We start from the raw sequence: 45,896 nt of genomic DNA, 5'->3' as shown, positions 1-45,896 counted from the left end.
GGTGTTCGTCGGCAAACAGGTCAGTCTTGATGGCACTACGCTGTTTCATCGGGATAAGCTGCAGCAGGGGTCAGGACGATGTAATTTTACCAAGGGTGGGCAAGCTGAGGTTTTTCGAGGCGCCCTACTGGGGATCTTGTCGGCACAAAGAGCACTTAAAACGATCCATTCGCAGTTGCCGCGTGGTATTTCGTTCCTCTGTCGCGTACGTCTACCATCATCCACAAGAACGTGATGGCCGATTGCTCACTGATTGAGGTGCAGTCATTCAATCGCCCTCCAACCCAGATTCGACAAGCTCAAACAACTCAGATGGGCGAACACCCAAAGCGGTACACAGCTTGAAGATGGTTTTCACGCTTGCGGAGTTCTTCCCAAGCTCAATCAAAGAGATGTAGTTCCGATCAAGACCTGCTGCGAAAGCGAGCTTTTCCTGCGACAAGCGTTTCCGCTGCCGAAGCTCCCTCACGACTCGTCCGAAGGCCTGATCTGACTGCACCGCGCTGCCCATTAAATACGGCAAGATTCGCGGCTAGAGCTACTTCCGTCTTCATAACATATGCTGCAAAATGCGCATTTCGCATACTTGGAGGTGCAAAATGAAGAAGATTCTCACCACAGGCAGCGGTGCGATAGACAAGAGCTCTACTGGGCGGAACAGTGACCGACCAGAGGCCGCGAAAACGATGCTTGGTGGAGCACTCTCGGCGTGCCTACTCTTAGCTTCGAGCGCCGCATACGCCGACGTCTACCGCTGCTCAGGCGCTGACGGACGCACTGTTTACCAAGAAGCACCATGCACCACAGGTTCACAAAGAAAGCTCGATGACGCCCCAGCCAAAGCAAGGCAGAGCGCTGAAGTAGCCGGCAACAATGAGCAGGAAGAGGTTCGGAAAGCTGGAATGCTCAAATGGTGCCTGTCGGGCAATAAATGTGATGCTGCAACTTACGCGATGTACCTGCGAGGAATGCAGAAATTCCTTGTGATAGAAACACTAGGCCCGCCTGCGTCAGTGCAGAATATTGGAGGGGATGAAGTGCAATACTTTAATGTCCCTACCTCTGAAGGTCGTATGAAAGCTCGGCTTCAAGTAATCTATTTGTATGGGAAAGCGGATAAGGTCAATGCTTACTAAATGGAGAAGAGTAAATTCAACTCGCTTCGTTCATAGCAATTTTATTTTAGACCAACTTCTTCAAGTGGGTTAAGCTCCTCCGCCGAATCAAAGCGGTACCCGAGTGCTTTGGCATAGCCCTCCGCATACGGGTGTTCAATTTCAAGAAGTTCAACAACTGAGAAGAATACAAGAATAGATACCATATGCTTCGCCTCTTCGTGGTTGTTGAGCATCTTCTCTCCGAAAACCTTTTTTCCGGTTAGCGATACTTTTTCAACAACCTCTCCGATGCTCTCTGCGTCGGGAAAGGCCGGTGTGTCACAATGCCGCCCTAGGTGGCAGGCGATCACCTCACCAATAGTCAATGCCTGCGCGATTTGACGCGGAATCACGGCAATGCTTCGTAGCTGGCTGGCTGTTTTGTACGATTTCCAAAGCTGCTGCCGATTCATTCTGGGTAGTTCTAGAGGTGAAAGCCCGACTGAACTAGCTATCGTGTAAAGCATGAAGGCCGTGAGTTGCGCCGACCACGAGGCCTCAAGTGAGTTTAGTTGTCTCATGGTTGAGACTCCTTCTCTTGCTGGTTCGCATCCGCTGCGATTCGTTCTAGCTCTTGCTGCATTGCCCTCCACGCAACGTCCTCTTCAGACAGGCCCGATTTTGTCGAGTAGGCATTTCGGGTGCGGTTCAGCACGGCTTCTACTGCTCGAAGGGCAATAGAAGAGGATTTTGATTGTAGGAGTTCGGACAAACGTTCTACAGCCTTCAGCTTCAGGGCTTGCATGGTTTGAAGAGCCTCCTGCTCGTGTTGGGTTAGTAGCGTATGAATATGGTCCTCGAAAGCTGGGTTTTTCCTCCACTTGCTGAGGGTTGTTGGATCAACTCCAACGTGCTTGGCTGTCTGATCCCGCGTTAGGCCCGAAGCCAGTAACCTCGCGGCAAGACGTTGCTTTATATTGATTTTTTGAGGATGTGACATTTTGTGGGATTCCATGAAAAAGGCTCCCGGCCTCTTGGAAAAGTCGGGAGCAGTGGGTATCAGCGGATCAATCCAGCAGCGCGAACCTTCCAAGCCAATGGTGAATGATTTACTTCGCTCTTTGGCTTTTCATTCTTGAATATGTGCGCATACCCCGGCGGGGTCGTGGCAATGTCAAACCCTCGCTCCTTCTTTTTCGTCGTCAAAGCGGGGGTTGATTTGGCTCCCAAAACTCGGGCGAAGTTCATCGTACTCATAGCGTTTCTCCTTCATATCCAGACCAAAACGGGGTCTGGGCCGTCCCCCGAGAAATCGGGGATGTTGGTGCAATTGATTGCAACGGCTTTCCATTCATCCAAATCAATCTTGAAGCCCGATTGAGACTTGACCCTATCGAGCTCTTAACCCTTGGGCATGTCGCCAAAAACCAGACCAAAGATCGTATTCGCGATTGAATTTCTCTAAAGCCATCTCTTCCTCTTTGGTGGGTGAGTAATCCGCCGGATAGCAGAATGAGTCCGCACGCTCAGACAGAGACTTCAGGTGCTTGGATGTTTGAAGAATAAGGTAATCGAGCCGATCAATACGGCCAGCGGCGTCTCTCTGAAAGTACCCCTCCCATTGTTGTGCATATCGGATGGGCCATGGATGCCCAAACGGCAACGGTCGATTTTTCGCGGGAGAAATCCCCGTGATTATGTTTTCGTGTGGCCAGTTTTGATCGTGCCGCCACCTCAATGTTGATTCAGCTTGATTTGTTCGGCTTGCCCACACAGCCAAAGGCAACTTCTGCCCTTCGTGAATAAGCCACACAGTATTTCGCCGATTATGAGTTTGTGTCTCTTTGGAGGCCCATCGAACATTGCCCGGAGTGTATCCCCCCTCCGGATTAAGCTTGTCCAGTGTGTATCCATCGGCGGGAATAGGGCCAAGCTCTCGAAGGAAGACAGGGAATGAATTCCAAGGCGGATAGAACGGAATGCCTGTTTTCTTTGCATAGTCCCGCCTGTTTCGCCATGAGGTATGTTCTTTTGGGTACGCTTGCTTCAATTTTGACTCTTTTAGCGAGTCGATATCCCTGATGTATTGCGGCACCGAATCCTTTGAGGCTATTGCTGAAGGGTAAGGACGATCCGCTATCTTTGGAGATATTGGATTCAGCAGAATGCCGATTTCAGGCGCTCCTCTTCGCCCAAGGCTGAAGTCCGGCTTTTTGGATGAAACCCTATAAGAATCAGACCTCTCTACATCCCTTGCGTTGCTCTTTCGAGCTGCGGAACTATTTGCTGACTTCCCGCAATCACCTTCTTTAGATTCGCAGTTGTGGTTGTTCCGCAGAGTTTGGACAGCGGTAATGGACTGTGCCATGATGAATTTCCTTCTTTTACTCGCGGGGGTTTCCCCCATTGCTCCCCCAGTCACAAGCTGGGGGATTTTTTTATAGCCCGAGCGCCTCCCGCACAACAGAGGTGGGCCACCAAGCACGGTTTCCGTCCTTTTGAGGTGGGGGAAATCGACCGTCACGAATTCGGTTCCAGAGGTTCGATGCTGACCACCCGGTTACGGCAAGCACGTTCCCTGTTCCGTAGCGTCCGGGCATGTCGAGAGGAATGGCCGGAATACGAACCCTTGCATGCCCGCGCCGCCCCTTCTTGGGAGGCAAGTTCATGAGCTTTTCAGCTTTCGGCTTGCTTGAAGTTGTTTCTGACTTGATGAGTTTGACGGGCATGGTTTGCATCTTTCTCGTGAAATGAAAGCGCAAAAACAAAAAGGCCATGCGGTGCGCTTGAAGCCGATTGGCCTTTGCGCATCACATGACCTTTTAGATCATGCCCCATGAACTAGGGGTCCGATACTCGTTTCCCTTCTTATTTAAGGGAAGTGGAGTTAGCTTATCCGTGGTCCATTATGGATGTCAACCATATGCTTTAAGCTGCTCTGTTATTGAAATTGACCACGCTCACATTTTCATCGGAAAGTAGCGTTTCGACTCGAAGCCCGAGCAAATCCCACGCCTCCCTCATCTGCTGACGCGGTTCTTGACGCTGATAAGTTCTTTTTAGCTTGCTGCTCTCAACGTGATTCAAGCAGCGCTCAATGATTTCTGAGAGTACGCCGCATTGGCCCATAATCGTTGCGGCAGTCCGTCTTAAATCGTGAGGAGTCCAATGCCCCCCCGATAGGCAAAGAGAGCCCGTAGCTTTGCTTCTTCCCTTCATCGGGGTTTCACGCTGGCGGTCATTGATCTGTTTATTAATGCTTTTTACACAGACAGGGCCACTCCCCTTCTTTGCGTTCCTAGAACTGGACGGCAAGACCCATTCCGAACGCCCACCACTGATTTCATGGAGAGTCTTGAAGTGCCTCAACGCAAAAGCGGAAAGACTGACGGTGTGAGTCTTTCCGTTCTTCGAGTTCTCCGGGGGAATAGTCCATACACCTCGCTCAAGATCAACGTCAGCCCATCGAGCTTGAGTAACTTCGCCGATACGGCATGCCGTGCCCAGCATGATCCAAAGGGCCGCCTTGGTGCTATCAATCAGCTTGGCCCTTTCCATTGCTTCCCGAAGCTCCTTCAGTTCATGTTTTTCTGGGTTGGCCGGATCACATAGGGTTCGTTCCCGTGGTTCTTCCTTGCCGCCGATTTTGGCCCGCTTAGTTCCGTCAAGTGGATTCTTGGTCATCCACTCACGCTCATCACAGCAATATCTGAAGAACTGATTCAAACTCGCATGGAGCCTGTTTGCCATGACGGGGGCTCGTTTGGCTACGTCATGCAGGATATCGGCAACCATGCTCTTAGTGAGGTCAGTCAAAGCCACGCCCTTCAGTTTGGGCAAAACATCCTTTGCAATTGCTCGCTTCAGATATTCCCCGCCGTCTCTGCGGTCAGTAATCTCCTTCGACTCGTACCAGCTAGAAAGAGCATCCGTGAACGTGCGCAGAGCCGCCTTTTGCGCTTCTATCTGCGCTAGCTCAGCTTTTTGCCCCGCTGCTGCCTGCTCCTTGGACAGCTTCCGTTCTTCGTTTGGGTTCTTGCCAGTTGCAAGGATGGCAGCGGCGGCGTCCCTTTGCTTTCGGATGCTTGGCAGACTTACACCCTTCTTCCACGTACCACACGTGTAATCGTGAGACTTGCCGCCGTGACGAAAGCGCCACCGGAACAAGACACTCATGACGCCGCCCTTGCTAACGCGAACAAGGCCATGAAGACCGTCCCCGTCGGACAACTTTCGTCCGGCGTCCTCAGGTGTCAGATTTTCGAGCTCCTTGGCAGTGAGTGGCATCCGTGATTCCTTCTTATGTGTAGGCACATCAAATTGTGCCCAACAATGTGCCCAACAAACAGACTTGCTTCAAGCGGGATTCTGCTGGATTGACATGGATGCATTATAAATCTACTTCATTGAAAACAAACAAAAAAAACACAACGTTTGCACGGATTTTGTATGCAAGTGGCGATCTCGGGATGTCCGTCTTAACTGCATGGGGTGCAAGGGGTAGCGAGTTCGAATCCCGCCGCCCCGACCAAAGAAACAAACAAAAGGCCCAGTCTTCGGACTGGGCCTTTTGCTTTGTATTGGCCGGTTGGCTAAAGGCACCCGATGGGCATGCCGGTTTGGCGCTTCGTCGCGGCGTCATGGGCCGGGTGTTCCTTAAGCAGTGCGCTGCAGGGGCCCGTCGATCATCCGATCTTGTGTTGTGTGCAGAAGGAAAACACATGGAGCCCGTCGCCGTCATTGACTTCGAGACCACCGGGCTGTCGCCGGCCCAGGGCGACCGGGCCACGGAGATCGCGGCCGTCATCCTGCAGGACGGCAAGGTGGTGGATCGCTATCAGAGCCTGATGAATGCCGGGGTGCGCATTCCTTCGCACATTGAGGCGCTCACCGGCATTTCCGATGCGATGGTGCGTGCCGCACCTGTGGCAGAGGTTGTGATGGGGCAGGTCGCCGATTTTGTTGGCCACTATCCCCTGGTCGCCCACAACGCAGCATTTGACAGCCGCTTCTGGGATGCCGAACTGGCCCGGATTGGCCGACGCCGGTGCCAGGAATTTGCTTGTTCTATGTTGGTGGCGCGGCGTGTCTTTCCCCAGGCGCCCAGTCACAAGCTCGGTGTGCTGGTCGATTTTGCCGGGTTGCCGGTGGCGGGGCGCTACCACCGGGCATTGGCTGACGCGGAGATGGCGGCCAGCCTGCTGCTCAGGCTTGAGGACGAGTTGCGCGGCCGCTACAAGGTGCCTGATGTGTCCCACGCGTTGCTGCGCAGGATCCAGAGCGTGCCGAAGGGGCAGTTGAGCCGTTGTTTCGGCTGATCCGAAGGGCTGTTGATTGCCAGTGACTCCGATTGCTGCGGGTATCACGGCTCACCCCTGGCGTAACAAAAATCTGACGAAATCTGAGTATTAGTTCTCGTCCGGCACCGCCACCCGGGTGCAAGCTGTCTCCACGAAATCTCCCCAAAGGGTTGCTGGCGATGGTTTTAGTGCTCTCTCGCCGACAAGCAATCCACTTCTGAGACAGAGAGGAAAATAATAATGGTCCCGTTTACGTGGTGGCTGGATTATTGGGCAGGTGTCATGGATACCTGTGCCGTACATCTGATTGTAAGGACGCCGTTGTCTGGCGGGCAGAACCAGGCCTTTCGTTCACCGGATAGTTCGCACTGAACGGGGTGGGATCCCTGCCGTGGCGGTACGATAGTTTTCAGAACCACTCTCCGGAGTGGTTCTGTGTTTTCAGAGATCAAGTTCCAGAGGGGCGCTTGGGCATAGAATTCAGCCTTGAGTTGCGCAGTGCCGTTGGGGTGGGGCCGAAGGCCGGAAAAGAAAAACCCCCGGCAAGGGGAGCCGGGGGTCAAAAGCGCCTTGCTTGCTCAAGGCCCCGCTCAGGGAGGTATAGCGGGAGACGGTTCAGCACCATCTGTTGCTTTGTACATTTATGCGGGAAGAAAGTTCCTACCCCATTTCGTTTCCAGATGTAAGTACGTGAGATCCTCATGAGTCCAGTCCAGTCTGCCTTTCCTGCAAGCCGCATGCGTCGTATGCGTCGCGATGATTTTTCCCGTCGTCTGATGCGTGAGCATCGCTTATCGACGGATGACCTGATCTACCCGGTGTTCGTGCTGGAGGGCGAGCAGATCGTCCAGCCCGTGCCCTCCATGCCCGGGGTGAGCCGCATGTCCCTGGACCGCCTGCTGCAGGTGGCCGAGGAGGCGGTTGCCCTCGGCGTGCCGGCGCTGGCCCTGTTCCCGGTGGTGGAGGCCGACAAGAAGTCCCTTGGGGCCGAAGAGGCGTTCAATTCCGACGGCCTGGTGCCCCGCGTGGTGCAGGCCCTCAAGTCGCGCTTCCCGGAACTGGGGGTGATCACCGACGTGGCCCTCGACCCCTACACCAGCCACGGGCAGGACGGTCTGATCGACGCGACGGGGTACGTGCTCAACGACGAAACCCTGGAGGTGCTTGCCAAGCAGGCTTTGTGTCACGCCCAGGCTGGTGCCGATGTGGTGGCGCCGTCTGACATGATGGATGGCCGAGTGGCGCGCATCCGTGCCGAACTGGACCAGGCGCGGCAGATTCACACGCGCATCCTGGCCTATTCGGCCAAGTATGCGTCGTGCTTCTATGGCCCGTTCCGGGATGCGGTGGGCTCCGCCGGCAACCTGGGCAAGGGCAACAAGTACACCTATCAGATGGACCCGGCCAATTCCAACGAGGCGATTCGTGAAGTGGCCTTGGACATTTCCGAAGGGGCCGACATGTTCATGGTCAAGCCTGGCATGCCTTACCTGGATATCGTCCGCCGGGTGAAGAGCGAACTGCAGGTGCCCACCTACGTTTACCAGGTGAGTGGCGAGTACGCGATGCTGAAGGCTGCCGCAGTGAATGGCTGGCTCAACGAGCAGGCCTGCGTACTGGAATCGCTGGTGGCCTTCAAGCGCGCCGGGGCCGATGGCATTCTGACCTACTACGCGCTTGATGCGGCTCGCTGGCTGAAGGAATAGGCCTGATCCCTGTTGCCTGTGGGGTCAGCCGTCTGGCAACAACGTCCGGGCGCCTTCGAAGCGCTCGGAGAAATAGCGGCTGTCCAGGCGGTCTACCCGTACCTTGCCCCTGCTGCTGGGGGCGTGGATGAACTTGCCGTCGCCCATGTAGATGCCCATGTGCGAATAGGCCCGGCCCAGAGTGTTGAAGAAAACCAGGTCGCCTGGGCGGAGCGCTTGGGTGGCGACGGGACGGGTGCGCTCGGCGATGCCCGCCGCATTGTAGGGTAGCTTGCGGCCGCTGACCTGCTCGACGATGTAGCTCACCATGCCACTGCAGTCGAGCCCGGCCTCCGGGTTCTTGCCGCCAAAGCGGTAGCCTGTGTCGAGCAGGCCCAGGGCGTAGAGCACGACCTCCTGGGCGTGGTCGTGGCTCGGCAGGGCAAACCAGCCGCCTGCGGGCGGTGCCGTGCGGGGTGTGGGAATCCCCGCCTGCCGTGGCGGTGTCTGGCTGCAGCCAGCCAGCACTGCGAGCAGCAGCAGGGCGGCCCAGCGCTCAGGCCGTAAGCCGAAGGGTGACAGGGCCATGATTCACCAGGGAAACCGTCATCTCGGCACCAAACTCGCCGGTGGCCACCAGCGGGTGGCGTTGGCGGGCGTGGGCGACGAGTTCATTGAAAAGGCGCTCTGCATCGGCAGGTGCGGCGGCTGGCGTGAAGCTCGGCCGGGTGCCCTTGGCGGTGTCGGCCGCCAGCGTGAACTGGGAGACCAGCAGGAGTCCGCCGCCCGTATCGGTGAGGGAACGGTTCATCTTCCCTTCGTCGTCGGAGAACACCCGATAGCCCAGCAGGCGCTCCACCATGCGGGATGCGTTTGCTGGCTGGTCACCCTTCTCGACGGCGACCAGGGCCAGCAGGCCCGGACCGATCTCCCCCACGGTCTGCCCGGCTACGGTCACGCGGGCCTCAAGGACTCGCTGGATCAGGGCAATCATTCAATCAGCTCGATCTGACCGCTGACGTTGACCGTTACCGGGCTGTCTCCGGCTTCGATGGGGGCTGGCGCCGGGGCCGCGTCGGCCATCATGGCGGCGCGGGCATAGACCACCGGATGTTTGGGTTGCATGCCTCCGGTGTTGATGCTCAGGTGCTTGATCTTCCACTTCTTTTTCAGGCTGCCGGCCACGAGGCGGGCGCGTCCTTCGAAGACGCCGAGGGCATCGGCAATGGCCTCGTCCTCGATCTTCTTCCAGGTTTCAGGCGAGGGGGCGGCGCTCAGGCCGGCCACCGCCATGCTTTGCTGCAGTTTGCCGAGGAGCTCGGACAGGGCTGCGGCATCGTTGCTTTCCAGGGCCAGGGTGGAGCGCATTCGCCAGGCTTCGATGCTGCGACCGGTCTTGCCATAGACCGGATAGGTCGAGTTGCCGGCGGAGCGGACCTTGACCGCCGGAACACCCTTGGCGGTGCTGATGGCCTGGGTCACGATGGCATTCACCTTACGGGCCACGTCGCCCGGATTGGCATCGGTCGCCTCCGCATAGACTTGGGCACGGAACAGATCGTTGGGGGCGCTGCGGCTGCTTTCAACGGAAATGTCGGCGGTGGGAAGGGCCGGCGCGGAAGGAGCATCGGCAGCGTGGGCATGGGGGAGGACGAAGCCGAAGGCAAGCAGCGCCAGGGGGCGGATCAGGCGAAGGGTCATGGAAGCCTCATTCTGGATGCAGGGTGGTATACGGACATTGCCCCGACATTCTGGCCAATCCGGCCCGGGATGCAAGTGTCGGCGGGCAATGCGGACGGGCCAGCGTTGACCGGTGACGGTTCGGACGGCAGCATCAGCCCCTTTTGGCGCAGGGCTCAAGCGGCGGGTGATGGTGATGGCGGATTCACGCATGTGGGGTGCAGGTTTGGTGGCGCTATCGGCAGCCTCCTTTGGCGCCATGGCGATTTTCGCCCGCTTTGCAGTTGCAGATGGCATTGAAATTTCGATGCTGCTCTTCCTGCGTTTTCTGATTGCTGGTGTGGTGATGGCCGTGGTGATGACGTTAACGCGGCGCTCGTGGCCCCGGGGACGCAACAGGATGGTGCTGGTGCTGATGGGAGGCGTCGGTTACGTGGGCCAGTCCTTGTGTTTTTTCCTGGCGCTGAACCATGCTTCTGCCGGCCTGGTGGCGCTGTTGTTGTATCTCTATCCCTTTCTCGTCACCGTCATTGGGGCCATATTCCTGGGGGAGAGCATGACTCGCCTGCGGGCCGTTGCGGTGCTGGCGGCCTTGTTGGGCACCGGCCTCACCATTGGGTCCGGCCTGGAGGGCAGCCCGCTGGGGATCGCCCTGGGTGTAGCGGCGGCGCTCATCTACTCGGTATACATCCTGGTGGGCAGCCGGGTGCTGCGAGAGGAAGAGCCCCTTGGGGCCGCAACGGTGGTGATGCTGTCAGCGGCTGTCGTGTTTGGGCTGGGGGTGATGCTGGAGTCGCCGCGCTTTCCCGCATCGGTCGTGGGGTGGAGCAGCGTGCTGGCCATTGCGCTGGTGTCTACCGTGTTGGCCATGGTGGGTTTCTTCGCGGGCGTGAAGCGCCTGGGGGCCTCCGATGCAGCGACCTTGTCAACGCTGGAGCCAGTCATCACCTTCGTGCTTGCTGCCGTCTTTCTGGATGAGTCGGTGAGCCTCATCCAGATGACGGGTGGTGGAGTGGTGCTGGCTGCAGTGATTGCGCTGGCGCGTGCGCGGGCCTAGGTTTTCAGGGGTTCGACCAGATCCCGGTAGGCGTGCCAGGTAGCGTGCCCAACCACCGGCATGAGAACGGCCAGGCCAAGATGGAAGCTCATGAAGCCCAGCAAGGTAAGGCCGACGATCAGGGCGGCCCATACCAGCAGCGGCATGGGGTTTTCGGCAAGGGCGCGGATGCTGGCCAACATGGACGTGACGGCGTCTTGGTTGCGGTCGAGCATCAGGGGGATGGAGACCACGCTGACGGCAAAAACCAGTAGTGCGAAGACAAAACCAACCCCGAAATACACCAGAAGGAACTCCATGTTTTCCATGCTCAGGACCTGGCTCAGAAAACCGCTGAGGTTGGGCATCTCCCGGGTATAGAAAATGGCGAAGACAACCAGCGACGCCCGTGCCCAGATCAGGAAAATGACGGTCAGGACGGCCGCAAAGACCGCGATGTTACCGGCATTGCGGCGCCAAACCGTCAGGGTGGGGGCCAGTGCACATGCCTGGCCCAGCTCCCGCCGACGGGAGAGTTCGTAGAGCCCCATCGCAAAGAAAGGTGCCAGGAGCAAGAAGCCGGTGGTTACCGCCGACGTGTACTGATAGGCGTGCTCGAACACGAAGGTGACCAGGAGACCCATCGCGGTAAAGCAGAAGCCGTAGAATAGGCTGGGTACCGGGCAAGCCTTGAGATCGGAAAAACCACGGGCAATCCACTGAAATGGTGCACCGAAGCCGACGCTGCGGATGGTAGGGAAGGGGAGTCCGGCGCCGGCTTGTTCTTCTGCGGGGGTGGGGGGCTGAGCCATGTTTTGTCTCCGTTATCGTTTTTTGGATGGGGATGGCTGGCAGGGCAGGATCAGATCATCGCGGCTCCTGAGCGGAAGAGGGGAAAGCGCAGACAAAGTTCCACAGGGCGTCGAGCACGGCCCCCGGGGCCTCGGACATCATGGCGTGGCCGGCGCCCGGAATGATGAGCTTGCGTAGGGAGGTGGTGTTCGGGAAGGCCGCCGCCAGCGGTGCGGTGGCCTTGGGGGGAGTCATGCGATCAAGGGCCGCACTCAGTATCAGGCTAGGGCAGACCACTCGCGCGGCGGCCTCGAACCCCCCGGTGTAGGCGTTGCAGGCGGCCATGTCCCGGTGAAGCACACCAGCGGCCTGGCGCAGCATCAGCCGTTCGTTGAGTGCCGTGAGGTTCATGCCCGGGATGCTGCTGGCGCCGAGCTGGGCGCGTGGGGCATAGGACCACTGGTTGATCATGGCGTGGGCCTTGTCCCGGTTCGACAGCGTGGCGTCCAGCAGGGGCGCTGCCACCGGCATCGGCGCGACAGAGCCGATGAGCATCAGATGACTTATGAGCTCAGGCGCACGGGAGGCGGCTTCGAGGGCAATCAGCGAGCCCATGCTGTGGCCGGCCAGGGCGATTCGACCAAGGCCCAGTCTGGATGCGAAATCCACGATCCAGTCAGCCAGTGCTTCAATGCTGTCGAGCTGCGGGCCCGCGGAACGGCCATGGCCGGGGAGGTCGGGAGCGATCACATTCCAGCCATGGGAAGCGAAGTGGCGGCTCTGCAGCGTCCATACGCTGTGGTCGTGTCCGGCCCCGTGGATGAAGAGGATGGTGGGACGGCCCGCTTCGGTCTTGCGGCCGCCGGTGTAGTGGTAGGGGGGGAGCTTGTGGTTCATCGGCAGTGGGGTCAGGCGGTGGCTTTCTGGGCGGCGTAGAGACCGCGGTCCAGGTCTTCGATCAGATCGGCGGCGGTTTCCAGCCCGGTGGACAGGCGGATGGTGCCTTCAGTGATGCCGGCTGCCAGCAGGGCCTCGGGCGACATGCGGAAGTGGGTGGTGCTGGCTGGGTGGATGGCGAGGGATTTGGCATCGCCCACGTTGGCCAGATGGGAGAACAGGCGCAGGCCCTCAATGAAGGCCGTGCCACCCCTGCGCCCGCCCTTCAGGCTGAAACTGAACACGCCACCGCAGCCCTTGGGGAGCAGGCGCGAGGCCAGTGCGTGGTCGGGATGGCTGTCGAGTTCGGGCCAGGAGACCGACTCCACCAGGGGATGCTTGACCAGATGCGCGACCAGCTGGCGTGCGTTGGCCACATGACGTTCCATGCGCATGCCCAGGGTTTCCATGCCTTGCAGGATCTGGAAAGCATTCATGGGCGACAGGCAGGCGCCAAAATCCCGTAAGCCCTCGCGGCGGGCCCTTAGCAGGAAGGCGGCTATCGAGGACTCTTCGGTGAAGTCCATGCCGTGAAAGCCGTCGTAGGGCTCGGTCAGGGTCGGAAAGTTGCCGCCCGAGCCCTCCCAGTCGAAGCTGCCTCCATCTACCAGCAGGCCGCCAATGGCCACGCCATGGCCGCCCAGGTATTTGGTGGCGGAGTGCATAACCAGGTCGGCACCGAGATCAATCGGGCACTGAAGCGCTGGCGTGACCAGGGTTGCATCCACCAGCAGCGGCACGCGGGCGTCGTGGGCGATGGCTGAAATCGCGGGAATGTCGAGTACTTCGAGGCCGGGGTTGCCGATGGACTCGCCAAACAGCAGGCGGGTTTCGGGGCGGATGGCGTCGCGCCAGGCCTGGTGATCGCCGGCGGGCACGAAGGTGGTGTGGATGCCGAAGCGTGGCAGCGTATAGCCCAGCAGGTTGTGGGAACCGCCATACAGGGAGCGTGAGGCCACGATATGGCCGCCATTGCCCATCAGCGTGGTGATGGCCAGCATCAGGGCGGCCTGGCCGCTGGCGCAGGCGATGGCGCCCACACCGCCGTCGAGGGCGGCGATGCGCTCCTCCAGTACGGCGTTGGTGGGGTTGGAAATGCGCGAATAGACGTGCCCGGCGCGCTCCTGGTTGAACAGGGCGGCGGCCTGCTCGCTGTCTTCGAAGACGTAGCTGGTGGTGAAGTGGATCGGGGTGGCGCGGGAGCGGTGCACCGGGTCGGGGGTCTGGCCGGCGTGCAGGGCGAGCGTGTCGGCCCCGGCGTTACGGTGAATGGGCATGCGTTGTCGGGTGGTGTCGGGTGGAGGGAGGGCTCAGGCGGGGACGTCCGGATCAAGCATGCGCTGGATCATGGCGATTCTGTCCTTGAGCAGGAGCTTGCGTTTCTTCAGGCGCCGCAACAGCAGTTCGCTGTTGGGGGGCGGGGCCTGGGATATCTGGGTGATGACGGCGTCGAGGTCCCGGTGTTCGGTGGTCAGGACTGCCAGCCGTGAGGTCAGGCTGGTTACGTCGGCGTCGGGTTCTATGCAGTCATTCATGCCGGATGGAATACAGGCCGAGAGCGGATTCTCGTGAATCTTAGGCGTGGGGCCGTCGAAATACAACGTCGTCGGGGAACTTGAAGCCGTCGATCGTGTTCCCACCGACAGTAGCGATAGTACCCACGCGGTAAAACCCAGCAATCAGGAGAACGGCCATGAACATCATGCTCAACAATCCGGTGCTTTACGTGGTGGACTACCCGAATGTCGATGCGGTCGAGGTGATCGACAAACGGCGAGGGGTCGGGATGCTGTTCCGTGATGAGGCGGCACGCCGTTTTCGGCAGGAGCTGCGTGAGCTCAGCGCGTCGGCGACCGAGATGGATGAATTCGAGAACTGGATTGCCGATTACGACACCCTGATGACCCAGCCGGCCGTCTATCACTGAAGTTCCGGCGCACTCCAAGGGGCCACCTGCCGCGGCAACTTGCCAGCCCGGCGGGTGGCCCCTAACATTCGTCTCCCCAAACAGCATCTCCGGAGTTCGCCAGGGTGAATAAGGCCTTCGTGAAGGAAAACGACCAAGACGACGAAGAGTCGCTGCCCGGGGTGCCGAGCTTGCCGCCCGGCACCCGTAATTACATGACCCGCCGGGGCTATGAGGTGTTGCGCCTGGAGCTCGACAATCTGGTTCGGGACGAGCGTCCGCAGCTGGTGGAGACCGTCCGCTGGGCGGCGTCCAACGGCGACCGCTCGGAGAATGGCGATTACATCTACGGCAAGAAGCGTCTGCGCGAAATCGACCGGCGTATCCGTTTCCTGATCAAGCGCCTGGAAAGCGCAACGGTGGTGACACCCTCCGAGCAGGAGAACACCGAGCAGGTGTTCTTTGGTGCCACGGTGACCGTTTGCGACGTCGACGGGACGGACGAGCAGACTTATCAGATCGTCGGCGTGGATGAAGCCAATGCGTCGGAGGGGCGCATCAGCTGGATTGCGCCCCTGTCCCGCGCCTTGCTCAAGGCGCGGGAGGGGGATGTGATCCGCTTTGCCAGCCCGGCCGGGCTGCGTGAAATCGAGGTGGTCGAGATCCGCTACGTGTGAGAGCTGAGCTCCTCAGGCGTTGAGCTTTTCCCGGGGCCTGCGCACCATCGCCGGGCTGCGCGGAAGCGTGAAAAACATGGTTGTACCGGTGCCCGGTGAAGACTCTGCCCACACTGCGCCGCCATGGCGCTCCACCACCCGGCGCACGCTGGCCAACCCGATCCCCGAGCCCTCGAAACCGTCCCGTCGGTGCAATTGCTGAAAGGGCTGGAAGAGCTTGGCTGCATGGGCCATGTCGAAGCCGATGCCGTTGTCGGTCACATAAAACAGTTTTTCGTCACCATGGGGGCGTCCGCCAACGTGTATCAGGGCGGGCTGGCTGTCGCGGGTGAACTTCCAGGCGTTGGCCAGCAGATTCTGCAGGGCATTGCGGATCAGCACGGGGTCAGCGTCCGCGCTCAGGTCGGCTTCCACGTGGCTCTGCACCGCCCGTTCGGGGCTGGTGGCGGCCAGTTCGTCGAGAATCTCGTGGGCGATGGCGCTGACATCCGTGTGTTCGATGCGCAGGGTGTGGCGGGAGACGCTGGCCAGCTTCTGCAACTCGTCGATCAGCTCGCCCATGCGCAGGCTGGCCCGGCGCAGGCGAATCAGGTAGCTCTGCCCGGTTTCGTCGAGACGGTCGCCATAGTCTTCGGCCAGAGCATGGGAGAAGCCGTTGATGGCCCGCAGGGGCGCGCGCAGGTCATGGGAGACCGAGTAGCTGAAACTCAGCAGCTCCCGGTTGGAATGCTCAAGCTCCTCGGTGCGTTGGTGCACCCGTTGTTCGAGGGTGGCGTTGAGTTCGGCCAGAGCGGCGCGCTCTCTGTCCCGGTGCATGGTGTCCCGGTTCAACAGGATGGCCAGAGCGCCGAGCAGGGCCAGCATGACGCCGGCTGCGGCGAGAATGCGGTCGCGGTGCTCGTAGTAGTCGGTCAGGGCGCTGTCCACCGACCGGCTGGTGGCGACGATCAGCGGCAATTCGGCCAGGCGGCGGTAGGCGGTGATGCGCTCGACCGGGTCTGTGGCGGTAGAGACTGTGACGATCATGCTGCGCTGCTGCAGGTCGGCGCCGATGGCTGGCGAGTCGGTGACACTGGCGCCGATCTGTCCATCGGCCTGGGGGTAGCGGATCAGGGTGATGGCGCGGCCGGCATGCAGGATCAGGATGGTGTCCTGAGGCGACAGGCCGAGTTCGCGGTATACGCCCTCGAAATAGCGGTGGCTCATGGCGGCACCAGCGGTGCCCAGATATTTGCCGAGGGGGTCGAAGATCTGTCGGCTGAGGGGCGTTACCCATTGACCGGAGGTGGGGCTGCGGGTCGGGCTGCCAATCTCCACACCGTCACGTAGCAGTGGGGGTATGGTGGGTTTGCGGCCAGCGTTATGCCCGGAAGACTGCGCACCCTCAGCCGGACTGTTCGAATCCGCGGCGATGCTGCCATCTTCCCGCTCCACGAACAGGAAATCTGCCTCGGGCAGGTTTGTGCTGCGCTGGCGCAGCAGAGTTTGCAGCTCCCGCTCGCCAAAGGCATCCAGACTGCCGCGCTGGGCCACCTGGCCGGCGATTTCGGATATGGCGGAGTCCGTCTCGCCGAAGCTGCGGGCTACGTGCTCCTCAAGTACGCGGGTCAGGCCGAGGAGCTCTGACTCTGCCCGCTGCAGGGCTTGTTCCTGGTCAAAACGGATGAGGGACAGGGCCACGCCGACGATCAGCGAGGCCAGCAATGCGAAGGCCAGCCACACGGCGAAGCGGAAACGACGCAGGGATGAATTGCTGTGGGAGACCTGAGCGGTCTCGTGGGCGCTGGTCTTGGCGCTTGAGAGAAGTGAGGAAGACAGGGGAAGTCGTTCCATAAGTTGGAAGCGAGGGGCTTGAAAGTCGGAGGGGCGGACCCATATGCCCGGTGTTAACGGTCCCCATGGAGCAAGCTTTATGACTGTCGAGCAAATGTCGTCCGCGCAAACCCTGAATTTCCAGGCCGAGGTGAAGCAGTTGCTGCACCTGATGATCCATTCGCTGTACTCGAACCGGGAGATCTTCCTCCGCGAGCTGGTTTCGAATGCGTCCGATGCCTGTGACAAGCTGCGTTTCGAAGCCCTCGAAAACGGTGGGCTGTTTGAAAACGATGGCGAGTTGAAGATTCGCGTGGCCCTCGACAAGACTGCCCGCACGCTGACCATCGCCGACAACGGCATCGGCATGAGCCGCGATGAGGTGGTGACCAATCTGGGCACCATCGCCAAGTCGGGCACCAAGGAGTTCTTCGGCAAGCTTACCGGCGACCAGAAAAAGGACGCTCACCTGATCGGCCAGTTCGGCGTCGGCTTCTACTCTGCCTTCATCGTCGCCGACAAGGTTACGGTTCGTACCCGTCGGGCCGGTCTCGCTGCCTCCGAGGCGGTGCAGTGGGAGTGCTCGATGACCGGCGACAGCGCCGGTGAGTACACGGTTCAGCCCATCGACAAGGCCGACCGTGGCACCGAGATCACCTTGCATCTGCGTGATGACCAGGACGATCTGCTGTCCAGCTGGAAGCTGCGCTCCATCATCCAGAAGTATTCCGACCACATCCTTCAGCCCATCGTGATGAAGAAGGAGCAATGGGACGAAGAGAAGAAGGAGCAGGTTGTCACCGACGAGGACGAGACGGTCAACAAGGCCAACGCCCTGTGGGCCCGTGCCAAGTCCGAGGTGAGCGACGAGGAATACACCGAGTTCTACAAGCACGTCGGCCACGACTACGAGCCGCCGCTGGCCTGGACCCACAGCAAGGTGGAAGGCCGTCACGAATACACCCAGCTGCTCTACGTGCCGGGCCATGCGCCCTTCGACATGTGGGACCGCCAGGCCCGCCACGGGGTGAAGCTCTACGTGCGCCGTGTCTTCATCATGGACGACGCCGAAAAGCTGATGCCCATGTACCTGCGTTTCGTGCGTGGGGTGGTGGATTCCAACGACCTGCCGCTCAACGTCTCCCGGGAGATCCTGCAGGAGTCCAAGGACATCGACACCCTGCGCGCCGGCTGCACCAAGAAGGTCTTGGGCCTCCTCGAAGACCTCGCCGAGAACCACAAAGACAAGTACGTCACCTTCTGGAAGGAGTTCGGCCAGGTGTTGAAGGAAGGCGTCGGCGAGGACCACGCCAACAAGGACAAGATCGCCGGCCTCCTGCGTTTTGCGTCCACCCAGGCGGATACCGCCGAGGAAGTCGTATCCCTGGCCGACTACATCGGCCGCATGAAGGAAGGCCAGGACAAGATCTACTTTGTCACCGCCGACAGCTTCAACGCCGCGAAGAACAGCCCGCACCTGGAAATCTTCCGCAAGAAGGGCATCGAGGTGCTGCTGCTTTCCAATCGCGTGGATGAATGGGTGGTGGGCAACCTGACCGAGTTCGAAGGCAAGCAGCTGGCGTCCGTTGCCAAGGGCGGCCTCGATCTGGGTTCGCTTGAAGACGAAGCCGAAAAGGCTGCCGTCGAGAAGGAGACCGGCGAGCTGAAGGACATGCTCGACAAGATGAAGGCCAGCCTGGAAGGCAAGGTGAAGGAAGTCCGCGTCACCCATCGCCTTACCGACTCGCCTGCCTGCCTGGTGGCCGACGAGCACGACATGGGCATGAACCTGGCCCGCCTGATGAAGGCGGCGGGGCAGAACATGCCGATCTCCAAGCCCATTCTCGAGATCAACCCCAGCCACCCGGTGGTGTTGCGCCTGAAGTACGAAGATGCGCAGTTTGACGACTGGGCTGCGGTGCTCTTCGATCAGGCTCTGCTGGCCGAAGGCGGCACGCTGGATGATCCGGCAAGCTTCGTGAAGCGCATCAACCAGCTGATGCTGGCCATGAACGGAAAGTGATGATGTTCCGCCGGCGTCTCGGGGCGCCGGCGATGTAGGCAAGGCGGGGGCCGTTCTGAAAGGGACTGCCCCCGTATTTCGTTTACCGCTGGTAGATGTCGTAGGCGCTGGGCTTGCGGGTGGTCCGCAGCACGCCGGTGGCGGGGTCGTACATCGACGGCGTCTTGCGCGGCATCATTGAGCTGGTGGCGGAGCGGTTTACGTATCCGTCGGTCGCTGCGTTGAGGGTATTGGTGCGTGCGTTGTAGGCCGACCTGGCCTTGCCCGCTCCCGCGTTGGCGCGGATCTTGCCGCTGCCGCCCGTGCCCGAACAGTTGTAGATATTGCCGTTGCGGCCAATCTGGCCGGCGTCTCCGCCGGAGATCTGGATGCGCCCGGACGGATCTCGACGGGTTGTGCTCAGCCCTGTGCCCGTACGACTGCCTGGTCCGCAAAGGGTGGATGACGGACGGCGTAGATCTTCAGGGCGTACTCCGACTTGCCCTGGCGCGTGTACGCCTCCGAAGGCGGTCGCCGACCCGGGTGTGGCAGAAAGGCCCCCACGGGATGGGGACGGACCCAGCGCCGAGGCGCTGCCGGAGGACAGCAGGGCGAAGCACGCTACGGACAGCAGCAGGACCGATGTTCTCAAGCAGGACTCCATCAATACATGAAACAGGGGGGCCAAGATACCGCAAAGAGTCACCCGTGACGAGGCAATACGTTGACTACGATCAATGACATTGAGTGTGATGTTTTCCACATCAGGCGAGTCGGATAAAGTAGCGGTCCGATTTCACTCCCTGTAACGATTTCCATGGCTGTCGAACTCTTCAACAATGGCAAGCATGCCTGTCTGGCCTTCTATGATCTGGTGGACGAGGAGGCAGACCATGCCGTGCAGTGCAATCAGTTTCTGATTGTCGATGGTGATCACGGGGCCTTGATCGACCCGGGTGGCAACATGACCTACAACGGTCTGCTGATGTCCATGCAGCGTTTCTTCCCGTCCCGGGGGCTGGACTTCATCTTTGCCACCCACGCCGACCCGGACATCATCGCCTCCCTCAACAAGTGGATGGTGTCCACCCACTGCAAGGTGATGATCTCTCGCCTGTGGACGCGCTTCATTCCCCACTTCACCACTGGCAAGGACTACACCGCCCGCATCCTGGGCATTCCCGACGAGGGCATGAACATCGCCCTCGGCGACAGCAAGATCAAGGCACTCCCGGCCCACTTCATGCATTCCGAGGGCAACTTCCAGTTCTACGACCCGGTGTCGAAGATCCTCTTTTCTGGCGACATGGGCGCGTCCCTTGTCGACCACGATCAGGCCGCCCAGCCGGTAACCGATTTTGACGATCACGTGATCACCATGGCCGGTTTCCACCGCCGCTACATGATTTCCAACAAGATCTGCCGCTTCTGGGTGAACATGGTCCGCCAGCTGGATGTGGAAATGATCGTGCCCCAGCACGGCTGCCGCTTCGAGGGCAAGGTGATGGTCAATCGTTTCCTCGACTGGATCGAGAACCTGCAGTGCGGCGTGGACATCATGACCCAGGAAAACTACCGGGTGCCCTGAACCTAATGCTTGCGTGACAGGTGGGTGATGGCCCGGGTGAGGCCATCCAGGGTCAGGGGAAACATCTTCTCGCCAAGGATCTGCCGGATGATGCCGATGGACTGGCGATAGTCCCAGGTGCGTTCCGCCTCGGGATTGAGCCAGGCCATGGACGGGTAAGCGTCAGCCAGACGGCGCAGCCATACGGCACCGGCTTCGGTGTTGCTGTATTCGATGGAGCCGTTGGGCTGCAGGATCTCGTAGGGGCTCATGGTGGCATCCCCCACGAAGACCAGCTTGTACTCCGGCCCGTACTTGTGGATCACGTCGAGGGTCGGGGTGCGTTCAGAGTGACGGCGACGGCTGTCGCGCCACACGTGGTCGTACACGCAGTTGTGGAAGTAGAAGTACTCCATGTGCTTGAACTCGGTGCGGCAGGCCGAGAAAAGCTCTTCGCACACTTTCACATGATCGTCCATGGAGCCGCCTACATCGAAGAAGATCAACACCTTTACCGCGTTGTGGCGTTCCGGACGCATCAGCAGGTCCAGGTAGCCGGCGTTGCGGGCGGTGGCAGCAATGGTGCCGTCCAGATCCAGCTCGTCGGGTGCGCCCTGGCGGGCAAAGCGGCGCAGGCGCCGCAGGGCCACCTTGATGTTGCGGGTGCCGAGTTCTACCGAATCGTCCAGGTTGCGGTATTCCCGCTGGTCCCAGACCTTCACTGCGGTACGGTTACCGGCTGATTCTCCGCCGACGCGGATGCCTTCCGGGTGATAGCCGCTGTTGCCGAAGGGCGAGGTGCCGCCGCTACCCACCCATTTCGAGCCGCCCTGGTGGCGACCCTTCTGTTCCTTGAGGCGGTTCCTGAACTCCTCCATCAGCTTGTCCCAGCCGAGCTTTTCCAGCTTTGCCTTCTCTTCCGGCGACAGGTGCTTCTGCATCATGGCCTTCAGCCATTCTTCGGGCAGGTCCACTTCCAGCCCTGGAATGGCCTCAATGCCCTTGAAGTACTCGCCAAAGGCCTGGTCAAAGCGGTCGAAGTGGGATTCATCCTTGACCAGGCTGCTGCGGGCCAGGAAGTAGAAACCCTCCATGCTGTGCCCCGCCAGGCCGGCCTGGATGGCTTCCAGCAAGGTCAGGAACTCCTTGGTGGACACCGGCAGCTTGCGCGCCTTGAGATGCAGGAAAAAGTCGATCAGCATGGGGTGGATATGCCGTGCGTCAGCGGTTGCGCTGGGCCATGAACACCAGGCGCTCGAACAGGTGCATGTCCTGCTCGTTCTTGAGCAGGGCACCGTGCAGGGGCGGGATGCTGGCCTTCTGGTCGGGAGAGCGCAGGGCCTCGACGGGGATCTCTTCTGCCACCAGCAGCTTGAGCCAGTCGATCAGCTCGGAGGTGGAGGGCTTCTTCTTGAGGCCGGGGATCTCGCGCAGGCCGAAGAACACCTCCAGCGCCTCCTTGAGCAGAGCCTGCTTGATGCCCGGAAAGTGCACATCGACGATGCGCTGCATGGTGTCCCGGTCGGGGAACTTGATGTAGTGGAAGAAGCAGCGGCGCAGGAAGGCGTCGGGCAGCTCCTTCTCGTTGTTGGAAGTGATGAAGACGATGGGGCGGTGGCGGGCCTTGACCGTCTCGCGGGTCTCGTAAACATGGAACTCCATGCGGTCGAGCTCGCGCAGCAGGTCGTTGGGAAACTCGATGTCAGCCTTGTCGATCTCGTCGATCAGCACCACGGTGGGCACGTCGGCGTCGAAGGCCTGCCACAGGGTGCCCTTGACGATGTAGTTGCCGATGTCCTTGACCTTGTCGTCACCCAGCTGGGAATCCCGCAGGCGCGACACCGCATCGTATTCGTACAGCCCCTGCTGGGCCTTGGTGGTGGACTTGATGTGCCACTGCAGCAGCGGCATGCCCAGGGCAGCAGCCACCTCTTCGGCCAGCATGGTCTTGCCGGTGCCGGGCTCGCCCTTGATGAGCAGCGGGCGCTGCAGGCGGATGGCGGCATTGACGGCCAGCATCAGATCCGGGGTGGTGACGTAGTTGTCGGAGCCTTCGAAGCGCATCGGGGATTCCTTGTTGGGGTTTTGTCCTGATTATAGCGAGGCAACCTGACGTGCACGGAAGTGGCGTGCCGCCGCGCATACCGTATTGGCGTGGATTTCCACGGTGTCGTCGATCTGCCGGGCGTAGCCGCCGGCCATGGCGATGGCGATGGGCAGGCCGCGCTGGCGGACCTTGTCGAACACCAGCTGGTCCCGCTCGGCGAGCCCGGCCTTGGTGAGCTTTAGCCGGCCCAGGCGGTCGTCCTCGTAGGGGTCGGCGCCGGCCAGGTAGATCACCAGATCGGGCTTGCCCCGGGCAAACACCGGGCCGAGGGCGGCCTGCAGGGCGGTGAGGTAGGTGTCGTCGCCGGTGCCGTCGGGCAGTTCCACGTCCAGGTCGCTGGTTTCCTTGTCGAAGGGGTAGTTGCGCGCGCCGTGGATGCTGAAGGTGAAGCACTCTGGCCGGTTGGCCAGGATGGCGGCGGTGCCGTTGCCCTGATGCACGTCGCAGTCGATGATCGCCACCCGCTCGACCCGGCCCTCGGCGCGCATGGCCAGGGCGGCGATGGCGGCGTCGTTGAAAACGCAGAAGCCCTCGCCCCGGTCACGGAAGGCGTGATGGGTGCCGCCGGCCAAGTTGGCGGCGCAGCCGTCTTCGAGAGCGGCTCGGCAGGCCGCCAGGGTGGCGCCGGCCGAGCGCCGGGAGCGCTCCACCATGGCCTCCGACCAGGGAAAGCCGATGCGCCGGATATCGTTCTTGTCCAGGGTGCCGCGGACAACCCGCTGTACATAGCCGGCATCGTGGGCACGGAGCAGTTCGGAATCACTGGCGGCCTCCGGGACATGGAAGTGCTCTGCCCCGAACAGGCCGGAGCCCATCAGGCGCTCCCGCAGGCGGGCGTATTTTTCCATCGGAAAGCGATGCCCCTCGGGGAGGGGCAGGACAAAGTGATCAGCGTAAAAGAGTTTCATTTGGTGAGCCTGCTTCTTGCGGTGGAGCGGGGCATGCCCCGCTGCTATCATCTTTCCGTCACGGCCATCGGGGCCGCCTATCGGGACGCATCATGCACCTTCTTGAAAAACTGCGGGCCGATCAAGCCGAAATCAGTGCCATCCGTCGGGATATCCACGCCCATCCGGAGCTTGCCTTCGAGGAGCACCGCACCGCCGCCATTGTGGCCGAACGCCTGCGTGCCCTGGGCATCGAAACTCACACCGGGGTGGGCAAGACCGGCGTGGTCGGTGTCCTCCGGGCCGGCACCCGTGGCCGCATGATCGGTCTGCGTGCCGATATGGACGCGCTGCCCATCCAGGAAAAAAACGACTTCAACCACCATTCACGTATTCCTGGACGCATGCATGCCTGTGGCCACGACGGGCACACCGCCATGCTGCTGGGGGCGGCAGCACATCTGGCTCGCAATCCTGATTTCGACGGCACGGTGGTCTTCATCTTCCAGCCCGCCGAGGAGGGAGAGGGGGGGGCGCCGGCGATGATTGCCGATGGGCTCTTCGAGCGATTTCCCATGGAGGCGGTGTTCGGCCTGCACAACTGGCCCGGCCTGCCCTTGGGCGAGATCGCCGTCCACCGCGGCCCGGTGATGGCCTGCGCGGACCGTTTTGACATCGAAATCAAGGGCCATGGTGCCCATGCCGCCATGCCTCATCAGGGCATCGACCCGGTGCTGGCCGGTGCTTCCCTGGTGCAGGCCCTTCAGTCAGTGGTCAGCCGTAACCGTGACCCCCAGGACGCGGCCGTGCTCTCCGTCACCCAGTTCCATGCGGGAGACGCCTATAACGTGATCCCCGACATCGCCCGTATCTGTGGCACCGTGCGGGCCTTCCGGCCGGAAGTTGAGGCGATGGTGGAAGACGCCATGCAGCGGGTGTGCGCCGGGGTGGGCGCGGCCTTCGGTGCCAATGTGAGCTTCGAATACCGGCGTGGCTACCCCCCCACCATCAACACCGTGCCTGAGGCCGAGTTCTGCGCCCGGGTGGCCGCCGAAGTGTGCGGTGACGGCAAGGTAAGCATAGATCCGAAGCCGAGCATGGGGGCTGAGGACTTTGCCTACTTTCTGCAGGAGAAGCCTGGCTGTTACATCTGGCTGGGCAACGGGCCAGGGGAGGGGGGCTGCACCTTGCATAATCCCCGCTACGATTTCAACGATGCGGCGATCCCCTTCGGTGTGGCCTACTGGGTGCGCCTGGTGCAGCGCTGGCTGGCTCCAGTCTGAGGTTTCGGCTTAATTGCGGCGGCGCAGCATTGCCGCGCGCATCAGCAGCATGGTCGTGACCGGCGAGGTCAGCAGAATGAAGACGGTGATCAGCACTTCGTGGATCACCGGCCGTCCGGCCAGAGCTGATGCGCTGAGGATTGAGGCGAGCAATACGCAGCCGGCACCCAGGGTGTTGCCCATGGTCGGAGCGTGGAGACGCGCGTAGAACGTATCCAGGCGCAACAGGCCGAGGGAGCCGAGCAGGGTCAGCACCCCCCCGCAGATCAGTAACAGTGCCGCGGGCAGGGCTGCCCAGAGAGGAACGTCCGCAGCACTCATGGCTCAATCACCTCCCCGCGCAGCAGGAACTTGGCCATTGCCGCGGAGCCAACAAAGCCGAACAGGGCGATCAGCAGGGCGATGTCGAAATAGACCACGGAGCCAAAACCCACACCAAGGCTCAGGATGGTCAGCATGCCGTTGATGTAGAGGGTGTCCAGGGCGAGGATGCGGTCCTCGGCAGTTGGGCCCCGCAGAAGGCGGATCATGGCGCAGAGCATCGCCAGGGCAAAGCAGGCCAGAGCAAAATGGACGGCCATGGGAAGAATGGAGTTCATTCGAAGATTTCCATCAGAGGGCGTTCGTAGCGTTGTTTGATGGTGCGTATCCACGTGGCCTCATCCTGTAAGTCGAGTACGTGCAGGGTGAGTATGTTGTGTTCGGTATCGTGACCGGCCCATACCGTGCCAGGCGTGGCAGTGATGATGATGCTCAGCATGGCCAGGCCGTGGGGGTCGTGCATATCCAGGGGAATCTTCATGAAGCCGCTCGGTGGCTGGCGTCGTGTCGTCCCCAGGATAATCCTGCCGACCGCGATGTTGGAGCGGGCGATATCAATCAGAACATGCCAGCACAGGCCCACGCCAGCATGCAGGCGGTGTGGCCACGCAGGCAGTGGGCGCAAGGTCTTCACTGCTACGGTGACGAATGCGGCAAAGGCGATGCCGAGCAGCATCTGGCTGATGCTCAAGCTGTCGTTGAGAAGCAGCCAGGTGCCCACGAGCACCAGTGGCAGAAGCGGAATAAGAGGGGGCCTTTTCATGGCGCGCCCCCCTGCAGCACCGCGTCAACATAGGTGGGGCCGTGGTGTAGCGACCGGGCTGCGGCATTGAAGAAGGACAAGGCGGGCCCGGCACCAATGCTGAGGGCAACGCACAGAAGGATCAGGCCGGCCACGGGTGCCGCTTCCATCCACTGCAGGTGAGGCGTTGTGCGTTCAGCACTCCAGAACACGCGTATGCCCAGCCTTGACAGACTCATCAGGCCCGCCAGGCCCGACAGCAGCAAGGCGGCCACGAACAGGCCGGCATGCAGCGTGGGCGCGGCCGGCGGGGCAGACATCGCGGCGGAGAGCAGGGCAAACTTGGCGGTAAAGCCCGATAGGGGCGGTAGGCCGCTCAGCAGCAGGGCGCATGAGATGAAAGCCAAGCCGAGGAAGGCCATGGCTGCCGGGATGGCCACGCCGACCATCTCGTCGGGGTGCTCCGAGTCGCGCTTGTCCTGCAGCCCAAAGGCCTCGAAGCTGATTGCCAGTAGGTCAGCAGCGGCCGCGCGATTGCGTTCGGCCATTTCGATGAGCATGAAGAAGGCACCGCTACCAAGCACCGAGCTGACCAGGTAGAACAGCGCCGGGCCGGTGAGTGTGGTGCCGGAGAAACCGAAGGCTGCGAGCAGCGTGCCGGAGGACACGATGACCAGGAAGCTGGCCAGCCGCTCAAGCTTCTGGGCGGCCAGCACGCCCAGTGTGCCCGTGGCGATGGTGGCCAGGCCACAGTAGAAAAGCCAGTCCCCGCCGAAGGGCACCAGGGCTCCGGAGCCCTGGAGCAAGACGGCGAAGCGGAGCAGGGCATACACCCCTACCTTGCTCAGAATCGCGAAGACGCCAGCCACCGGGGCTGTTGCTGCGCCATACGCCGCTGGCAACCAGAAGTTCAGGGGCCACGCACCAGCCTTGATCAGGAAAACGATGCCGAGCAGCATCGCGCCAAGATTAAACAGGGTGCGATCATTGCCGGCCAGGGGGGCGACCCGCTGGGCCAGTTCGGCCATGTTGAGGGTCCCGGTGATGCCGTAGATCAGTGCGGCGGCAATCAGGAAGAGCAGCGAGGCCAGCAAGTTGACGGCGATGTAGTGCAGCCCGGCTTTGACCCGTACCGGACCTGAACCGTGTAGTACCAGGCCGTAGGAGGCCGCCAGCAATACCTCGAAGAACACGAAGAGGTTGAACAGATCACCGGTCAGGAAGGCGCCATTGAGCCCCATGAGCAGAAACTGGAACAGGGGCAGATAGTGACTGCCGCCCCGTTCCCAGCGGGCCAGGGAATAGATCAGTGTGGCCAGCCCCAGAATGGCGGTGAGGGTCAGCATGAGAGCCGACAGCCTGTCTACCACGAGCACGATGCCGAAGGGGGCCGCCCAGTTGCCAAGGGAGTAGACGCCGATTTCGCTGCTCCATGGCGCGCTGGTATGGCCGTCGGTGATGGCTAGCAGAGCGATGGCGACAGCCAGCTGAAGCAAGGTCGTGCCCAGAGCGATAGCGCCCCGCAAGCCGCGTCGTGTCTCGCCCGGAAACAGCAGGATGGCTCCGGCGCACAGGGGCAGCAGCACCGGCAGGATAGGCAAGTGTTGTTGCCAGTTGCTCATGGGATGGCCCCCACAGGATCGGAATGACGCATGGCGCCGGGCAGGCGGTGCGGCTGACAGTGGAAGCGGGAGGTGGTGGGGAGAAGCGACATCATTCTTTGTCCGGCTCGCGGCCGTCCACATGGTCGGTGCCGTTCAGGCCGCGCGAGGCCAGCAGGACGACGAGAAACAGGGCCGTGGTGGCGAAGCCGATGACGATGGCGGTCAACACCAGGGCCTGGGGCACCGGGTCGGTATACAGCGCGGGATCGCTGCCGCGGGTGGGGTCGATGACGGGTGCTTCACCGATGCGCAGGCGGCCCATGCTGAATATGAACAGGTTGACGGCATAGGCCAGCAAGGACAGGCCCATGATGACCTGGAAGGTACGGGGCCGCAGCAGCAGATAGACGCCCGATCCGGCAAGGATGCCGACGGCGAGGGAGAGAACGACTTCCATCAGAGGGCTCCTGGAGCAGATTTGCGGTGATGGCTGCGCAGGGACTGGTGAGCGATGGCCACGAGCATCAGCACCGTCGAACCGACCACCAGCATGTATACGCCAAGGTCGAAGAGCAGCACGCTGGAAAGGTGCAGTTCGCCCAGCAGCGGGATGTCCCCATGCCAGGCCTGGCTGGACAGGAAGGGCTCTCCTGAGACCCAGGCCGCGGCACCCGCGGTGGCCGCACTGAGCAGCCCGATGGCGATCCAGTAGAGGGGATGAATGCGCAGGTGCGACTCCACCCATACCGTGCCGCCTACGATGTACTGCAGGATGACGGCGGTGGCCAGGACCAGCCCGCCGACAAAGCCGCCCCCCGGCGCGTTGTGGCCACGCAGCAGGAAGAACAGGGAAACCAGCGTGGCCAGCGGCAGCAGCAGGCGCACCAGTACCGCGGGCAGCATCAGGTAGCCGTCGGGCAAGCGGGCATCGGGGTCGGGGATGCGATCCTGGCTGCTGTCCTGTTCCTGCTGCTGGTGGGGTAGGGCAACGCTCTCCGGGGCTGGGCGGAAGCGGCGCAGGAGGGCGAAAACGGTCAGTGCGACGACGGCCAGCACGCTGATCTCGCCGAGGGTGTCGAAGCCCCGGAAATCAACCAGGATGACGTTGACCACATTGAGGCCGCCTCCTCCGGGCAGCGACTGCTCGATGAAAAAGGGTGAAATCCCGTCCACGTCAGGACGGGTCAGTACCGCATAGGTGACAGCCGCCAGGCCGAGCCCGCAGGTTGCGGCCACCAGCAGGTCGCGCAGGCGGCGCAGGTGGGTGCCCACGGACTCCTGCAGCCCCAGAGAGTAGCGTTCGTCGCGACGCGGCAGCCAACGTAGGCCAAGCAGGATGAGCACTGCGGTGACCACTTCGACGGTGAGTTGGGTCAGAGCCAGGTCCGGGGCGGAGAACCAGACGAAGGTCAGGCTGGTGGCAAGGCCGGCGCCGCCGGAGAGGATGAGTGCAGCCAGACGATGGTGCTTGGCCTGCCATGCTGCACTTAACGCGCACATGCCGCCCACAAGCCACAGCAGCAGGAAGGCTGGCTGGAGCGGCGTAACAGGACGCGTGCCAAAGGATGTCCCGTCCGGCAACAGCGCAACCAGGGCACCGCCCAGGGTGACGACGAAGATCAGCAGCAATTGCATCTGCAGGCGGGGGGAGGACAGGCGCCGCAGGAGACGCTCGGCGCTGCTGGTCAGGATGGTCTGGAGCCAGTCGAAGCTGCGTTTGCCGTCGATGTGCTCAAGCAAGGGCACGCCCTCTGCCGTGCGCCAAAGAAAGGCGCGATACAGTACCGTTCCGCCGCCCAGCGCGATGAGGCTCATCAGCAGCGGTAGGTTCAGGCCATGCCAGACGGCCAGGCTGTAGGCCGGTGCGTCGCTGCCGAGGATCGAATCGGTGGCGAGGCGCAGATAGGTCCCGATGGTCAGGGCCGGGAAGATGCCTACCAGCACACAGGCGCTGACCAGCAGCGCGCTGGGCAGCAGCATCCAGCGTGTTGGTTCGTGGGGCGCATGGGGGAGGTCCTGCGCCGGCGGGCCGAAGAAGACCTGGTGGATGAAGCGCAGCGAGTAGGCCACGCTGAACATGCCGGCCAGGGTGGCGGCCAGGGGCAGCAGGATGCGCTGCCACTCCGGACGATTCAGGAAAATCGTCTCGGCAAAGAACATCTCTTTGGAGAGGAAGCCATTGAGCAGCGGGACCCCTGCCATAGCCGCAGCAGCCACCATCGCCAGCGTTGCGGTGATCGGCATGGCCCGGTAGAGGCCGGACAAACGTTGCAGGTTGCGGGTGCCTGTCTCATGGTCGACGATGCCGACGGCCATGAACAGGGAGGCCTTGAAGGTGGCATGGTTGACGATATGGAACACCGCGGCCACCAGGGCCAGCGGGCTGTTCATGCCGAGCAGCAGGGTGATCAGGCCGAGGTGGCTGATCGTCGAATAGGCCAGCACCCCCTTCATGTCCTGCTGAAAGATCGCCAGATAGCCGCCGATCACCAGGGAGCACAGGCCGGCGCCGCCGATGATCCAGAACCATTCGTCGGACCCGGACAGCACCGGCCACAAGCGTGCCAGCAGAAAGACCCCGGCCTTGACCATGGTTGCCGAATGCAGGTAGGCAGACACGGGTGTGGGTGCGGCCATGGCGTGGGGCAGCCAGAAATGGAAGGGGAACTGGGCACTCTTGGTCAGCGCGCCAAGGGCGATCAAAACCAGAACCACCGGGTACCAGGGGTGGGTCTGGACCTTGCCTGCCGCCGCCAGCACGGCGTCCAGATCGTAACTGCCGGCGATCTGGCCAAGGAGCAGCAGACCGCCGAACAGCGCCAGGCCACCTGCGCCTGTCACCGTGAGTGCCATGCGCGCGCCCCGCCGTGCGTCGCCACGATGGTGCCAGTAAGCGATCAGCATGAATGAGGCGAGGCTGGTCAGCTCCCAGAACATGGCCAGCTGGATCAGGTTGCCGGACAGCACCACGCCGAGCATGGCGCCCATGAAGGCCAGAAAGAAGGAGAAGAAGCGGGGGACCGGATCGGCTGGTGACATGTAGTAGCGGGCGTACACCACCACCAGGGTGCCCATGCCGGCAACCAGCAGGGCGAATAACCAGGCATAACCATCCATGCGCAAAGAAAAATCCAGCCCCAGTTCCGGGGCCCATGGAATGGTCAGGCGCAGAACTCCCTCGGCTACGACCTGGGGATACAGGCTGCCGACGATGATTGTGACGGCCAGCGCCACGATACCCGCGAGCCAAGCTTCCGCATTGCGTGCATTGGCGGGCAGGAGGGCAGCGCACAGGCTACCCAGAAAGGGGAGAAGAACAATCAATATCAGCGACATGGGGCCACAGGCGATCCACAGCGGAGTGCAGGTCACCATCGCAAGAGGCAGAGGTTTCCGGTTCGGTTTTCCCGGTTCAAGACCGGGTGGGGAGGCAGTGACTGTCGATTGGACACAAGATCGAAGTCATGGGCACTGCATTGACCCGAATCATACAGCTCCCCTCTAGATGGGTATCCTGCCATTCAGTTCCCGTGGGAAAGGACAGGGAACAATCCGCGAGGCTTTCAGTCATCATGCAGGCAGGCCGTACTTCGCGCTGCCAGCTGACCGAACCGTATTTCTAACGCCTGACTTCCCACGCCTGACCGATTCGATGTTCTCTCTTTCCCTCCGCATGCTGCGCCGCGATCTGCGGGCCGGCGAACTCGGCCTGCTGCTGGTCGCCCTGGTTATCGCCGTCGCCAGCCTGACCAGCGTCGGTTTCTTTACCGATCGGGTTGCTCAGGCCCTCGGACGTGAAGCCAACCAACTGCTCGGTGGCGATCTGGTGTTGGTGTCCGACCATGCCCTCGACCCCTCCTACCGGGCTGAGGCCATCCGGCTCGGCCTGAAGGCCGTGGAGTCCAGCACCTTCACCAGCATGGCCAGCACCGCCGACGGTGCCCAGTTGGCCGGCGTGAAGGTGGTCGAAGACGGCCACCCGCTACGCGGCACGATCCGTATCGCCCCCGGGCTTAACCAAGCTGATGCGCCGGCGGCGGGCATTCCGGCCCCTGGAGAACTGTGGTTGGACGAACGCCTGGCCAGTGCCCTGGGGGCACGCCCCGGCGATATGGTCGGGCTGGGGGCTTCACGCTTGCGCATGGCCGCGGTGCTGTCCTTCGAATCCGATCGTGGCGCCAATTTCTTCAGCCTGTTGCCGCGCCTGATCATCAACGCGACGGATCTCCCGGCCACGGAACTGATCCAGCCCGGCAGCCGGGCTTTCTATCGCCTGCATCTGGCCGGTGAGACACGGGATGTGGCGGCCTTCGAGACCTGGGCAAAAACCCGCCTGAAGCGTGGCGAGACCCTGGAAACGGTGGACAACGCCCGCCCAGAAGTGCGCTCAATCCTGGATCGCACCGAGCGCTTCCTGCGCTTTGCGGCGATGCTTGCCGTGGTGCTGGCCGCGGTGGCCGTTGGCCTGGCAACCCGGCGCTTCGTCGAACGTCATCTGGACGGATGTGCGGTGATGCGCTGCCTGGGGGCTGGACAGGCGCAATTGATGACCATGTTCATCGGTGAGTTTGCCCTGCTCGGCCTTGCGGCCGGCATTGTCGGATGTGCCCTGGGTTTTGCTGTGCAGTTCGTGCTCAACGGGCTGCTGGGTGATCTGGTTGGCTTCCCGCTGCCACCACCTGGGTTTTGGCCGGTGCTGCACGGGCTGGCTGTTTCCCTGCTGTTGCTGCTGGGTTTTGCGCTGCCGCCTCTGATCCGGCTCGGCCGGGTGCCTACCCTGCGCGTATTGCGCCGCGAATGGGACGGCGTCGCCGCCAGTGAGGGTGCGGCCTGGGCCATCGGCGCGCTGCTGCTGGCCGGCCTGCTGGTGGGCATCGCCCGGGATTGGCTGCTTGGCGCGTGGGTGGTGGGGGGGTTTGCCCTGGCCTTTGCCCTTTATGCCGCTGTGGACGGGCTGGTACTGGTCGCCCTCGGTCGGGTGCGTGGTGTGGCCAGTAGTGGCTGGCGTTACGGCATCGCCTCCCTGCGCCGCAGGCCGGTGGCCAGTCTTGTCCAGGTGCTGGCCCTGGGCATGGGGCTGACGGCGCTATTGCTGCTCACCCTGGTGCGGGGCGATCTGCTCACCAACTGGCAGCAAGCCACTCCCGCCGATGCGCCGAACCGCTTCGTGATCAACATCCAGCCGGACCAGGTGGACCCGGTGAGGCAGTTCTTCCGGGACGCGGGCCGGCCCGAGCCCAGCTTGCAGCCCATGATCCGTGGCCGCCTGGTGGCGGTGAACGGCCGCCCGGTGGGGCCTGACGACTACACCGAAGATCGCGCCCGGCGCCTGGTGGACCGAGACTTCAACCTGTCCTTCGACACCCGCCTGCCCGATGGCAACAGTGTCGTGGCCGGCCGCTGGCATGGCGCCGACACCACGCCCCAGTTCTCGGTGGAGCAGGGCCTGGCCCAGACCCTCGGACTGGCCATGGGCGACCTGCTGACTTTCGAGATCGCCGGCACCCGCAGCGAAGCGCGCATAACCAGTCTGCGCAAGCTCGACTGGGACTCCATGCGGGTCAACTTCTTCGTCATCGCCGGCCAAGGCATGCTTGAAGCCTTCCCGGCGAGCTACATCACCAGCTTCTACCTGCCTCCGTCCGAGCTTGAGTTCGCCAACCGCATCGTTGCCGCCTTTCCCAACTTCACGGTCATCGATGTGGCGGCCATGATCGGCCAGGTGCGCGGCATGGTGGAGAAGCTGATTGCCGCCGTTCAGTTCGTCTTCGGTTTTGCGGTGGTGGCCGGGGTGGTGGTGCTCTTCGGGGCACTTCAGGCGACCCACGACGAGCGCGAAAAGGAGCTCGCCATTCTGCGCACCCTGGGGGCGCGCAATGCGCAGCTCCGGGCGGCCCTGCTGGCCGAGTTTGCCGTGCTTGGCCTGGTGGCAGGCATACTGGCCGGGGCGGGGGCCAGCGGTATCGGCTGGGCCCTGGGCCACTTCGTGTTCAAGCTGCCCTATGTGCCCAGCGTATTGCCGCTGGGCGTCGGTGCTCTGGCCGGCGTGATGGTGGTAACTCTGGCTGGCTGGCTGGGCACCCGCCATTTGCTGCTCCGGCCACCTCTGGTGAGCCTGCGGGCGCTGAACTAATTTACAGGTAGGGGCGGTATACTCTGGCAATGAATCCCGAGTCCGCCCCCATCTTGTCGCCCCTGTTCGTCTGGTTGTTTGCCGCTCTTACCCTGGTTATTGCAGGGCTGGTTTTCCTTGTCTTCAAGCTGCGTGGGCTGGCGCTCGGGCGGGAGGCGCTGGCCGATGATCTCGGCGCCCGCCTGGAGAGCCTCTTCGGGCATCAGCAGCTGCATTTCGTGCGCGAACTGCAGGCCGCCACCACCACCGCCAGCGATCGGGTGATGGACATGGTGGCGGGCGAAACCGACCGCCTGCGCGAACGTCTCGAAGGCGGTGAGTCGGCCTCCCGGCACGCTCTCCAGCAGCTCCACCTGGCCTTCGTCGGGCAACTCGGCAAGCACCAGGAAGGCACCGCCCTGCGCCTGGCCGAGCTGGCCGGGGCCATTGCGGCGGGGCAGGAAAAGCTGCGCAGCGAGATGATGGCCGAAACCCTCAAGACCCTCTCGGAGCATGCCCGTGCCGACCGGGAGCTGCTGCAGGGCGGGCTCAAGGCCGCCTCGGAGCAGCTCACCCACAGCATTGAGGCCATGAACCGCACTGTCGGCGAACGGCTTGAGGCCATCACCGGGCATGTCAATCAGCGGCTTGACGAAGGTTTCCGCAAGACCAACGAGACCTTCACTAGCGTGATGGCTCGCCTGGCCACTATCGACGAAGCCCAGAAGAAAATCGGCGATCTGACCACCAACGTGGTCAGCCTGCAGGAGTTGCTTGGCGACAAGCGCGCCCGGGGCGCCTTCGGCGAAGTGCAGCTGGAAGCCCTGGTGCGCAACGCCCTGCCGCCGGAGGCCTTCGATTTCCAGCATTCCCTGCCCAACGGCACCCGTGCCGACTGTGTTCTGCGCCTGCCCGAGCCCACCGGCATGGTGGTGGTGGACTCCAAGTTTCCGCTGGAAAACTACCACCGCATGTTTGAGGGTGAGGTTGGCGACCTGGAGCGTCGTGCCGCCCAGACGGCCTTTCGTAATGACGTGAAGAAGCACGTGGATGCCATTGCCGGCAAGTACATCCTCCCGGAAGTGACCTCCGACGGCGCGGTGATGTTCATCCCGGCCGAGGCCGTCTTTGCCGAGATCCATGCCTACCACCCGGAGATCGTGGCCTATGCCATGACGCGCCGGGTGTGGATCGTCTCGCCCACCACCCTGATGGCCGTGCTCAACACGGCCAGGGCGGTGCTTAAAGATGTGGAAACGCGCAAGCAGATCCATGTCATCAAGGATGCCCTCGGCAAGCTGGCCAAGGATTTCAACCGGTTCGACGAACGCATGCAGAAGCTCGCCACCCACATCCGCCAAGCGGGCGAAGACGTGGCGGAGGTGCAGACCTCGTCGCGCAAGATCAGCGCTCATTTCCAGCGTATCGAGGCTGCACAGCTCGACGAACTTCCCCCGGCATTGCCTGAAGCAGGAGAAGCACGATGAGAACCCGACTCCGCCCCTTCGGTCTGGCCTGCCTGCTGGCCGGCTTGAGCGCACCGGCCTTTGCCGGCGCTGCCCAACGCATTGATTGCCATATCACCTATGGTGGCGAGACCCGGGTCCATAGTGCCACTCACGTGGACAGCCCATACGGCGTCGAGGCCGTTGCGGTGGGGAGCTACTTTCTTTTCAAACTGGTGTTCCAGGCCCGACCGGCAGATATCTCGGGTGTCAGGATCTACACCTACGTGGACAGGGAATATGGCCCGGTGCTCATCCACCAGGCCAGTTATGCCCTTCCCAGGCCGGGCCCGGGGGGCGAGCATGGTTTCACCGGCCTGCAGCGGGTGTATGAGCCCGTGCGCGACAGCGAGCTTGAGTTCTGGTGCGAGCGTGTAGAGGTACAGCGATGAAGGCCATCAAGACCCTGTTTGTGGCGCTATTGATTGCCACTGCGACGCTCGCATCCGCGGCCGACCTGGAACTGCTGTTTGCCGGTGACATCATGCTCGATGACGGGCCGGGAAGGGCTCTGGCGGCAGGTCGTGACCCGCTGGCGGCCTTCATGCCCATACTTGCACGGGCCGACTACCGCATTGGCAATCTCGAGTGTCCCGTGGCCACCAGCGGGGCACCGCTGCCCAACAAGATCTACAGCTTCCGCGCTCACCCCCGGGTGCTGGCTGCAGTCAAAGGGCGTTTCGATGCCGTTGCCCTATCCAACAACCATTCCGGCGATTACGGCCAGGAAGGGTTTGTGGAGACCATGCGCCATCTCGAAAATGCTGGCATCCGCTATTTCGGCGGCGGCAATAATCTGGCGGCTGCCCATGAGCCCCTGTGGATTGAGCGGAAAGGCCTGCGCATCGCGGTGTTGGGCTACAACGAGTTCAAACCCCGCTCCTTCGAGGCGGGTGCCCGCCGCCCGGGCATTGCGTGGAGCGAGGACAGCCAGGTGCTGTCCGACATCCGCGCAGCCCGCAAGGCCGGCGCCGATCTGGTGATCCCTTTCATGCATTGGGGCTGGGAGCGCGAGCCCGCGCCCTCTGCGCGCCAACGCCAGCTGGCCCGACGCATGATCGACGCCGGGGCTGCCGCAGTCGTCGGTGGTCATCCTCATGTCACTCAGGGGGCCGAGCTCTACAAGGGGCGCCCGATCATCTACAGCCTGGGCAATTTCGTTTTCGATGGCTTCGAGCTGCCAGCAGCCAGAGTGGGCTGGCTGCTCAGCCTGAGCCTCGATCGGCGTGGGGTGGCGGAGTGGCACACCATAGAAGCCCACATCGACGAGGAGGGCCTGCCTTCACCTGCAGAGCAGGCGGAAACACCTTGCGGCAAGCGTGGCGACAGTCAGCCACGTTTGTGCCGTGCCGGCGTGCCGGTGGCCGATCTTCCGGCTCAGACCAGCCCGTCGAACAACTGAACATCCACGGTGTCACCCGGGGCCACATCACCGCGTTCTTCATCGAGCACGATGAAGCAGTTGGCCTCCGACATGGACCTCAGCACGCCGGAGCCTTGGCTGGTGGTCAAACGCACCTTCCAGGCTCCGTCTTCGACATACATCTGTCCGCGCAGGTATTCCCGCCGGCCGACGGGCTTGCGGATCGGTGTGGTGCAGGGCACCGGCACCAGGGGGCGCTGCGGTAGCGGGGCGAGGCCGGACAGCTTGAGCAGCGCGTCCATCACGAACTGGTAGTAGGTCACCATCACCGCTACCGGATTGCCCGGCAGGCCGAACATCCAGGCGTTGCCGATGCGGCCGAAGGCCATGGGCCGCCCCGGCTTGATGTCTATCTTCCAGAAATTGACCTCGCCGAGCTGCCCCATCAGCTCGCGGATGAAGTCGGCCTCGCCGACCGATACGCCTCCGGTGGTGAGCACGACGTCGGCTGCTGCTGCGGCATTGCGGAAGGCGACTTCCAGTGCTTCCGGCCGGTCGGGGATGGCCCCCATGTCCAGCAGCTCGCAGCCCAGCCGGGTCAGGGCGCCGTGCAGGGTGTAGCGGTTGGAGTCATAGATTTCGCCAGGCCCAAGGGGGCTGCCGATGCTGGCGAGCTCATCTCCAGTGGAGAAAAAGGCGACCCGCAGGCGTCGGGCCACGCAGACCTCGGCAAGTCCAAGGGATGCCAGCAGGCCCAGCTCCGCCGGGCCTATCAGCTTGCCGCGGGGGATGGCGACGGCACCTTCGGCCAGATCCTCGCCCGCCCTGCGGACGTTTTGCCCGGGCCGGATGTCGGCAGATGTGATGATGCGCCCCCCGTCGACTCGCACCCTCTCCTGCATGACTACGCTGTCGGCCCCGGCAGGCATGACTCCGCCGGTCATGATGCGCACGGCCTGCCCTTGCTTGACGATGCCGGTGAAGCCATGGCCGGCAAAGGCGCTGCCGATGACCTCGAACACGGCATCACCCGTGCGGATGGGCGGGTATTCGGCACACAGCGCGTAACCATCCATGGCCGAGTTGTCATGGGCTGGCACGTTGCACGGGGCGATCACGTCCTCCACCAGGACACGCCCCAGCGCCGCACGGATGGCAAGCCGTTCCCAGCCCGGGATGGGGCTGATGGCTTCCAGAATGCGGCGGCGGGCTTCCTCAACCGAAAGCGAGGTGCGCTGGGGGGCGCCAGTCTCCAAACTCATGTTACGACTCCCGGAGTGGGTTGAATGGAATCAGCAGGAGGAGCTTGATAACACGGTCGAGCGCTGCCTTACCTTGACCTGCGATTGCCGCGTGGCGGGCACGCGCAGCTCAGTGGTTGGCAATGCCATCATCAGGCTTCCCGCGGCTGGGTCAGGACGGCCCGATCATGATCCAGTCGCTCCACCTGGGCCAAGGTGGATACAGGGACCTGCAGCGCTTCGATGTGTTCTCGCCCCTGCTTGAAGCACTTTTCCACGACGAAGCCGGCGCCCATCACCTCGGCGCCGGCCTCCCGGGCCATCTCGATCAGGGCGGTGGCGGTTCGGCCGTTGGCCAGAAAGTCATCGACGATGACGATGCGTTGGCCCGGTTTGATGTAGCGGGTGGAAAGCACCAGGCGGGTCTCGCCGCCCTTGGTGGGTGACGGGATGATGCGAGAGATGGAGGGCGCCTCGACCTGGGGCGAGTACTTTTTGGCGTACACCAGCGGCACGTTGAGGGTCTTGGCGACGATCAGCGCCGGGGCGATGCCACTGGCCTCGGCGGTGAGGATGATGTTGGGCTGGAAGAAGGACAGGCGCCGGGCCAGCTCGTGGGCCAATTCGAAGATGAAGCCCGGTTCGATACGGTGATTGAGAAAGTGATCGATGCGCAGGATTTCGCCGCGTTCGACGGTGGCTTCGGTTTCGATACGGCGGACCAGGGGGGCGTAAGGGGCGGTGAGGTCGAGGTGCGGGCTCATGGGGGCTCAGGATTGTTTTGGGGGCCGGATCGGATCGGAAACGGGGCCCGACGCAGGATTGTAACGATTGGACGCTCAGCTGCCCGTGGCAGTTTCCGCGAGCGTGCGCAGGCGGCCACGCACCAGGGCGATATGTTCGCGCAGGGTGTAGAGCTCATTGCTGAAGGCCAGGGGCAGCTTGCGGTGGGTGGCGCGCTCCTCGATGCGGTCGAGGCGGGCAAGAAAGCCGGCCACATGCTCTGCGGTCGGGGGCGTCGGATTGCGGTCGATCTCCGCCTCGAGAAACTTCAGTTCGCCATACCAGCGATATACCCGGGAACGCATGCGCCAGTTGTAGAGCGCCGGAAGCACCCGGGAGAGGGGGATCACCACTGCAATGAGCGGCAGCAGCATCACGAACAGGCGGTCGATCAGCACGGCCAGCCAGAAGGGCAGATAGCGCTGCAGGAAGGGCGGCCCGCTCTCGTAGAAACGCTGGGCCGACGGGTGCAGGGGCAGGGCGTGGTCGAGGGGTTTGGGAAAGACGTTGGCGGCCTGAAGCAGCCCTGGTGCGCTGTGGATCTCGCGGGCGTGCTTGAGCAACAGGGTGACGATGGCGGGATGGATGTCGGCCTTCACCACCAGATTGGCAGTGGCGGCCACCAGTTGGATGTCCCGAGGGGGCTGATCGGTGCGGATGTCGATGGCGCCGCGGGGCAGGGTGACCTTGTCCAGATGGGGGAAGTGGCGCCCGTAGCCCTCAGCCTGGGCGAAGTTGAGTAGCTTGATGCCTTCAGTGTGGAGCAGGGCGTTCACCACCGGCGCTTGGGGTGCGCCCACCACGAAGAAGGCATCCACCTCGCCGCGCTTGAGGGCGTCTACGGCCTCCATGCCGCCGATGGGGCGCAGGTTGGGGTCATTGGTGACGAAGCCATTGGCGGCGAGCAACTGCAGCGCGAAGAGCTGTGCCCCGCTGCCTGGCAAGTCCACGGCGATGCGTCGCCCGCGTAGCTGAGCGATCCGGTCCAGGTCGGCGGTGCCGCGGTGGAACACCCACACCGGTTCCAGATACATGCTGCCCAGGGTGGCAAGATCCTCCGATTCCGGTTCGTTGGCGATGCCGCCCTGGATGAAGCCCACATCGACGCTGTCGTCGGTCTTGAGACGGCGGAGGTTTTCCACTGCGCCGGAGGACGGGCGCAGCTCCACTTCGATACCCTCCTGAGCCAGCTTCTCCCGATAGCGCTCACCGAAATAGTGATAGGCCCCGCCCGCTGCGCCAGTGCTCATGACGATCCGCTTGGGAGCGGCCGGACGCACGAACTGCCAGGCCAGGGCAAAGGCAGCAATGATCAGGATCAGCGCTGGCAGAGCCAGGATCAGCAGGTCGCGGCGGTTCGGTGCTTCGCTGGCAGAACGGGTCAGACGGCGCATAGCGCGGGAGTCTCCGGCGGATTCGGGGCGGGTTGGGCATCTTGGATGAGGCAGGTCGCAGATATTACCGCCGTGCATCCCGCCACGGCGCAAAGTCCTTTGTTGCAGCGCCATACTGCGTTACATTGCGCGCCCGTCCAGGCCTTGAATGGAAAAGGTTTTTCCCCACATGACGCGCCTCATCCTCGCTCCGATGGAAGGCCTTGCAGACGATGTGCTCCGCGAGGTGCTGACCCGCGTCGAAGCCTATGATCATGCGGTGACGGAGTTTGTGCGGGTCTCCGGCACGGTGCTGCCTCTGCGGGCCTTTACCCGTCTCTCTCCCGAGTTGCACAACGGTAGCGCCACCTCCAGCGGCACGCGGGTGCGGGTACAGCTGCTGGGGTCGGACCCGGCCTGCATGGCGGACAACGCGGCCCAGCTGGTGCGCCTGGCGCCGGCTGGCGTCGATCTGAATTTTGGCTGTCCGGCGCCCACGGTCAATCGTCACCGGGGTGGGGCGGCGCTGCTCGATGAGCCTGAGCTCTTGCACGCCATCGCCTGCGCCGTGCGCAAGGCCGTGCCCGCGCACATTCCCTTCACCGCCAAGATGCGCCTGGGCGTCACCGATACCGGGCGGGCCCTGGACTGCGGGCGCGCCCTGGCCGAAGGCGGAGTGGATGGCCTGGTGGTGCACGCTCGCACCAAGACCGACGGCTACCGTCCTCCGGCCCACTGGGAATGGGTGGGGCGCATCGCCGATGTGGTGGCCGTGCCAGTGGTGGCCAACGGGGAGGTGTGGAATGAGGATGACTGGCGGCGCTGCCGTGCAGTGAGCGGAGCAAGCGACGTGATGCTCGGCCGCGGCGCGGTAGCCGACCCCTTCCTGGCGCGGCGCATCCGTGCCGGCGCCGTCGAGGCCCCGCAGCGGGACGCAGAATGGGCGGAGCTGCAGCCCCTCATTGGCGAGTTCTGGCGACGGGTGCTGCTCAAGGTGGAGGCGCGCCATGCGCCGGGCCGCCTGAAACAGTGGCTCAATCTGCTGCGGCGCAACTTCATCGCGGCCGAGCAGCTCTACCTAGCGGTGCGGCCGGAGCGGGAGGTCGAGCGGGTCGATCAGGTGCTGGGCGCCCACGGCATACCGGTGCTTCGGGCGGCCGCGTAGAATTGCCGGATGTACGCCAATTCAAAGATTCCCGAGAGCGCCCAGCCGGGTGTTCATGAACAGCTCATGGCGCAGGTGGCCAAGCATGCCAGCTGCGCGTTCCGCAAACCCTGTCTCGATTACAACAAGGCCGCCTTTGAGGCCAGCCTTGCCGGCTGGGACGGCCACGCGCCCCTTATTCTCGATGCCGGCTGTGGTGTGGGGCACAGCACTATCCAGCTGGCGCGGGCGTTTCCCGACCATTGGGTGATCGGCGTGGATCAGTCGGAAGACCGCCTGAGCCGCAAGAAGCCCTATCCCGATGCCCTGATGCCGCGCAATATGGTCTTCGTGCGGGCCGATCTGGTGGATTACTGGCGCCTGATGGCCGAGGCCGGCATTCGCCTGGCCCGTCATTACATTCTCTATCCCAATCCCTGGCCGAAAATCGGCCACCTGGGGCGGCGCTGGCATGCGCATCCGGTGTTCCCCTATGTGCCACGGCTGGGCGGCCGCCTGGAGTGCCGCAGCAACTGGAACATCTATGTGGAAGAGTTTGCCCTGGCCCTGGGCTGGCTGACCGGCCGCAGCATCGAGACCGGCAGCTTCGACGCCCCATCGCCCCTCACCCCTTTCGAACGCAAATACCGGGATTCCGGCCAGACCCTTTACCGGTGTGTGGTGGAGCTCGACCCCCAACCGACCCTTGAGGAAATCCTCTGATGAATTCGCCCCAATACATCCCCCTCTCCGACGAGGAACTGGAGCAGCTCGAAGAGCTGCTGGTCTCCGACGATGTGCCCGCCGACTGCATGAACCTGGAGATGCTCGACGGCTATCTGGCGGCCATCGTCACCTCGCCGCTGCCCATCCCGATGGAGAACTGGCTACCCGCCGTGTGGACCGCTGACGAGGGCGAAGTGGGTTTCGGTTCCGGCGCAACCCTGCAAAAGGCCATCGAGCTGGTGCTGCGCTATTACAACGAGCTGGTTCTCACCATCGGTGACGAGGAGGGAGATGAAGAAGGCGAGGCCGAAGGCTGGCAGCCATTCTGTTACGCCCAAGGCGGTGATGACGACCCTGCCATCGGTGAAGAGTGGGGCAGTGGCTTCCAGCAGGGCTTCGAGATGTGGCCATCTGAATGGCCGGACAAGGTGGGTGACATCACCATCGCCGAGGCCTTGCTGGAGACCATCCTCGGCCCCGAGGAAGAAGAGGCGGAGCCTGTCGACCTGGAAGCGCGATTGGCCGCCCTGGAAGAGAAGGGTATTGCCGTTCAGCATCTTTTCCAGGCTTGGCGTGCCCTTGGCTTGCCGGCGCCTGAGCCTCTGGCGGTGGGGGCTGCCACGGCTGCGACGGGTGGGCCGGGGCGCAACGAGCCTTGTCCCTGCGGTAGCGGGAAGAAGTACAAAAAGTGCTGCGGAGCCAGCTGATCTGTGGCTGATCCTTGCCTGAGTTGCGGCGCCTGCTGCGCCAGCTTCCGGGTGGATTTTCATGTTGCAGACCTGGAAACCACTCCCGGCGGCTGCGTGCCGGTGGCCCTGACAGTGCCCGTCACCGCTACGCTGGTGCGCATGCGCGGCACCGATGAGGGGCCGCCGCGCTGTATCGCCCTGACCGGGGAGGTCGGCCGCCAGGCATCGTGCTCGATCTACGAGAAGCGCCCCGGCCCGTGCCGGGACTTTGCACCCTTTGCAGCCCTGGGGATTGGCGATGAAGGCTGTGCGCGGGCACGCCGCCGCCATGGCCTGACGCCGCTGGGGGAGTGACATAGTTCCGGCTGGCCCTCATTTGCGACAGTTAGACACAAAATCTTGATGCCATTGTCAGTGCGAGGGGCTAGGCTGTACCTCCCCCAATCAACACAAGGAGCACTTCATGGGTTTGCTGAGTTTTGTGCGTGAAGCCGGCGAGAAGCTTTTCGGCCGCAAGGATGTGGAACAAGCCCAGGCCGCCAGTGCCCAGGACAAGCTCGCCGAGCTCAACCAGAAGGCCGCGACCTCCATTACCGCCTACATCGCTGCCCAGGGTTTTGATACCAGTGGCCTGTCAGTGGCTTTTGACGGCGCCAGCAGCACGGTGTCAGTGGCGGGCGTGGTGGCCGACCAGGCAACCCGCGAAAAGGTGCTCCTGTGCTGCGGTAACGTGGATGGCGTGGAGCATGTGAACGACGGCCTCACGGTTACCAACCCTGAGCCCGAAGCCCGGTTCCATACAGTCGTACGTGGTGACACCCTGTCGGCAATTGCCAAAACCTACTACGGCAATGCCAACGCCTACATGAAGATCTTCGAGGCCAACAAGCCCATGCTGGGCCATCCGGACAAGATTTACCCGGGCCAGAAGCTGCGCATTCCTGCCTGATTGGTGTAGGCGCTTTCCGGATTGGCGGATGGTGTCAGCTCTGACACAATCCGCCTTCCTGCAGTATTACTGCATCATTCCGGAACCTCTCACCATGACCATCCGCTTCCCCGTCGAAGGCGAATTCATCCAGCTCGATCAGCTCCTCAAGGCCGTGGGCCTGTGCGGGTCGGGGGGCGAAGCCAAGCAGCGCGTGGCTGATGGAGACGTGCAGGTGGATGGGGAAATCGAGAACCGCAAGCGGGCCAAACTGCGCCCGGGCCAGCGGGTGCATTTTGCCGGGGAAACCATCGAGCTCGTGGCCGAAGGCTGACCCGGCAGTGCTCAGCGCTTCAGGCCTTCCGCTTCCAGCGCGGCCTGCACGCTGGGTCGCGCACCAACCCGTTCCTGGTAGGCACGCAGAGCGGGCCACGGGGACAGATCGACGTTTACCAGTCCGGCCCACGTCAGCACCGTAAACAAGTAGGCATCCGCCACCGAGAAGGTCTCACCAGTGAGATAGGGCCGGCTGTCGAGCGCCTGGGCGGCAATCGGCAGGCGACGGGCGAGATTGGCCCGGGCGGCCTCCTTCGAATCGTCGGAGGCGGCGGGGTTGAACAGGGGGCTAAAGCTCTTGTGCAGCTCGGTGCCTATGAAAGTCAGCCACTCCTGTACCCGCGCCCGCTCCAGGGTTCCACAGGGCGGAGCCAAATGGCTTTGCGGCGCCTGATCGGCCAGATACTGGACAATCGCCGGGCCTTCGGTGAGCAGCTCGCCATTGCCAAGGTCCAGGGCCGGCACGTAGCCCTTGGGGTTGATGGTGGTGTAGTCCACACCCGATGCAGTCTGCCGGTTGCGCAGGTTCACCTTCTCGAGTGTGAAGTCAAAACCGGCCTCCCGCAGCACGATGTGCGGGGACAGGGAGCATGCGCCGGGCGAAAAATAGAGTTTCATCCTTGTTCTTCCTCCTTTTGGGTTACTTCGGGTGGATGTCGCCATCCGTATATAGCCAGCGCCCGTCCAGCAGGGCGAAACGACTGGTTTCATGCAGCCGGTATGCCCGCCCGCCGATCTTGTAGCGTGCCACAAACTCGACCGTGGCGTGGGTGGCGTCGATGCTGCAGCAGGCCTTGATGGCAAGGCCCAGCCACTTTGTCGCCGCATCCTCGGCAAGGTTCAGTGACGCGGGTCGATGTGCCGGGTGCCAGGTGGCCTGGAGGTAGTCCTCACGACCCTGGGTGTAGGCGGTGTAACGGGAGCGCATCAGGGCTTCGGCGGTGGGGGCCGGCAGCCCTTCATCCAGGTATGGGCCGCAGCAGTGGGCGTAGTCGGTGGAAGCGCCGCAGGGGCAAGGTGAGGGCATCGCAGGGCTGTAGCAGGGGAGGGGCGCCCATTTTCGGTCTTCCGGATCGCTTCGGGCAAGCCGTGGGGCGCCCCCTTGAGAATCCGCGTCCTTGGCCGATAAGAGTCGGGCAAGCAGGCGGCCTGTTGGCCGTGGGTGCGTGTCGAATCACTCAATTTGCGGTCCAGCCTCCCGGGAGCTTTGGACCGGCCTAGGACGGAGCCATGGGACTCAAGCGCTGGATGGGCGGCATTCGCGGCAAGCTGATCGGAATTTTCGTGGTGATCAAGGTGGTGCCCTTGCTCTTGCTGGCAATGCTGGCCTGGGGCATGGCCCAGAAGCTGGGCGAAACCGTAAGTAGCCAGGTCGGTGCAATGGCGGAGTCGATGCTTGCCACCATCAAGGAGGTGGGTGACGAAGCAACCGGCGATGCCATCAAGGCTCTTGACGACAGGGCTCGGGAGGGGATCGAGCGCCTTACCACCGATACGGCCCGGGCGGTCGCCTCCTTTCTTTACGATCGCGACTCGGATGTGCTCCAGGCCGCTCAGGTGGAGCCCGGTGAGGCGGCCTACAAGGCCTTTCTGCTGCATCGCACCCGCGTGCTTTACCGTCACGGCACCTGGAAGCTCTCCGAGGACCAGAAGCGCTGGGAGCCCGCTGCGCCGGAGGCCTGGGATGAGGCGCTGGCCGCCGACCCCGCGCAGGCTCAGGCCGACAATGCCAAGGCCTTCAGCGCCCGGCCGCCCGAGTATGTCGGCCATGGAGAAAAGCGGCCGCTCTTTGTCGAAATGAGTTTTGTCGATCTGCAGGGGCGTGAAAAGGTGAAGGTCACCCAGGGGGATCTGACCACCCGCGAACTGCGGGACGTGAGCCGCCACTCGGAGACCTTCCTCAAGGCCGAGCACTACTGGACGGAACTACGCAAACTCAAGCCCGGCGAGATCTACGTGTCAGAGGTCATCGGTGCCTACGTGGGTAGCCGGGTGATCGGCCCCTATCTGCCCGCCAGTGCCGAGAAGGCCGGGATCGAGTTCAAGCCGGAAGAATCGGCCTATGCCGGTACCGAGAATCCGCTGGGCAAGCCCTTTCGCGCCATCGTGCGCTGGGCCACGCCGGTGGTGCGTGGCGGCGCCGTGGTGGGCTACGTGACCCTGGCTCTGGATCATGATCACATCCGCCAGTTCACCGACCGTATCAGCCCCACCGACACGCGCTACACCCCGATCAACGATGCCATCGTCGGCAACTACGCC

48 protein-coding genes and 1 pseudogene are annotated in these 45,896 nt (G+C 62.6%); 20 read left to right on the top strand and 29 right to left on the bottom strand.

Annotated elements, in window-relative coordinates; genetic code table 11:
- Nucleotides 1-268 precede the first annotated feature (268 nt).
- Nucleotides 269-511 (bottom strand): helix-turn-helix transcriptional regulator, encoded by a 243-nt coding sequence (locus PHI64_RS23620; RefSeq protein ID WP_366945198.1) that lies wholly within the window; start codon nucleotides 509-511, stop codon nucleotides 269-271.
- 88 nt (nucleotides 512-599) lie between these two features.
- Between PHI64_RS23620 and PHI64_RS15105 the strand changes: the two genes are divergently transcribed.
- On the top strand, nucleotides 600-1,136 hold the full coding sequence (locus PHI64_RS15105) for a DUF4124 domain-containing protein (protein WP_299884257.1): 537 nt from the start codon (nucleotides 600-602) through the stop codon (nucleotides 1,134-1,136).
- Nucleotides 1,137-1,177: 41 nt separating this feature from the next.
- Here PHI64_RS15105 and PHI64_RS15100 read toward each other — a convergent pair whose 3' ends face one another.
- From PHI64_RS15100 to PHI64_RS15080, 5 genes are all read right to left on the bottom strand, one after another.
- Entirely contained in the window at nucleotides 1,178-1,678 is a 501-nt protein-coding gene (locus tag PHI64_RS15100; protein WP_299884255.1) for a hypothetical protein, read from the bottom strand.
- A complete protein-coding gene (locus PHI64_RS15095) occupies nucleotides 1,675-2,112 on the bottom strand; it encodes a phBC6A51 family helix-turn-helix protein (protein WP_299884253.1) in 438 nt (145 codons plus the stop codon). Before PHI64_RS15095 ends, PHI64_RS15100 begins: the two co-directional genes overlap by 4 nt.
- A 44-nt stretch (nucleotides 2,113-2,156) precedes the next feature.
- Complete coding sequence (locus PHI64_RS15090; RefSeq protein WP_299884251.1) at nucleotides 2,157-2,354, bottom strand: hypothetical protein; 198 nt, start codon at nucleotides 2,352-2,354, stop codon at nucleotides 2,157-2,159.
- A gap of 133 nt (nucleotides 2,355-2,487) precedes the next feature.
- Nucleotides 2,488-3,465 carry a hypothetical protein gene (locus PHI64_RS15085; protein ID WP_299884249.1) on the bottom strand — a complete coding sequence of 326 codons (978 nt, stop codon included), beginning with the start codon at nucleotides 3,463-3,465 and terminating at the stop codon, nucleotides 2,488-2,490.
- Nucleotides 3,466-4,025: 560 nt separating this feature from the next.
- Entirely contained in the window at nucleotides 4,026-5,384 is a 1,359-nt protein-coding gene (locus PHI64_RS15080) for a site-specific integrase (RefSeq protein ID WP_299884247.1), read from the bottom strand.
- Between the two features lie 434 nt (nucleotides 5,385-5,818).
- On the opposite strand from PHI64_RS15080, the gene PHI64_RS15075 reads away from it, so the two are divergent.
- Together PHI64_RS15075 and hemB are read left to right on the top strand one after the other, a co-directional pair.
- Nucleotides 5,819-6,415 carry a 3'-5' exonuclease gene (locus PHI64_RS15075; protein WP_299884261.1) on the top strand — a complete coding sequence of 199 codons (597 nt, stop codon included), beginning with the start codon at nucleotides 5,819-5,821 and terminating at the stop codon, nucleotides 6,413-6,415.
- A 683-nt stretch (nucleotides 6,416-7,098) separates the two neighbouring features.
- Complete coding sequence (hemB, locus tag PHI64_RS15070; RefSeq protein WP_299884245.1) at nucleotides 7,099-8,103, top strand: porphobilinogen synthase; 1,005 nt, start codon at nucleotides 7,099-7,101, stop codon at nucleotides 8,101-8,103.
- Between the two features lie 24 nt (nucleotides 8,104-8,127).
- Here hemB and PHI64_RS15065 read toward each other — a convergent pair whose 3' ends face one another.
- The 3 genes from PHI64_RS15065 to PHI64_RS15055 are packed head-to-tail and all read right to left on the bottom strand — an operon-like array spanning nucleotide 8,128 to nucleotide 9,783.
- Complete coding sequence (locus tag PHI64_RS15065; RefSeq protein ID WP_299884243.1) at nucleotides 8,128-8,670, bottom strand: C40 family peptidase; 543 nt, start codon at nucleotides 8,668-8,670, stop codon at nucleotides 8,128-8,130.
- A complete protein-coding gene (gene dtd, locus PHI64_RS15060) occupies nucleotides 8,639-9,076 on the bottom strand; it encodes a D-aminoacyl-tRNA deacylase (RefSeq protein ID WP_299884241.1) in 438 nt (145 codons plus the stop codon). Before dtd ends, PHI64_RS15065 begins: the two co-directional genes overlap by 32 nt.
- Nucleotides 9,073-9,783 carry an SIMPL domain-containing protein gene (locus PHI64_RS15055; RefSeq protein WP_299884239.1) on the bottom strand — a complete coding sequence of 237 codons (711 nt, stop codon included), beginning with the start codon at nucleotides 9,781-9,783 and terminating at the stop codon, nucleotides 9,073-9,075. The genes dtd and PHI64_RS15055 overlap by 4 nt, the downstream gene beginning before the upstream one ends.
- 175 nt (nucleotides 9,784-9,958) lie before the next feature.
- On the opposite strand from PHI64_RS15055, the gene PHI64_RS15050 reads away from it, so the two are divergent.
- Nucleotides 9,959-10,819 carry a DMT family transporter gene (locus PHI64_RS15050; protein WP_299884237.1) on the top strand — a complete coding sequence of 287 codons (861 nt, stop codon included), beginning with the start codon at nucleotides 9,959-9,961 and terminating at the stop codon, nucleotides 10,817-10,819.
- Here the strand turns inward: PHI64_RS15050 and PHI64_RS15045 are convergent.
- Genes PHI64_RS15045 through PHI64_RS15030 form a run of 4 tightly spaced genes read right to left on the bottom strand, consistent with a single transcriptional unit; the run spans nucleotide 10,816 to nucleotide 14,061 of the window.
- Nucleotides 10,816-11,610 (bottom strand): DUF2189 domain-containing protein, encoded by a 795-nt coding sequence (locus PHI64_RS15045; protein WP_299884235.1) that lies wholly within the window; start codon nucleotides 11,608-11,610, stop codon nucleotides 10,816-10,818. The two genes, PHI64_RS15050 and PHI64_RS15045, sit on opposite strands and share 4 nt — an antisense overlap.
- Nucleotides 11,611-11,665: 55 nt before the next feature.
- Nucleotides 11,666-12,487, bottom strand: a complete 822-nt coding sequence (locus tag PHI64_RS15040; protein ID WP_299884233.1) for an alpha/beta hydrolase — start codon at nucleotides 12,485-12,487, stop codon at nucleotides 11,666-11,668.
- Nucleotides 12,488-12,498: 11 nt separating this feature from the next.
- Nucleotides 12,499-13,803: an O-acetylhomoserine aminocarboxypropyltransferase gene (locus tag PHI64_RS15035; RefSeq protein WP_299884230.1), complete on the bottom strand. Its 1,305-nt coding sequence runs from the start codon at nucleotides 13,801-13,803 to the stop codon at nucleotides 12,499-12,501.
- Between the two features lie 33 nt (nucleotides 13,804-13,836).
- Complete coding sequence (locus PHI64_RS15030) at nucleotides 13,837-14,061, bottom strand: DUF465 domain-containing protein (protein WP_299884229.1); 225 nt, start codon at nucleotides 14,059-14,061, stop codon at nucleotides 13,837-13,839.
- Nucleotides 14,062-14,219: 158 nt separating this feature from the next.
- Here PHI64_RS15030 and PHI64_RS15025 point away from each other — a divergent pair, with 158 nt between their 5' ends.
- Nucleotides 14,220-14,453, top strand: a complete 234-nt coding sequence (locus PHI64_RS15025; protein WP_299884228.1) for a DUF3567 family protein — start codon at nucleotides 14,220-14,222, stop codon at nucleotides 14,451-14,453.
- Between the two features lie 104 nt (nucleotides 14,454-14,557).
- Nucleotides 14,558-15,109 carry a transcription elongation factor GreB gene (gene greB / locus PHI64_RS15020; RefSeq protein WP_299884227.1) on the top strand — a complete coding sequence of 184 codons (552 nt, stop codon included), beginning with the start codon at nucleotides 14,558-14,560 and terminating at the stop codon, nucleotides 15,107-15,109.
- Nucleotides 15,110-15,121: 12 nt separating this feature from the next.
- Here greB and PHI64_RS15015 read toward each other — a convergent pair whose 3' ends face one another.
- Nucleotides 15,122-16,942, bottom strand: coding sequence for an ATP-binding protein (locus tag PHI64_RS15015; RefSeq protein ID WP_299884226.1), 1,821 nt, complete (start codon nucleotides 16,940-16,942; stop codon nucleotides 15,122-15,124).
- Between the two features lie 79 nt (nucleotides 16,943-17,021).
- Here PHI64_RS15015 and htpG point away from each other — a divergent pair, with 79 nt between their 5' ends.
- Entirely contained in the window at nucleotides 17,022-18,944 is a 1,923-nt protein-coding gene (gene htpG / locus PHI64_RS15010; protein ID WP_299884225.1) for a molecular chaperone HtpG, read from the top strand.
- 82 nt (nucleotides 18,945-19,026) lie between these two features.
- Here the strand turns inward: htpG and PHI64_RS15005 are convergent, their stop codons facing one another.
- A complete protein-coding gene (locus tag PHI64_RS15005; protein ID WP_299884223.1) occupies nucleotides 19,027-19,575 on the bottom strand; it encodes a hypothetical protein in 549 nt (182 codons plus the stop codon).
- A gap of 165 nt (nucleotides 19,576-19,740) precedes the next feature.
- Here PHI64_RS15005 and PHI64_RS15000 point away from each other — a divergent pair, with 165 nt between their 5' ends.
- Nucleotides 19,741-20,511 (top strand): MBL fold metallo-hydrolase, encoded by a 771-nt coding sequence (locus PHI64_RS15000; RefSeq protein ID WP_299884221.1) that lies wholly within the window; start codon nucleotides 19,741-19,743, stop codon nucleotides 20,509-20,511.
- Nucleotides 20,512-20,513: 2 nt separating this feature from the next.
- Here PHI64_RS15000 and PHI64_RS14995 read toward each other — a convergent pair whose 3' ends face one another.
- From PHI64_RS14995 to PHI64_RS14985, 3 genes are read right to left on the bottom strand one after another with little or no spacing between them, the layout of a single operon-like run.
- Nucleotides 20,514-21,692 carry a VWA domain-containing protein gene (locus PHI64_RS14995; RefSeq protein ID WP_299884219.1) on the bottom strand — a complete coding sequence of 393 codons (1,179 nt, stop codon included), beginning with the start codon at nucleotides 21,690-21,692 and terminating at the stop codon, nucleotides 20,514-20,516.
- Between the two features lie 19 nt (nucleotides 21,693-21,711).
- The gene (locus PHI64_RS14990; RefSeq protein ID WP_299884216.1) at nucleotides 21,712-22,554 is read right to left on the bottom strand and encodes a MoxR family ATPase; all 843 of its coding nucleotides are present in this window, start codon (nucleotides 22,552-22,554) and stop codon (nucleotides 21,712-21,714) included.
- Nucleotides 22,555-22,584: 30 nt separating this feature from the next.
- Entirely contained in the window at nucleotides 22,585-23,505 is a 921-nt protein-coding gene (locus PHI64_RS14985; RefSeq protein ID WP_299884214.1) for a histone deacetylase, read from the bottom strand.
- Between the two features lie 92 nt (nucleotides 23,506-23,597).
- Between PHI64_RS14985 and PHI64_RS14980 the strand changes: the two genes are divergently transcribed.
- Nucleotides 23,598-24,767 (top strand): M20 aminoacylase family protein, encoded by a 1,170-nt coding sequence (locus PHI64_RS14980; protein WP_299884212.1) that lies wholly within the window; start codon nucleotides 23,598-23,600, stop codon nucleotides 24,765-24,767.
- A 9-nt stretch (nucleotides 24,768-24,776) separates the two neighbouring features.
- Here PHI64_RS14980 and mnhG read toward each other — a convergent pair whose 3' ends face one another.
- The 6 genes from mnhG to PHI64_RS14950 form a co-directional block, all read right to left on the bottom strand.
- The gene (gene mnhG, locus PHI64_RS14975; protein WP_299884210.1) at nucleotides 24,777-25,088 is read right to left on the bottom strand and encodes a monovalent cation/H(+) antiporter subunit G; all 312 of its coding nucleotides are present in this window, start codon (nucleotides 25,086-25,088) and stop codon (nucleotides 24,777-24,779) included.
- Nucleotides 25,085-25,366, bottom strand: coding sequence for a K+/H+ antiporter subunit F (locus tag PHI64_RS14970; protein WP_299884208.1), 282 nt, complete (start codon nucleotides 25,364-25,366; stop codon nucleotides 25,085-25,087). The genes mnhG and PHI64_RS14970 overlap by 4 nt, the downstream gene beginning before the upstream one ends.
- Nucleotides 25,363-25,851 carry a Na+/H+ antiporter subunit E gene (locus PHI64_RS14965; RefSeq protein WP_299884206.1) on the bottom strand — a complete coding sequence of 163 codons (489 nt, stop codon included), beginning with the start codon at nucleotides 25,849-25,851 and terminating at the stop codon, nucleotides 25,363-25,365. Before PHI64_RS14965 ends, PHI64_RS14970 begins: the two co-directional genes overlap by 4 nt.
- Entirely contained in the window at nucleotides 25,848-27,452 is a 1,605-nt protein-coding gene (locus PHI64_RS14960) for a monovalent cation/H+ antiporter subunit D (protein WP_299884204.1), read from the bottom strand. The genes PHI64_RS14965 and PHI64_RS14960 overlap by 4 nt, the downstream gene beginning before the upstream one ends.
- A 91-nt stretch (nucleotides 27,453-27,543) precedes the next feature.
- On the bottom strand, nucleotides 27,544-27,891 hold the full coding sequence (locus PHI64_RS14955; protein ID WP_299884202.1) for a Na+/H+ antiporter subunit C: 348 nt from the start codon (nucleotides 27,889-27,891) through the stop codon (nucleotides 27,544-27,546).
- Nucleotides 27,891-30,770 (bottom strand): monovalent cation/H+ antiporter subunit A, encoded by a 2,880-nt coding sequence (locus PHI64_RS14950; RefSeq protein ID WP_299884200.1) that lies wholly within the window; start codon nucleotides 30,768-30,770, stop codon nucleotides 27,891-27,893. The genes PHI64_RS14955 and PHI64_RS14950 overlap by 1 nt, the downstream gene beginning before the upstream one ends.
- Nucleotides 30,771-31,086: 316 nt before the next feature.
- Between PHI64_RS14950 and PHI64_RS14945 the strand changes: the two genes are divergently transcribed.
- Genes PHI64_RS14945 through PHI64_RS14930 form a run of 4 tightly spaced genes read left to right on the top strand, consistent with a single transcriptional unit; the run spans nucleotide 31,087 to nucleotide 36,453 of the window.
- Complete coding sequence (locus PHI64_RS14945; protein WP_299884198.1) at nucleotides 31,087-33,567, top strand: FtsX-like permease family protein; 2,481 nt, start codon at nucleotides 31,087-31,089, stop codon at nucleotides 33,565-33,567.
- A gap of 29 nt (nucleotides 33,568-33,596) precedes the next feature.
- Nucleotides 33,597-35,033, top strand: coding sequence for a DNA recombination protein RmuC (gene rmuC / locus PHI64_RS14940; protein ID WP_299884196.1), 1,437 nt, complete (start codon nucleotides 33,597-33,599; stop codon nucleotides 35,031-35,033).
- Entirely contained in the window at nucleotides 35,030-35,443 is a 414-nt protein-coding gene (locus PHI64_RS14935; protein WP_299884194.1) for a hypothetical protein, read from the top strand. The genes rmuC and PHI64_RS14935 overlap by 4 nt, the downstream gene beginning before the upstream one ends.
- Complete coding sequence (locus tag PHI64_RS14930) at nucleotides 35,440-36,453, top strand: CapA family protein (protein ID WP_299884191.1); 1,014 nt, start codon at nucleotides 35,440-35,442, stop codon at nucleotides 36,451-36,453. Before PHI64_RS14935 ends, PHI64_RS14930 begins: the two co-directional genes overlap by 4 nt.
- On the opposite strand, the gene glp is transcribed toward PHI64_RS14930, so the two are convergent.
- The 3 genes from glp to PHI64_RS14915 all read right to left on the bottom strand — a co-directional run bounded on the left by glp (nucleotide 36,429) and on the right by PHI64_RS14915 (nucleotide 39,832).
- Nucleotides 36,429-37,676 (bottom strand): gephyrin-like molybdotransferase Glp, encoded by a 1,248-nt coding sequence (gene glp, locus PHI64_RS14925; RefSeq protein WP_299884189.1) that lies wholly within the window; start codon nucleotides 37,674-37,676, stop codon nucleotides 36,429-36,431. The two genes, PHI64_RS14930 and glp, sit on opposite strands and share 25 nt — an antisense overlap.
- Before the next feature lie 131 nt (nucleotides 37,677-37,807).
- On the bottom strand, nucleotides 37,808-38,419 hold the full coding sequence (gene xpt, locus PHI64_RS14920; RefSeq protein ID WP_299884186.1) for a xanthine phosphoribosyltransferase: 612 nt from the start codon (nucleotides 38,417-38,419) through the stop codon (nucleotides 37,808-37,810).
- A 75-nt stretch (nucleotides 38,420-38,494) separates the two neighbouring features.
- Entirely contained in the window at nucleotides 38,495-39,832 is a 1,338-nt protein-coding gene (locus PHI64_RS14915; RefSeq protein ID WP_299884184.1) for a TAXI family TRAP transporter solute-binding subunit, read from the bottom strand.
- Between the two features lie 169 nt (nucleotides 39,833-40,001).
- On the opposite strand from PHI64_RS14915, the gene PHI64_RS14910 reads away from it, so the two are divergent.
- From PHI64_RS14910 to PHI64_RS14885, 6 genes are all read left to right on the top strand, one after another.
- Nucleotides 40,002-40,976, top strand: coding sequence for a tRNA-dihydrouridine synthase (locus PHI64_RS14910; protein ID WP_299884182.1), 975 nt, complete (start codon nucleotides 40,002-40,004; stop codon nucleotides 40,974-40,976).
- A gap of 9 nt (nucleotides 40,977-40,985) precedes the next feature.
- On the top strand, nucleotides 40,986-41,678 hold the full coding sequence (locus PHI64_RS14905; protein WP_299884180.1) for a methyltransferase domain-containing protein: 693 nt from the start codon (nucleotides 40,986-40,988) through the stop codon (nucleotides 41,676-41,678).
- Nucleotides 41,678-42,388: a UPF0149 family protein gene (locus PHI64_RS14900; RefSeq protein WP_299884179.1), complete on the top strand. Its 711-nt coding sequence runs from the start codon at nucleotides 41,678-41,680 to the stop codon at nucleotides 42,386-42,388. The genes PHI64_RS14905 and PHI64_RS14900 overlap by 1 nt, the downstream gene beginning before the upstream one ends.
- A 3-nt stretch (nucleotides 42,389-42,391) precedes the next feature.
- The gene (locus tag PHI64_RS14895) at nucleotides 42,392-42,724 is read left to right on the top strand and encodes a YkgJ family cysteine cluster protein (protein ID WP_299884177.1); all 333 of its coding nucleotides are present in this window, start codon (nucleotides 42,392-42,394) and stop codon (nucleotides 42,722-42,724) included.
- A gap of 109 nt (nucleotides 42,725-42,833) precedes the next feature.
- Complete coding sequence (lysM, locus tag PHI64_RS14890; RefSeq protein ID WP_299884175.1) at nucleotides 42,834-43,319, top strand: peptidoglycan-binding protein LysM; 486 nt, start codon at nucleotides 42,834-42,836, stop codon at nucleotides 43,317-43,319.
- A 94-nt stretch (nucleotides 43,320-43,413) separates the two neighbouring features.
- Nucleotides 43,414-43,632: an RNA-binding S4 domain-containing protein gene (locus tag PHI64_RS14885; protein ID WP_299884259.1), complete on the top strand. Its 219-nt coding sequence runs from the start codon at nucleotides 43,414-43,416 to the stop codon at nucleotides 43,630-43,632.
- An 11-nt stretch (nucleotides 43,633-43,643) separates the two neighbouring features.
- Here PHI64_RS14885 and gstA read toward each other — a convergent pair whose 3' ends face one another.
- Nucleotides 43,644-44,252, bottom strand: coding sequence for a glutathione transferase GstA (gene gstA, locus PHI64_RS14880; RefSeq protein WP_299884173.1), 609 nt, complete (start codon nucleotides 44,250-44,252; stop codon nucleotides 43,644-43,646).
- A 22-nt stretch (nucleotides 44,253-44,274) separates the two neighbouring features.
- Nucleotides 44,275-44,661 carry a YchJ family metal-binding protein gene (locus PHI64_RS14875; protein WP_299884171.1) on the bottom strand — a complete coding sequence of 129 codons (387 nt, stop codon included), beginning with the start codon at nucleotides 44,659-44,661 and terminating at the stop codon, nucleotides 44,275-44,277.
- A 203-nt stretch (nucleotides 44,662-44,864) separates the two neighbouring features.
- Between PHI64_RS14875 and PHI64_RS14870 the strand changes: the two are divergent.
- Nucleotides 44,865-45,896: pseudogene (locus PHI64_RS14870) on the top strand (two-component sensor histidine kinase); the annotation flags it as partial.

The organism is Zoogloea sp. (genome assembly GCF_028689785.1).
Lineage (GTDB): Bacteria > Pseudomonadota > Gammaproteobacteria > Burkholderiales > Rhodocyclaceae > Zoogloea.
This window is presented reverse-complemented; position numbering and strand designations above follow the sequence as displayed.

Excerpts from the sequence above, each read along its gene's own strand:
- PHI64_RS23620 (WP_366945198.1), bottom strand. The coding sequence starts at position 511 with ATGGGCAGCGCGGTGCAGTCAGATCAGGCCTTCGGACGAGTCGTGAGG.
- PHI64_RS15105 (WP_299884257.1), top strand. The coding sequence starts at position 600 with ATGAAGAAGATTCTCACCACAGGCAGCGGTGCGATAGACAAGAGCTCT.
- PHI64_RS15100 (WP_299884255.1), bottom strand. The coding sequence starts at position 1,678 with ATGAGACAACTAAACTCACTTGAGGCCTCGTGGTCGGCGCAACTCACG.
- PHI64_RS15095 (WP_299884253.1), bottom strand. The coding sequence starts at position 2,112 with ATGGAATCCCACAAAATGTCACATCCTCAAAAAATCAATATAAAGCAA.
- PHI64_RS15090 (WP_299884251.1), bottom strand. The coding sequence starts at position 2,354 with ATGAGTACGATGAACTTCGCCCGAGTTTTGGGAGCCAAATCAACCCCC.
- PHI64_RS15085 (WP_299884249.1), bottom strand. The coding sequence starts at position 3,465 with ATGGCACAGTCCATTACCGCTGTCCAAACTCTGCGGAACAACCACAAC.
- PHI64_RS15080 (WP_299884247.1), bottom strand. The coding sequence starts at position 5,384 with ATGCCACTCACTGCCAAGGAGCTCGAAAATCTGACACCTGAGGACGCC.
- PHI64_RS15075 (WP_299884261.1), top strand. The coding sequence starts at position 5,819 with ATGGAGCCCGTCGCCGTCATTGACTTCGAGACCACCGGGCTGTCGCCG.
- hemB (WP_299884245.1), top strand. The coding sequence starts at position 7,099 with ATGAGTCCAGTCCAGTCTGCCTTTCCTGCAAGCCGCATGCGTCGTATG.
- PHI64_RS15065 (WP_299884243.1), bottom strand. The coding sequence starts at position 8,670 with ATGGCCCTGTCACCCTTCGGCTTACGGCCTGAGCGCTGGGCCGCCCTG.
- dtd (WP_299884241.1), bottom strand. The coding sequence starts at position 9,076 with ATGATTGCCCTGATCCAGCGAGTCCTTGAGGCCCGCGTGACCGTAGCC.
- PHI64_RS15055 (WP_299884239.1), bottom strand. The coding sequence starts at position 9,783 with ATGACCCTTCGCCTGATCCGCCCCCTGGCGCTGCTTGCCTTCGGCTTC.
- PHI64_RS15050 (WP_299884237.1), top strand. The coding sequence starts at position 9,959 with ATGGCGGATTCACGCATGTGGGGTGCAGGTTTGGTGGCGCTATCGGCA.
- PHI64_RS15045 (WP_299884235.1), bottom strand. The coding sequence starts at position 11,610 with ATGGCTCAGCCCCCCACCCCCGCAGAAGAACAAGCCGGCGCCGGACTC.
- PHI64_RS15040 (WP_299884233.1), bottom strand. The coding sequence starts at position 12,487 with ATGAACCACAAGCTCCCCCCCTACCACTACACCGGCGGCCGCAAGACC.
- PHI64_RS15035 (WP_299884230.1), bottom strand. The coding sequence starts at position 13,803 with ATGCCCATTCACCGTAACGCCGGGGCCGACACGCTCGCCCTGCACGCC.
- PHI64_RS15030 (WP_299884229.1), bottom strand. The coding sequence starts at position 14,061 with ATGAATGACTGCATAGAACCCGACGCCGACGTAACCAGCCTGACCTCA.
- PHI64_RS15025 (WP_299884228.1), top strand. The coding sequence starts at position 14,220 with ATGAACATCATGCTCAACAATCCGGTGCTTTACGTGGTGGACTACCCG.
- PHI64_RS15015 (WP_299884226.1), bottom strand. The coding sequence starts at position 16,942 with ATGGAACGACTTCCCCTGTCTTCCTCACTTCTCTCAAGCGCCAAGACC.
- htpG (WP_299884225.1), top strand. The coding sequence starts at position 17,022 with ATGACTGTCGAGCAAATGTCGTCCGCGCAAACCCTGAATTTCCAGGCC.
- PHI64_RS15000 (WP_299884221.1), top strand. The coding sequence starts at position 19,741 with ATGGCTGTCGAACTCTTCAACAATGGCAAGCATGCCTGTCTGGCCTTC.
- PHI64_RS14995 (WP_299884219.1), bottom strand. The coding sequence starts at position 21,692 with ATGCTGATCGACTTTTTCCTGCATCTCAAGGCGCGCAAGCTGCCGGTG.
- PHI64_RS14990 (WP_299884216.1), bottom strand. The coding sequence starts at position 22,554 with ATGCGCTTCGAAGGCTCCGACAACTACGTCACCACCCCGGATCTGATG.
- PHI64_RS14985 (WP_299884214.1), bottom strand. The coding sequence starts at position 23,505 with ATGAAACTCTTTTACGCTGATCACTTTGTCCTGCCCCTCCCCGAGGGG.
- PHI64_RS14980 (WP_299884212.1), top strand. The coding sequence starts at position 23,598 with ATGCACCTTCTTGAAAAACTGCGGGCCGATCAAGCCGAAATCAGTGCC.
- mnhG (WP_299884210.1), bottom strand. The coding sequence starts at position 25,088 with ATGAGTGCTGCGGACGTTCCTCTCTGGGCAGCCCTGCCCGCGGCACTG.
- PHI64_RS14970 (WP_299884208.1), bottom strand. The coding sequence starts at position 25,366 with ATGAACTCCATTCTTCCCATGGCCGTCCATTTTGCTCTGGCCTGCTTT.
- PHI64_RS14965 (WP_299884206.1), bottom strand. The coding sequence starts at position 25,851 with ATGAAAAGGCCCCCTCTTATTCCGCTTCTGCCACTGGTGCTCGTGGGC.
- PHI64_RS14960 (WP_299884204.1), bottom strand. The coding sequence starts at position 27,452 with ATGAGCAACTGGCAACAACACTTGCCTATCCTGCCGGTGCTGCTGCCC.
- PHI64_RS14955 (WP_299884202.1), bottom strand. The coding sequence starts at position 27,891 with ATGGAAGTCGTTCTCTCCCTCGCCGTCGGCATCCTTGCCGGATCGGGC.
- PHI64_RS14950 (WP_299884200.1), bottom strand. The coding sequence starts at position 30,770 with ATGTCGCTGATATTGATTGTTCTTCTCCCCTTTCTGGGTAGCCTGTGC.
- PHI64_RS14945 (WP_299884198.1), top strand. The coding sequence starts at position 31,087 with ATGTTCTCTCTTTCCCTCCGCATGCTGCGCCGCGATCTGCGGGCCGGC.
- rmuC (WP_299884196.1), top strand. The coding sequence starts at position 33,597 with ATGAATCCCGAGTCCGCCCCCATCTTGTCGCCCCTGTTCGTCTGGTTG.
- PHI64_RS14935 (WP_299884194.1), top strand. The coding sequence starts at position 35,030 with ATGAGAACCCGACTCCGCCCCTTCGGTCTGGCCTGCCTGCTGGCCGGC.
- PHI64_RS14930 (WP_299884191.1), top strand. The coding sequence starts at position 35,440 with ATGAAGGCCATCAAGACCCTGTTTGTGGCGCTATTGATTGCCACTGCG.
- glp (WP_299884189.1), bottom strand. The coding sequence starts at position 37,676 with ATGAGTTTGGAGACTGGCGCCCCCCAGCGCACCTCGCTTTCGGTTGAG.
- xpt (WP_299884186.1), bottom strand. The coding sequence starts at position 38,419 with ATGAGCCCGCACCTCGACCTCACCGCCCCTTACGCCCCCCTGGTCCGC.
- PHI64_RS14915 (WP_299884184.1), bottom strand. The coding sequence starts at position 39,832 with ATGCGCCGTCTGACCCGTTCTGCCAGCGAAGCACCGAACCGCCGCGAC.
- PHI64_RS14910 (WP_299884182.1), top strand. The coding sequence starts at position 40,002 with ATGACGCGCCTCATCCTCGCTCCGATGGAAGGCCTTGCAGACGATGTG.
- PHI64_RS14905 (WP_299884180.1), top strand. The coding sequence starts at position 40,986 with ATGTACGCCAATTCAAAGATTCCCGAGAGCGCCCAGCCGGGTGTTCAT.
- PHI64_RS14900 (WP_299884179.1), top strand. The coding sequence starts at position 41,678 with ATGAATTCGCCCCAATACATCCCCCTCTCCGACGAGGAACTGGAGCAG.
- lysM (WP_299884175.1), top strand. The coding sequence starts at position 42,834 with ATGGGTTTGCTGAGTTTTGTGCGTGAAGCCGGCGAGAAGCTTTTCGGC.
- PHI64_RS14885 (WP_299884259.1), top strand. The coding sequence starts at position 43,414 with ATGACCATCCGCTTCCCCGTCGAAGGCGAATTCATCCAGCTCGATCAG.
- gstA (WP_299884173.1), bottom strand. The coding sequence starts at position 44,252 with ATGAAACTCTATTTTTCGCCCGGCGCATGCTCCCTGTCCCCGCACATC.
- PHI64_RS14875 (WP_299884171.1), bottom strand. The coding sequence starts at position 44,661 with ATGCCCTCACCTTGCCCCTGCGGCGCTTCCACCGACTACGCCCACTGC.